Here is a 57671-nt window from a genome sequence, read left to right as displayed (position 1 = left end):
CATCCGAGAGCGACCGTTTCCGCCCCCGATAGGCGCCGCGCTGCCGAGCGATCGCAATGCCTTCGCGTTGCCGTTCGCGGATCAGGGCGCGCTCGAACTCAGCAAACGCACCCATGACCGAGAGCATCAGATTGGCCATCGGGGAGTCCTCCCCCGAGAAGGACAGGCTTTCCTTCTCAAACTCGATCCGGATACCTCGCTTGGTGAGGCCCTGGACCAGCTTGCGCAGGTCATCCAGATTGCGGGCCAACCGATCCATGCTGTGGACGACGACGGTATCGCCTTCGCGGGCGAAAGTGAGCAGAGCCTCAAGCTGGGGGCGGTTGACGTCCTTGCCCGATGCCTTGTCGGTGAAGGTCCGATCGAGCGACTGACCTTCCAATTGGCGATCCACATTCTGATCGAACGTGCTGACCCGGACATAGCCGATCCGTTGCCCCTTCACTGCGCACTCTCTCCATCAAAATGTCAGGTTGAAATCTATGATACGCAACGACATTCGTCAACAAATTCCGTTTATCACCCTAATCTGACAGAAACCGCGGTAGCGCCCTGACGTCCGGTTAGGCTAGACTCCAGATTGACGCTAGCCTGTCGCTCTCGACTCGGGTCGTGCGGCTGAGCGGAACAGGAAAGTGTCGTAAGGGGCATTATTTCCTTTCAAAAGTCCCATTCGGAATTAGGTTGGCGTAGCGGTCTGAGGCCGCCGTTTGCGACGGCGTCAGGCACGGTCGTGCGGCTGAGCGGAACAGGAAAGTGTCGTAAGGGGCATTATTTCCTTTCAAAAGTCCCATTCGGAATTAGGTTGGCGTAGCGGTCTGAGGCCGCCGTTTGCGACGGCGTCAGGCACGGAGAAGTCGTAGCGGCCGAGGAAATTGATGTGACGCCAAGATATCGGCGAGAGCCGAGCGATATCGGCGGGCAGCGGCGGCGTCCCGGCCTCGCTGAGTTGGCGCACGGTTTCCTGCATGTAGACAGCGTTCCAGTGGACGATGGAGTTGAGGGCCAGACCGAGGACCCCAAGCTGCTCCTCTTGGCCCTGACGCAGAGGGCTTCTGATTTCGCCCCGATCGCCGTGATGGACGCGCCGACCGAGCTTGTGGCGCAATTCCTGCCGGTTGAGCTGAAACAATATTCGTCGCCGGAACGGCCGGTCATCGATGTATCGCAGGATATGCAGCGTCTTGATGATGCGGCCGAGTTCAGACAGGGCCTTGGCCAGCGTTGTTGGGCGGTCTTTGACCTGCAGCATTCGCATGACGCCTGCGGCCTTGAGGTGGCCGAGCTTGAGCGATCCGGCCAAGCGGATAAGGTCGGACCAGTTTTCCCGGATCAGATTGATTTTAACCCTGCCCCAGGCGGTCTGATCGAACGGCCCATAGCTCGCCTGGCGGTCGATACGCCAGAGTTTGGCGTCGCCGATGTCCGCCAGACGGGGGCTGAACCGGTAGCCCAAGAGCCAGAACAGACCGAAAATGGCGTCGGAATAGGCGGCGGTGTCGGTCATGATCTCCAGAGGATCGAGCTCGGTTTCCTGCTCCAGCAGGAGAGCCAGGACGACCAGGCTGTCGCGCAACGTGCCGGGGATGACCGCTCCGGTCAGACCGCTGAACTGATTGGAAATCATGTTGTACCAAGTGACGCCGCGCTCCTGGCCGTAATATTTGGGGTTGGGCCCGGCGTGTATGGCGCTCGACGGAGCGACAAAACGCATGCCGTCGGCGCTGGCCACCTCGCCTGCGCCCCAATGTTGGACGATATCCAGACGACTGTGAGCGGAAACGATCGCGGCGTTGGCCGCGGCGATGGTCTCGGGCCGAATGAAATTCTGACCGACCCAAGAAAGACGGTCGCGACGCAGAGCCGCAAATTCCGGGCGCACGATCGGCTCAAGACCGATGTTGCAGGCGCCGCCGACCAGGGTCGCGCACAGGCTTATCTCGAAGTGCTCGACGGTGGCCTGACGCTCGCTCAGATGCGTAAAGGACTTGGCAAATCCGGTTCGCGCCATGACTTCAAGAAAGATGTCGGGCATTCCGGCCTTCGGCATGCGCGTTTGGACGGCGGCGCGAAGTGCTCGAAGGCTCTCGGGTTCATCAAGCTTGTCGAGGGGCGTGACCACAATCCCCATCTTGTCGGCGACCGTCTCAAAACGCAGGTCCGGATTGTCGCCGGCGCGCGCAACGACATGTCGATATGCCTCGTCGAGAAGGCGGGAGAGACCGTCAATCTCAATGTCGGCTTCCAGAGATCGGCCCAGGGCGCGTGCTACCATCAACCTGGAATTGTGCCAGGACTCGCCCTCGAGCATCCCGCGCCGGGGATCCCCGTATCGGATGCCGGGCTTGGCGAACACATCGCGACGCTTGATCGCCAGACGCCACGCATCGATGATCGCGAAGACATAGGCCTTCGGGTCGCGCATCCTGCCATCGTCATCCAGGACATGTTGCCTCCACGCCTTCGAGACCGCAGCGATCGGTGCGCCGCGCATCTTGACGAGAGAGGACCAGTCGTCCACGCCCTTGAGGTAGCTGATCGCGGCCTTGACGTTTTTGCCACCTGGGGCAGCGTCGGTCTCGATGCGGGTAGCGATTTCAAAGAACAATCGCCGGGCGCTCCGCCATTTTGTTCGCAGTTGATCATAGGGCTTGGTCTCCGCGGGCTTGGCGATCGCCTCCACCTTGGACATGGCGGCCTCGATGTCGGGACGGGGCAACCGCTCGAAGAGCACATCTCGCCATTCATTGAGGGGCAGGGCGTCGTCGGTCAAAACCAACAGACCCATTGCGTGGAGCAGCATCGCGGCGCCATCGAGATCGCGCAGACTGCGCAGGCGGGCCTGTTTGTCGGCGGCTTCAGCCCCTTTCACCAAGTCGGCGAGCAGAGCCTCGGCCAGCTCGGCGGCGTCGTCCTGGGCCGCCGCTTCGAGCGTATGGAAGAGCGCGGCTACGGTCGCGGTTCGACGAGGCTCCTGAAGGGCGGCGATGGCCGAGGGCTTGCCGACGCGCGCTACCCGCGCGAGCCGCTCAAGGGTTGTGGCGGGAACGCCCCGCGGTGGCGCCGGCCGCAGATTGAACGCCCGGACCGCATCGAGCCGATCAAGGTGTCGGAAGAGTTCGGTCGGCATGCGCTTGGAGGGAACGGTCCGGAGCGCGTCCAGGGCGGCGAACGTGGATGTGTCGCCATCGTCAAACAGCGCGGCGATGCGCACGCGCTGGTCATCGCTCAAGCTGGCGACCAGATGGCGCCAAAGCCTGGTCCGCGCACGATCGCGGATCCTGCCAACCAGGCGCTCGACGACCGTGACGCCCGGCAGCAGCACCTTGTTGGCGATCAGCCAGGCCGCAGCTCGATCAATCAGGGGGCCGGGCCGATCGTCGCCGCTCCAGCAAAGGGCGTAGAGCCATCGGGTCAGCCGGAAACGTGCCACCGCGTTGTCGCCAAAGTCCGTGAAGCCGCAGTGCGTCCGGATGAGCGCGAGGTGCCGGATGCGTCGGCTTCCCGCAAAATAGGCGTCCACGTCCGTGCCGGGTTCAAGAGCGAGTTGTTCGATCACGGCCGCCAGGACCGACGCTGGGATCTCGGCGGGCGAGACTGGAAATGCGCCCAGAAACCGGGCGCTCGTCAGCATCACGGCAAAGCCGAGCCGATTGTGGTCGCCGCGCAGAGTTCCAATGAGGTCGCGATCAGTTTGGTCCAGATGGAAATATCGCGCGAGTTGATCGGCCGACGGTTCGCCATCAAAGCGGGCAAAGCCCTGACGCTGGGCGTCAGTGAGGTGACGGGTGGGCATACCGTGCGAAACTTTCAACTTTTGCGAAGGGGACGGCCCATGCCGATAAACAAGGCGAATTTCTTCGCAAAACATATGTGCGAAACAAAATTGTTTTGCAGTAACTTTCGCACAATATCTGGAGCAGTCGCATGAAGCTCGGCTACGCGCGCGTTTCCACCGAGGATCAGAACTTGGAAATCCAGCGCGGTCGGCTCTCGGAGGCGGGCTGTGAAATGATGTTCGAAGAGAAAATATCGGGGGCCGCTCGTGGCCGGCCCGAGCTTGAAAAGCTGATGGGTCACCTGCGCAAAGACGATGTTCTCGTCGTCGCCCGCCTCGATCGTTTGGCGCGATCCACCATCGAACTCCTGCACATCGCGGAACGCATCAAGGAAAAGCAGGCAGGATTACAATCGCTTGATGAACCTTGGGCCGATACCACGTCCCCGTCTGGCGTGATGATCATGACCGTATTCGCTGGGATCGCCCAGTTCGAGCGGACTCTCATATTGAGCCGAACCGAGGAGGGGCGAAAGGCGGCGATGGCGCGCGGTGTGAGCTTCGGACGCCCAAAGAAAATGCGCCCAGATCAGGCGGAGCTCGCTCGCCAACTCGTTCTCGAGGGTAAGTCCATTAGCGCCGTCGCAAGGACCTTCAACGTTCACCCGGCCACCATCTATCGCTGTATCGAGCCAAACAGTGCCTTATGACACTTTCCTGTTCCGCTCAGCCGCACGACCCAACTCGTTCTCGAGGGTAAGTCCATTAGCGCCGTCGCAAGGACCTTCAACGTTCACCCGGCCACCATCTATCGCTGTATCGAGCCAAACAGTGCCTTATGACACTTTCCTGTTCCGCTCAGCCGCACGACCCGTGTACCAGAGCCCGGCATAGGCATTGCCGGTCTTCGCGACGATGAAACTCGCGATCAGCGGCAGGAAGCCCCCGAAATAGCCGGTTCCGAGATGATAGGGGATCGACAGCGACGAATAGCGGACGTGCGGCGGGAACATCTCCGACAGCAGCGCCGCGACCGGGCCATAAGTGAAACCCGACAGCGCGCTGAGGCCGAGCAGCGCGAGGAAGATGACGACGCCGCCGCCGGCGTTCGGGATCTGCTTGGCGAAATCATAGCCCATCGCTTCGAGCGCGGGCTGGAGCAATTCGGGGTCCTCGCTCGCGACCTCGCGGTTTCCGATGCGGATCTTGACGCTGTCGAAGCCGCTGCCGGTCTCGGCGATCGTATAGGGCACGCCGAGTTTCGTGAGTTCGCCGAGCGTGCGGCCGCACGCGGTCGCCTGCTGCTGCGCGAACGGGTCGAAGCTGCATTGCGAACCCGTCACGGTCACCGGCGCGCGCTCGGCGGCGGCCGAGAGCGCGGGATTGCCGACGCTGCCCATCCACCAGAAGAGCGGGAAGAGCAGCACCAGCGTCGCGGCATAACCCCAGACGATCGGTTTCTTGCGGCCTATCCGGTCGGAGAGTTTGCCGGCCCAGATGAAAAAGCCCATGCCGAGTGCGGCGGCAAGGCCGACGATGATCTCGGCGGCGGTATCCTCGACCTTCATCGGTCCTTTCAGGAACGACAGGCCCGAGAACATCGCGGTGTACCAGATAACCGTCAGGCCCGCGGCGATGCCGAACAGCGCAATGAAGATGCGGCGCGGATTGCCGGGATAGGTGAAGCTTTCCTTGAGCGGGTTCTTGGCCAGCTCGCCCTCCTTCTTCATCGCCTGAAACACCGGGCTTTCGGACAGCTTGAGCCGCATCCACAGCGAAATGGCGAGCAGGATCAGCGACAGCAGGAAAGGCACGCGCCAGCCCCAGCTTTCCCAAACGGCATCGGGCATCAGCGCCTTGCAGCCGAGCACGACGATCAGGCTGAGCACGAAACCGCCGACGACGCTTGCCTGAATGAAGCTGGTGTAGAAGCCGCGCTTTCCGGGCGGCGAATGTTCGGCGACATAGATCGCCGCGCCGCCATATTCGCCGCCGAGCGCGAGGCCCTGCAGCACGCGGAGCAGGATGACGATGATCGGCGCCGCAATGCCGATCGTCGCCGCCGACGGGATCATACCGACCCCCGCGGTCGCGATACCCATCAGCGTAACGGTGACGAGGAAGGTATATTTGCGCCCGAGCCGGTCGCCGAGAAAGCCGAACAGCACCGCGCCCAGCGGGCGGAAACCGAAACCGACCGCGAACCCCGCCCAGACGAGCAATATTTCGAGCGTCGCATTGTCGCTGGGGAAAAAGGCCTTGCCGATGATCGCCGCGAGCGTGCCGTAGATGAAGAAATCATACCATTCGAACACCGTGCCCGCCGACGAAGCGGCGATGACCATGCGGATGTCTTTCGCGGTCGGCTGATAGTCCGCGCCATGGTCGGCGACGGCGGCTGCGTCGGTCATACACTCTCCCCTGCCCCGGTTTCGTCGGCGGGGCTTTGCGCCATCTCTAACGGGCGCCGGACGGTGCGCAAGCCTTCTTGGCGTAGCGTCATTCCGGTGGCAGACTGGACGCCATGCAGTTCATCGACCTATCGATCCCGATCACCAACGATGTCGTCTCCGACCCGCCGGTGATGCGCCCCAACATCACCTATATGACGCATGAGAATACGTGGGAGCAGATCGCGATGTTCTTTCCGGGGCTGACGAAGGATGACCTGCCCGACGGCGAAGGCTGGGCGGTCGAGATGCTGTCATTGAGCACGCATAACGGCACGCATATGGATGCGCCCTGGCATTATCATTCGACAACCGACAGCGGCGCCTCGCCCGCCCCGTCGATCGACGAAGCGCCGCTCGACCTCTTCTTCCGTCCCGGAGTGAAGCTCGACTTTTCGGATCGCCCGCACGGCCATGTGGTGAGCGGTGCCGAGGTCGAGGCCGAACTCGCACGGATCGGCCACGATCTCCAGCCGCTCGACATCGTGCTTGTCCAGTCGGGCGCGATCTATGGCACCGACAATTTTACCGATCAGGGTTGCGGCATGGGCGCCGAGGCGACGCTCTATCTGACGGAACGCGGCGTGCAGGTGGTCGGCACCGATGCGTGGAGCTGGGACGCGCCGTTCAGTCACACCGCGCGACGCTGGGCCGAAACGCGCGATCCGTCGATTATCTGGGAAGGCCACAAGGCGGGGCGTATTCGGCCCTATTACCAGATCGAGAAGCTCACCAACCTCGCCGCGATCCCGGCGACGGGTTTCACCTTCAGCTGCTTTCCGGTGAAGATCGAGCGCGCGAGCGCCGGGTGGATCAGGGCGGTGGCGTTGGTGGAGGCTGGGCGCAACGACTGATCGCGACCGATAGTTGCCATCAAATCCTCCCTGTGGCGAAGCCATGGAGAGGTGGCAGCGCGAAGCGCTGACGGAGGGGCTCATGACGCAGCGTCGTAGCCCCTCCACCGCGCCCTACGGGCGCGGTCCCCCTCCCCATCGCTTCGCGACAGGGAGGACTAAACGTCCGCTCCCCACCCCGAAGCGGAACACGCAATATCCCGCTAGAACAATCGCGAGCCGTTCGGCACCCCCTGATCGGGCGCAAACAGGATCACCGCACCCTCTTCATCGGCAAAACCAAGCGTCAGAACCTCGGACATGAACTTGCCGATCTGGCGCGGCGGAAAATTGACCACGGCTGCGACCTGCCGCCCCGCAAGCTCCTCCAGCGCATAGCGGTCGAGGATCTGCGCGCTGCTCTTCTTCACCCCGATCGCGGGGCCGAAGTCGATCTTCAGCTTGAACGCCGGCTTGCGCGCCTCGGGAAAAGGCTCGGCGTCGACGATCGTGCCGATGCGGATATCGACGCGGAGGAAATCGTCGAAGGTGATTTCCTCCGCTGCCGGTGCGCCCCGCTCGTGATCGACGTGCACAACGTCACTCCATCTCCAGAATCACCGCGTCGACCGCGAGGCTGTCGCCCTGCGCCGCGTTGACGGTCTTCACCACCCCCGCCTTTTCAGCGCGTAGGATATTCTCCATCTTCATCGCCTCGACCGTCGCGAGCGGCTGGCCGGCCTCAACCTTGTCGCCCTCGCCCACATGCAGCGCGACGAGCAGGCCCGGCATCGGACAGATCAGGAATTTCGACAGGTCGGGCGGGATCTTCTCAATCATATGGCTCGCGAGCGGAGCGACATGCCACGGCAGCACGCGCACATCGTGGATGCGTCCGCGCGTCGTCATGCGCCAGCCGGTGCGCGTTTTCGCGACCTTTACCGCGAGTTCGGTTTCGTCGATCTCGGCGACCACCAGCCGGTCGCCCGGCGTATATTCGAGCGCGATGTCGATCCGGTCGCCTTCGACCTTGATATGCTTTTCACCCACCTTGACCTTGTGCGAGGCGCCGTCGATCGACACCTGCCACTTCGCGGGCGGGTCGAGCCGGTCGCCGAGCTGGCCGTCGGTGCGCCGCGCGCGATCGGCCTCGGCGCTCGCCATGAAGCCCGCGATCGCCGCGAGTGCGCGGGTGACCTCTTCACCCGCATCGGCGCCGTGAAAACCCTCGGGATATTCCTCGGCGATGAACCCCGTCGTGAGTTCGCCCGAGCGGAAGCGTGGATGCTGCATGATCGCCGAGACGAAATCGATATTGTGCCCGAGCCCTTCGAGCTCGAAGCGGTCGAGCGCCGCGATCTGCAGGTCGGCCGCCTCGTCGCGCGTTTCGCCCCAGGTGACGAGTTTGGCGATCATCGGGTCGTAGAAGATCGACACCTCGCCGCCCTCCTCGACCCCCGCATCGACGCGCACGCCGTTGACGCCGCGTTCGTCGCCTTCCCACGCCGGAACGGGGGTGCGATAGCGCACCAGCCGCCCGGTCGAGGGCAGGAAGCCGCGATACGGATCCTCGGCATAAACGCGGTTCTCGATCGCCCAGCCGTCGATCTTCACATCGTCCTGCGTCAACTCGAGCTTCTCGCCCGCCGCGACGCGGATCATCTGCTCGACGAGATCGATGCCTGTGATCGCCTCGGTCACCGGATGCTCGACCTGCAGGCGCGTGTTCATTTCGAGGAAGTAGAAGCTCTCACCCGTCGGATCGGCGCCCGACACGATCAGCTCGACCGTGCCGGCGCTGTAATATCCGACCGCCTTGGCGAGTGCGACGCATTGCTCGCCCATCGCCTTGCGCATTTCGGGCGAGACGAAAGGCGACGGCGCCTCCTCGACGACCTTTTGATGCCGCCGCTGGATGCTGCACTCGCGCTCGTTCAAATAGAGCGTGTTGCCGTGCTGATCGCCGAGAATCTGGATCTCGATATGGCGCGGGTTGAGGATGAATTTCTCGATGAAGACGCGGTCGTCGCCGAAGCTGTTCAGCCCCTCGCGCTTGACGCTCTCGAAGCCCTCGCGGACCTCCTTCTCGTCATAGGCAAGCCGCATGCCCTTGCCGCCCCCGCCGGCGGATGCTTTCATCATTACCGGATAGCCGATCTCGTTCGAGATCTCGACCGCATGTTCGGTGTCGCGGATCTCGCCGACGAAGCCGGGGACGACGTTGACGCCCGCTTCCTTGGCGAGCTTCTTCGACTCGATCTTGTCGCCCATCGCGGCGATGGCATTCACCGGCGGGCCGATGAAGGCGATATTTTCCTTGGCCAGCGCCTCGGCGAAGCTGGTGCGTTCGGACAGGAAGCCATAGCCCGGATGCACCGCCTCGGCGCCCGTTTGCTTGCACGCCGCGATGATCTTGTCGGCGATCAGATAGGATTCGGACGCGGGCGACGGCCCGATATGCACGGCCTCGTCGGCCATTTGCACGAAAGGCGCGCGCGCGTCGGCGTCCGAATAGACGGCAACGGTCGCGATACCCATGCGGCGCGCGGTCTTGATGACGCGGCAGGCAATTTCGCCGCGATTGGCGATCAGGATTTTCTTGAACATCTGTCTCAATATTCCTCGAGCAAATCTTGGAGTTGCTTGGTGCGCGCTTCCGTCAACTGGGTCTGGCACCCGCTGATGACCATCGGCTCGGCCGACCCGCCGCGCATCGTGTAGCCTTCGCTGGCGCAATGCTGATCGCGATAGGTCAGCCACGCGCGCTGCGCGGCGAGGAGCGTATCGAAATAGCCGGGGCGGTTGTCCTGCGAGCGGTCGAAATCGGCGTCGATTTCCTTCATGTGCGCGGCCGTCACCTTCCACTGCGCGTTCATCGCAGCGTCGGCGCGTTCATATTCCTTGTAGGCGCAGGCGTTGAGTTCGAACTGCGCCATCGCATTGTCGCAATCGATCTCGGGATACTGCGCGGCCGCCGCCAGCGCCAAAAGGGTTGCAAGGATCATTCCGCCGCCTCCATCTGCGCACGCATCGGCTCTTCGCTTTCCATCGGGCGGAGGCCTAGCTTCGCGAACAGCGCGGCGTCGGCATTGTCGCCCGCGTTCGCGGTGGTAAGCAGCTTGTCGCCGGTGAAGATGCTGTTCGCGCCCGCCATGAAGCAGAGCGCCTGCGTCGCTTCAGACATGCTCTCACGCCCTGCAGACAGGCGCACCATCGATTTCGGCATGGTGATGCGCGCGACCGCGATGGTGCGGACGAATTCGATATCATCGATCTTCGCCAGCGGGGTGTCGGCGAGCATGTCGCCGAGCACGGTGCCCTTCACCGGCACCAACGCATTGACCGGCACGCTTTCGGGATGGCGTTCGAGGGTCGCGAGCGCGTGGATGAAGCCGACGCGGTCGGCGCGCGTCTCGCCGAGCCCGACGATGCCGCCCGAGCAGACGTTGATCCCGGCATTGCGGACTTCCTCCAGCGTATCAAGCCGGTCCTGAAACGTCCGCGTTGAGATGATATTCTCGTAATTCTCGGGGGAAGTGTCGATATTGTGATTATAATAATCGAGCCCGGCGACCGCGAGCGTCTGCGCCTGTTCCTTCGTCAGCATGCCCAGCGTCATGCAGGTTTCCATGCCCATCGCGCGCACGCCTTCGACCATCTCGACGATCGCGGGCATATCGCGGTCCTTGGGGTTGCGCCATGCGGCGCCCATGCAGAAGCGCTTCGACCCGGCATCCTTCGCCTGCGCGGCCGCCTGCAGCACAGCGCGCACGTCCATCAGCTTCGTGGCCTTGAGCCCGCTGTCGGCGCTCTTCGACTGCGAACAATAGCCGCAATCTTCTACGCACCCGCCGGTCTTGATGCTGAGCAGCGTGCAAAGCTGCACCTCGCCGCGCGCGTGATGGCGGCGGTGAACGCCCTGCGCTTCCCACATCAATTCGTCGAACGGCAGGTCGAACAGCTCGGCGATTTCTTCGCGCGTCCAGTCGGTGCGCGGCTGGTTATCCTGTTCGGCAGTTTTGGAGAGATTCATGATCGTCGACCCTTTGATGTTATTTGCAGAAGCGCTCGATCGCGGCGCCGTAAAATTCGATCGTCGGCGTTTCGCCGAACATGTCCTGATAATTGCCGTCCGCCCAAGGTCGGCGGTCGCCATAGCTGATCGTCACCTGTCGTGCGTCTTCGGAAGCGCCATATTCGCCGACGCTATAGAAGATGAAGTCGATATCGGCCTCGGGATCGTCGCAGTTGATCCGGACCAGCCCCTTGTTCACAAATTTGTCGCTCGTCTCGAAATAGATGTCGCGCCACGCGCCGTCGGCCTTTTCAAGGCGGCCGTACCAATCGGTGAAATAGACATCGTCGATTTGTTGCCGGTAGATCAACTCGACCGCGACATCCTTGCGAAACTCGCTCGGACGGCTTGCAGGTTCGGCATCTACCGAAGCTGCCGACAAAGCAGCGATCAACAGGCCGAGCGAACCGATCACGCGGCATCCTCCAGCGGGGGCATGTTGTGGCCGAGCAGGCGTAGCACGTCGGCGGCGCATTCGACGACGTTGCTGCCGGGGCCGTAAATGCCCTGCACGCCCGCGTCGCGGAGATATTGATAATCCTGCGGCGGAATGACGCCGCCCGCGATGACCTTGATGTCGCTGCGGCCCGCCTCTTTCAGCTTGCCGATCAATTCGGGGATCAGCGTCTTGTGCCCCGCGGCGAGGCTCGACGCGCCGACGACGTCGACGCCGCTATCGAGCGCGAGCACGACGGTCTCTTCGGGAGTCTGAAACAGCGGCCCCGACACGACGTCGAAACCCATGTCGCCGAACGCCGAGGCGATGACATTGGCGCCGCGATCGTGCCCGTCCTGCCCCATCTTGGCGACGAGCAATTTGGGTTTGCGGCCCATTCGGCGTTCGACCGCCTTCACGCCGTCGAGCACCTGCTGCCAGCGGTCGTCGCCCTCGTAAGGCGCGGCGTAGACACCTTTCACCGGGGTCGGCTGTGTGCCGTAGCGCTCGAAGCTTTCTTCCATCGCCGACGAGATTTCGCCAAGCGTCGCGCGGGCGCGCGCGGCGTCGACCGCATGGGCAAGCAAATTGGTCTCGATCGACTGCGGCGCCGCGGCCGCTTTGCGCAGCGCGTCGAGCGCCGCCTGACACGCCGCTTCGTCGCGGCTCGCCTTGACCCGGTTGATCCGTACGACCTGCGCCTCGCGGACCTTGCTATTGTCGACCTCGAGCGTTTCGAGCAGGTCTTCGTCCTTCAGCCGATATTTGTTGACGCCGACGATCACATCGTCGCCGCGGTCGACGCGCGCCTGACGGGCGGCGGCGGCGGTCTCGATCATCGCCTTGGGCCAGCCCGCCGCGACGGCCTTCGCCATGCCGCCTTCCTTCTCGACGCGCTCGATGATCTCCCACGCCTTGTCGACCAGCTCCTGCGTCAGCGCCTCGACATAATAGGAGCCGCCGAGCGGGTCGACGACCTTGGTCATCCCGGTCTCTTCCTGGATGACGATCTGGGTGTTGCGCGCGATGCGGGCGGAGAAGTCGGTCGGCAGTGCGATCGCCTCGTCGAGCGCGTTGGTGTGCAGCGACTGCGTCCCGCCGAGCATCGCCGCCATCGCCTCGATCGTCGTGCGCATCACATTGTTATAGGGGTCCTGCTCGGTGAGCGAGACGCCCGACGTCTGGCAATGGGTGCGCAACATCTTCGACCGCTCGTCCTTGGCGCCGAGGTTGGTCATCACGCGGTGCCACAGCACCCGCGCGGCGCGCAGCTTCGCGATTTCCATGAAGAAGTTCATGCCGATTGCGAAGAAGAAGGACAGGCGCCCCGCGAACTTGTCGATGTCCAGCCCCGATGCGACGCCATAGCGCACATACTCGGCGCCGTCGGCGATGGTGAAAGCGAGTTCCTGCACCTGCGTCGCGCCGGCTTCCTGCATATGATAGCCGGAGATCGAGATGCTGTTGAACTTGGGCATCTCGCGGCTGGTGTAACCGAAAATGTCCGAAATGATCCGCATGCTCGGCTCGGGCGGATAGATATAGGTGTTGCGGACCATGAACTCCTTCAGGATGTCGTTCTGGATCGTCCCGTCGAGCAATTTGCGCTCGACCCCCTGCTCCTCGCCCGCGACGATAAAGAAGGCGAGGATCGGGATCACCGCGCCGTTCATCGTCATCGACACCGACATCTGGTCGAGCGGGATGCCGTCGAACAGGATCTTCATATCCTCGACGCTGTCGATCGCGACCCCTGCCTTGCCGACGTCGCCGACGACGCGCGGATGGTCGCTGTCATAGCCGCGGTGGGTCGCGAGGTCGAAAGCGACGCTGAGGCCCTTCTGCCCCGCGGCGAGGTTGCGGCGGTAAAAGGCGTTCGATTCTTCGGCGGTCGAGAAGCCCGCATATTGCCGGATCGTCCACGGCCGCCCCGCATACATCGACGCGCGCACGCCGCGCGTGAAGGGCGCGAACCCGGGCAGGCCGGGGTCGGCGGTCACGTCCTCGGCCGTGTAGAGCGGCTTGACGTAGATCCCCTCGGGGGTCGCCCAGGTCAGGTCCTTGCCCTTCACTTCCTTGTCGGCGGCGGCGGCCCATTGGTCGAGGGTCGGTTTATCGGTCATATGCAGTCCTAATCCCAAACCCCCTCTCCCCTTGTGGGAGAGGGATGCGAAGACTTGCCAGCTTGCTGGCCAGTCGTAGCTGGGAGAGGGGTCGCGAGCCGCAGGCTCGCCAACCAACCCCTCTCCAAATTCCGGTAGGGGACAAGTCCCCAACCTTCACTTTGCCTCTCCCGCAGGGGGAGAGGAGAACAGTCAGTGATCGCCCTTCGGCGTCTCCATAATCTCGGTCAGCACCCCGCCCATATCCTTGGGGTGGAGGAAGAAGATCAAGGTCCCGTGCGCGCCGATCCGCGGCTCGCCAAGCACGCGCTTGCCTTGTCCCTCGAACTCGGCCTTGGCGGCATGAATGTCGGGCACTTCATAACATAGATGATGCTGTCCGCCCGCCGGGTTCTTTTCGAGGAAGCCCGTGATCGAAGTGTTGCCGGGCAATGGCTCGACCAGCTCGATCTGCGTGCCGTTCGGCGCGCCATCGGCGCCGGGCGTATCGACGAAACACACCTTCACCCCCTGTTCGGGCAGGTCGAACGGTTCGTGAATGTGGGTTGCTCCCATCACATCGCGGTAAAAGATGATGCTTTCGGCGATCGACGGCGTCGCGACGCCGATATGGTTGAGGCGGCCCAGTTTCATTCCATTCTCCTCAGCAACCCGGAACCTGGTCCTTGCCGACCGGTTCATATTTGCCGTTATTCAGAACATATTGCTGTTTGAAGGACCGCGTGCCGGTGTAGGCGACGGTAAAGCTCTTGTCGGGCGCGGCCGCTGCGATCCGGCCTTCATATTCCTGTTCGGTCTGGCCGATTCCGGCGCCCGAACTCATCCCGTCGGTAAAGCCGCCACGGTCGACCGGCCCGTCGGGCGTCAACTCGGTCACAACGGCCGATCCGATCGCGCAGCCCTGCCACACGCCGCCGCCCGCGGTGATCAGATAGGGATTGCGCCCGAGGAGGTTCGTAAAGGCCCAGCTCGTCGCGGCGTTGCCTACCGTGCCGGTGGCGCCGATCCCGATCCATTCGCCCTGCTTGACCCAGCCCGCAGCGCTCGACTTCAGATAATGGACCGCGTTCAGTCCCCCTTCGCTGTGCCCCGCATCGTCGAGCGATCCCGCGCTCAACAGCACGCCGACATTATTCGGCAGCAGGTGGATAGCGACCGGGCGGAAACGATAGGCCCGTTCGTCGATCGTCCGCGCGGCCTCCGCCCCGGCGCCTTTGGGAAGCCCGAAGGCGGTGCGGAACGCCAGATCGATCGTCGGGTCCTCGTCGCTGCCGAGCGTGATCGGAAAGGCTTCCTTCTCCGCATCGACCGGCGTGTCGGGGTCGAACGCCAATGCTGCCGGCGATACGAGCGCCGACAGGACGACAGCAGCGGCAAGAACGGATTTACGCATCTCGATACCTCATCTGATAGCCAAACATCGCGGTCGCGTTTCCGGGCCGCAGTTCCTAACTATCTCATCCACAGCGAAATTTTAGTGCCTGTTGTCACAGCGGGATATTATCGTGCTTCTTCCACGGGTTTTCGAGGTGCTTGTTCCGCAGCTTGCGCAGCCCCAGCGCGATCCGCTTGCGCGTGTTGTGCGGGTGGATGACCTCGTCGATATAGCCGCGCGATGCCGCGACGAACGGGTTCGCGAAACGGTCCTCATATTCCTTGGTGCGCTCGGCGATCTTTTCGGGGTCGCCGATGTCGCTGCGGAAGATGATCTCGACCGCGCCCTTTGCGCCCATCACCGCGATTTCCGCGGTCGGCCAGGCATAGTTCAGATCGCCGCGCAGGTGCTTCGACGCCATCACGTCGTACGCGCCGCCATAAGCCTTGCGTGTGATCACCGTGATCTTGGGCACCGTCGCCTCGGCATAGGCGAAGAGCAGCTTCGCGCCATGCTTGATGATGCCGTTATATTCCTGCGCGGTGCCGGGCAGAAATCCGGGGACGTCGACGAAGGTGATGATCGGAATCTCGAACGCGTCGCAGAAGCGCACGAAGCGCGCCGCCTTCTTCGACGAATTGATGTCGAGGACGCCCGCGAGCACCATCGGCTGGTTCGCGACGATGCCCATCGTGCGCCCCTCGATGCGGCCGAAACCGCAGATGATGTTCGCGGCATGCGCCGGCTGCACCTCGAAGAAGTCGCCCTCGTCAACGGTTTTGCGGATCAGCTCGTGCATATCGTACGGCTGGTTCGCGTTGGGCGGGATCAGCGTGTCGAGGCTGGCTTCGGCACGGTCATAAGGATCGCTCGTCGGGCGCACCGGCACGCCGCTGCGGTTGTTCTCGGGCAGATAGTCGAAGAAATCGCGCGCCGCGAGCAGCGCCTCGATGTCATTCTCGAACGCGAGGTCGGCGACCGAGCTTTTCGTCGTGTGGGTAATGGCGCCGCCAAGCTCCTCCTGCGTCACCACCTCGTTGGTCACCGTTTTCACGACGTCGGGACCGGTGACGAACATGTAGCTCGAATCCTTCACCATGAAGATGAAGTCGGTCATCGCGGGGCTGTAGACCGCGCCGCCGGCACAGGGGCCCATGATCAGCGAAATCTGCGGAACGACGCCCGACGCCAGCACATTGCGCTGGAACACCTCGGCATAGCCGCCCAATGACGCGACACCCTCCTGGATGCGCGCGCCGCCGCTGTCGTTGAGGCCGATGACGGGCGCGCCGACCTTCATCGCATTGTCCATCACCTTCATGATCTTTTCGGCGTGGCGCTCCGATAGCGAGCCGCCGAAGACGGTGAAATCCTGGCTGAAGACATAGACGAGGCGGCCGTTGATCGTACCGCTGCCGGTGACGACGCCGTCGCCGGGCACCTTCTGATCCTGCATTCCGAAATCGGTGCAATTATGCTCGACATAGGTGTCGAGCTCCTCGAACGAGCCTTCGTCGAGCCGCTCGCGCGCGGTCAGCTTGCCCTTGGCGTGCTGCGCGTCGATGCGCTTCTGACCGCCCCCAAGGGCTGCGGCGGCGCGGCGGCGTTCCATTTCGGCGATATTGGCGGACAAAGCGGCTCTCCATCAAAATTCGAAAGCGTCGTCTGCCCGCTTCGCATCGCGGAGGCAAATGTGAATTTGCAAAATTGCGAAGTTCGATTTTGCAAAATTTGTTGCGCGCGTATAGGCTCCTCATCCGTTGGGACAGCGTCGAGACGCAATCGATTACGTCTCAAATCGATTGCGTCTCGGCAACCCGCCGAAAAACTCGATGAAGGAATGCGATGGCTCGGCAACGCATTTTTGCCGGAACCCGGCTGAAGCAGTTACGCGTCGAGCGCGGCACGATGCAGGCTGCTTTTGCGCAGCAGCTTGGTATTTCGACCTCCTATCTCAGCCAGATCGAGCACGACGACCGCCCGCTGACCCCCGCGCTTCTCGAACGATTGCAACGCCTGTTCCCGCTCGAATGGGAGGAGGTCGCGGCCGATGCCGGCGATCGCCGGGCGGGTGCGCTGCGCGAAGCCGCCGCCGATCCTCTGTTCGCTTCGGCGCCGCTGCCGCCCGAGCAACTCGAACGCGCGGCGCTCCAGCAACCGCAACTCGCCGACCAGTTCGTCGCACTCCACGCCGCCTATCGCCGCGCGGGGCAGCGGCTGCAGATCATCGACGAGGCGCTGACCGGCGGCACCGCCGAAGGCAGCCGTCTGCCGTGGGAGGAGGTGCGCGACTGGTTCCACGATGCCGGCAATTATGTCGACAGCATCGACCGCGCAGCTGAGGCACTCGCGGGGCAATTGCGCGGCAAGGCGCCTTCGCCCGCGATCGAGACGATCGAGCGGCGGCTTCGCGACACGCTCGGCATTTCGATCGTCTATCAGCAGAGCCAGGTGCTGCGCGATTTCGACGCAACGATGAGGCACCTCGTCATCGACCCGTCGCAGCCTGCCGAAACCCGCCGCTTCCAACTTGCGCACCAGCTTGCCGCGCTCGCGCTCGCGAAGGAAATCGCCGCGGTGGTCGAAGCTTCGCCGCTGCGCACAGCCGCCGCGCGCCAATTGCTCCATGTCGGCCTCGCCAACTATGCCGCGGGCGCGGTGCTGATGCCCTATGCGCCCTTTCGCGCCAGCGCCCGCGCGGTACGGCACGACATCGACCGGCTGCGGCTGGAATATGGCGTCAGCTTCGAGCAGGCGTGCCACCGCCTCTCGACGCTCCAGCGTCCCGGTGCGCGCGGCATTCCGATGTTCTTCTGCCGCGTCGACATGGCGGGCAACATCACCAAGCGGCACAGCGCGACGCGCCTCCAGTTCGCGCGCTTTGGCGGCGCCTGTCCGCTGTGGATCGTCCACGAGGCCGCGGCGATCCCCGACCGCATATTGTTCCAGCTCGCCGAGACCCCCGACGGGCTGCGCTATGTGTCGATGGCGAAGGGCCTCGTGAAACCCTCGGGCAGCTATGCGCGCAGCCCCCGGCGCTACGCCGTCGCGCTCGGGTGCGAGGCGCAATATGCCGGTGATTTCGTCTATGCCGACGGAGTCGACGTCGCGGCACCGCAGGCCGCGACGCGCATCGGCCCGTCGTGCCGCATCTGTCCGCGCGACGATTGCGACCAGCGCGCCTTCCCGCCGAGCGACCGCCCGATCCTTGTCGATCCCGACCGGCGCGACGTTGTGCCCTACCGGATCGGCTAGCTATAGCCCGCCAAGACGGGGATCGAGGCTATTTCAGCAGCACCAGCTCCTCGGCCATGCTGGGGTGCAGCGCGACGGTGGCGTCGAAATCGGTCTTGGTGAGCCCCGCCTTCACCGCGATCGCCGCCGCTTGCAGGATTTCGGGGGCGTCGGGGCCGATCATGTGGAGGCCGACAACCTGATCGGTCGCGGCGTTGACGATCATCTTGTAGAGCGCGCGCTCGTTGCGCCCCGCGAGGACATTTTTCATCGCGCGAAAATCGCTGGTGTAGACGCGGATCGAGCCGAGCTTGTTGCGCGCCTCGGCCTCGGTCATCCCGACGGCACCGATCGGCGGGTGGCTGAACACCGCGCTCGGAACATTGCTATAGTCGACCACCGTCGGCTTTTCGCCGTAGAAGGTGTCCGAAAAGGCCTGCCCCTCGCGGATCGCCACGGGCGTAAGCTGGATGCGGTCGGTGACGTCGCCGACCGCGAAGATGCTCGGCACCGAAGACTGGTTGCGCTCGTCGACCTTGATCGCACCCTTTTTGTCGAGTTCGACCCCGACCTCTTCGAGCCCCAGCCCCTTGGTGTTCGGGGTGCGCCCGGTCGCCATCAGCACTGCATCAGCGTCGATCGCATCGCAGCCTTCGAGATGGACCGTGAGCGTCCCGTCATCCTTCTTCTCGATCGACTGGAACGGCGCGTTGAACTTGAAATCGATGCCCTTGGTCATCGAAATCTGGAGCAGCCGGTCGCGGATCTGCTCGTCATAGCCACGCAGGATCGTGTCGCCGCGATTGACGATCGTCACCTTGCTGCCGAATTCATTGAAGATGCCGGCAAACTCGTTGGCGATATAGCCGCCGCCCGCGATCACCACGCGTTTCGGCAGCCTTTCTAGATGGAAGACCTCGTTCGAGGTGATCGCATATTCGCTGCCTGGAAATTCGGGAACGTGCGGCCAGCCGCCGGTCGCAATCAGAATGCGCTCGGCGGTGAGTTCGGTTCCGTCGGCAAGGCGTATCTTCTGCGGGCCGGCGACCGTCGCACGCGTCTTGAGCACGGTGACCTTGTGGTTGTCGAGCGTCTGGCCATAGAGGCCCTCCAGCCGGTCGACTTCGGCGAGCACATTGTCGCGCAGCACCGGCCAGTCGAACTTGCAGTCGGGCACATCCCAGCCGAATTTGCGCGCGTCCTTCAGATCCTCGGCGAAATGGGCGCCGAAAACGAGCAACTTCTTGGGCACGCAGCCGCGGATGACGCAGGTGCCGCCGACCCGATACTCCTCCGCCACCGCGACGCGCGCGCCGTGCGAGGCCGCGATGCGCGAAGCGCGGACGCCGCCCGAACCGGCGCCGATAACGAAGAGATCATAGTCGAAATCGCTCATGAATTACCCCTGAATTGGACAGGCAGGCATTCGCGCCCGGCGCCTATGTGGTTACACGGGCGCGGCTTGCCAATCGAAATTTGCACTCAGAGTCAGCGACGAGGCCTTCAGTCGCCGAGCGCCGCCTGCATCAGCGCCTGCGTCGCGGCGTCGAACTCGACCGTGCCTTCGGCGAGGCCTTTCGCCATCTCCTTGCCCAGCTCGACCCCGAACTGGTCGAACGGGTTGATGCCGAGCAGCACGGCGTTGGCGAAGACGCGATGCTCGTAGAAAGCAATCAACGCGCCGAGGCTGCGCGGCGTCACCTGATCGAGCAGGATCGTCGTTGATGGGCGATCGCCCGGATAGTTGCGCGCGCCATCCTCGCTCGCGCGCCCGGTCATCAGTGCGGCGCCCTGCGCGATGCAGTTGGCGACGAGCGTTTCGTGATGCGCATCGTCGAGCAGGTGATCGGGCTCGCGCGCGACGACGAATTCGACCGGGGTCAGATGCGTTCCCTGATGAAGCAGCTGGAACACCGCATGCTGCGCATCGGTGCCGACCCCGCCCCAGGTGATCGGCGCGGTCTGCTGCGCCACCGCCTGTCCTTCGAAAGTCACCGACTTGCCGTTCGATTCCATTTCGAGCTGTTGCAGATAGGAAGGCAGAAGCCGCAGCCGCTCGTCATAGGCGAACACCGCGCGCGTTTGGCAGCCCAGGCGATTGGCGTAAACCTGGTCGGCGAAGGCCGCGAGCAGGCAGATATTGTCGGCGCCGTCGGCGAGGCGGAAATGGCGGTCCATCTCGGCGGCGCCTTCGAGCAGGTCGGCAAAGGCGTCCCAGCCCAGTGCGAGCGCCGCGGGAAAGCCGATCGACGACCAGAGCGAATAGCGGCCGCCGACGGTTTCGCTGAACGGCAGAATGCGCGTTTCGTCGATCCCCCACTCCATCGCGCGCTCGGGCTTGGCGGTCAGCGCGATGAAACGGCCGACCGGATCTTCGACGCCCGCCTCGTCGAGCCATTGCAGCGCCGAATTGGCGTTGAGCAAGGTTTCGGTGGTGGTGAAGGTCTTCGATGCGACCGCGACCAGCGTATGCTCGGGGCTGAATTTGGCGAAGACTTCGTCGAGCGCGGCGCCGTCGACGTTCGACACCACCGCGACGTCATATCGGTCGCTATGACGGCCGAGCGCGTCGACGAGCAGGTCGGGGCCGAGCGCCGATCCGCCGATGCCGATGTGGAGCAGGTGCCGGATCTCGCCGAACGCCCCCGCTTCGATCGCGTCGATCATCATCCGCATCCGCTGATGCAGCGCCTGCGCGACATGCACCGATTCCGGCGCGCCGTCGCCGCGTTCGGCGCTATGTTCCGCCGCCCGGTCCTCGGTTGGATTGGCGATGCCGCCCGAAAAGAGCGTCTTGCGCCGCCCCGCGAAATCCTGTGCTTCGGCAAGACCCGACAGGATCGCGAGAGCCGCTCCGTCGAGATGCGTCTTGGCGAAATCGAAGCGGATGTCGGCGACATTGCGCACCAGCACCTGGAGCCGTGCTTCGGGATCGGCCGCGACCAGATCGGTGAGCTTTTGCGGCTGCCAGTCGGAAAGAGCCTGCCAGGCGTCGGATGCGGTCGTCATCGTCTAATATCCTCGAAGGGGGAGTGAATCACGACCTTTCTCTAGGCCCGCCGCCCGCGCGGCGCCAGTGGCGTCCGCCGATATTCGCTTGACGTGGCAACCTATTCATCGCCAATGCCGCAGCATGACCAATGCCAGCTTTACCGCCGATGTGACGCCCCCGACGGGCCCCACGCCGCCTGCTCCGACTCCCGCTCCGGTATCCGCCAAGGAAGAGGCGGTCGATACCGTCCGCTTCCTCGCGCTGCTCGCGATCGCGGTGCTGATTTTCCGCAGCTTTTTCCTGTCGCCCTTCAACATTCCGTCGGAATCGATGCAGCCGCGGCTGCTCATCGGCGACTATCTGCTCGTCAACAAAATGGCCTATGGCTATTCGAAGTTCAGCCTGCCGTTCAGCGCGCCGCTGATCCCGGGCCGCATTTTCCCGCGCACGCCCGAGCGCGGCGACGTCGTCGTGTTCAAGGCGCCGCCGGTCAACGACAATGACTATATCAAGCGCGTGATCGGCCTGCCGGGCGACAGCGTGCAGGTGAAGGGCGGCATCGTCTGGCTCAACGGCAAGCCGCTGAAGCGCGAAGCCATGCCCGACTTCGTCATCCCGGTGACGCCGAACATGATCGAAGCATCGCGCGCGACGGGCACCCTGCCCTGCTATGCGCCCGAGTTCGAGGAAGTCGCCGCCGACGGGACGCGCCAGTGCCGTTACAAGCAGTTCAGGGAAATGCTGCCCAGCGGCAAGAGCTATGCGATCCTCGACATCACGACGATCGCCGAGGACAATACGCCGCTCGTCGTCGTGCCCGAGGGGCATATGTTCCTGATGGGCGACAACCGCGACCGCAGCGCCGACAGCCGTTTCCCCGCGATGGAAAATCAGGGCATCGGCCTTGTTCCCGAAGAAAATCTCGTCGGCCACGCGCTCGTCGGCATGTTCTCGACCGACGGTTCGGCGAGCTGGATCAACCCGATCAGCTGGTTCACCGCCGCGCGCTGGGGCCGCATCGGGGACGGTTTTTGAGCGATACGCTGGACACCGGGGCGCTCGCCGACATTATCGGCTGCACCCCGGACGATGTCGCGCTCTACGACCTTGCGCTGACGCACGGCAGCACCGGGCGCGCCGATTATCAGCGGCTCGAATTCCTGGGCGACCGCGTGCTCGGGCTCGTCATCGCATCGGAGCTTTACACGCGCTTTCCCACGGCAAGCGAGGGCGAGATGTCGTCGCGGCTGCATGTGCTCGCATCGGGGGCGACCTGCGCCGCGATCGCGCAGCGGCTCGACCTGACTGCGCTGATCCGTTTCGGCGCGCAGGCGCGCAATGACGGCGGCCGCTACAGCGACAATATCGCCGCCGACGCGATCGAGGCGCTGATCGGCGCGCTCTATCTCGACAAGGGAGCCGACACCGCCCGGCAGTTCATCCTGACCCATTGGAACGAGATGATCGACGGGCAGCAGGCGGCGCCCAAGCACCCCAAGGCCGCGCTCCAGGAATGGGCGCTCGCCCGCAAGCGCCGCCCGCCCGAATATGAAATCGTCTCGCGCGAAGGCCCCGACCATGCGCCGCGCTTCCGCGTTGCGGTGAGCGTCGGCAAGCTCGCGCGCGCCGAGGCCGAGGGCGCGAGCAAACAGGCGGCCGAAACGGCCGCGGCGGCAGCCCTGCTCGCCGAACTCGAAGGAATGAAAGAATGATCCAGCATTGCGGTTTCGTCGCCGTCGTCGGCGCGCCCAACGCGGGCAAGTCGACCCTCGTCAACGCGCTCGTCGGCCAGAAGGTCGCGATCGTCAGCCCGAAGGCGCAGACGACGCGCACGCGGCTGATGGGCGTCGCGATGGAGGGCGAAACGCAGATCATCCTGATCGACACGCCCGGCATCTTTGCCCCGACGCGCCGGCTCGACCGCGCGATGGTCGCCGCAGCCTGGGGCAGCCTCGAGGAAGCCGAGGCGATCCTCGTGATGATCGACGCCGCGGCGAAACTGACGGGCCGCGTCGAGCGCGTGCTCGAGGGCATCGCGAACCGGCCCGAGAAGAAATATCTGATCCTGAACAAGGTCGACCTCACCAAGAAGGACAAGCTGCTCACGATCGCGACCGAACTCAATACCAAGGCCCCCTTCGACGAAACCTTCTTCATTTCGGCGAGCAGCGGCGACGGCGTCGCAGAACTCAAGGCGCATCTCGCGAAGCTGATGCCCGAGGGGCCGTGGCATTTCCCCGAGGACGAGGTCAGCGACGCGCCCGAACGCATGCTCGCTGCCGAAATCACGCGAGAGCAGCTCTATCGCCAGCTCCACGAGGAACTGCCCTACCAGTCGACGGTCGAGACCGAGCTGTTCAAGACGCGTCCCGACGGCAGCGCCGAAATCCACCAGCAGATCTTCGTCGCCCGCGACAACCAGCGCGCGATCGTGCTCGGCAAGGGCGGTGCGCGCATCAAGGAAATCGGCGCGCGCGCGCGGGCCGAGCTGGCCGAGTTGATGGGCCGCAAGGTCCACCTGTTCCTGCACGTCAAGGTCAAGGAAAACTGGGACGAGGACCGCAGCATCTATCGCGACATGGGGCTCGACTGGGTCGACTGAACGACAGCAACGAGGGGCTAAAGATGATCAAACCCGTTTCCATCATATTTTTCGACCGTCTGTTTCTGGGGTCGCTGATACTCAGCGTACTGAATTTCCTGTTCGCGTGGAACGACGTATCGGAGAAACTCGCGAGCATGCCCGAGTTTGCGGCGATGGGCTTTGGATCGGGCTTCATTATCGGCACGTTCGCCGTCGGCATGATCATCAACCTGATCATCTGGTATTTCATCTCGGTGCGGGCGAGCAAGATCGCCAAATGGATATTGGTGGTATTTTTCGCGATCGGGCTGTTGTCGATGCTGAGCAATCTCAGCAATCCGCTTGGCCCCCAAGGCCTCTCGCTGGGCATAGCGATCATCATCACCGCCATTCAGGGTGCCGCAGTCTACATGCTGTTCCGTCCCGATGCCGCCGCGTGGTTCAATCGCACGCCGCCGATCGACCCAGAGACCTTCCGCTAAAAGCCGGACTATTGGTTCGCAGATCGGGGAATTCTCGGAAAGCGGGCCGCAAGTCATATTAGCCTATCTGCAGCAGCATTGATTTCACGCGTCGCTATCCGTGTACGACGCCCTTGGGGGAAGCCTTTGTGATGGCATCGTTCTACGACCTCATCGTTCCGACCTTCCTCCAGACCACAAGAGCCGTTGAGGGCTTTCTCGACCGTGCGGCGCGGCACTGCGCTGAAACCGGCCGCGATCCGGACGATTTCGTGGGAGCCCGGCTGTACGAAGACATGGCCCCCTTCCATTTTCAGATCGAGGCGTTGAGGAACCATGCCGTATGGGGGCTTGAGGCCGCCAAGACCGGCGTATTCGCTCCGCCGCCGCTGGTCGGTGCGATGCCTTTCGCCGACCTGCAAGTTATGATCGGTCAGGCCGTAACGGCCTTGGAGGCGTTTTCTCCGGACGAAGTCAACGGCTGGCTTGGCAAGAAACTGGACATTGAAATCTTTCAGCCGCTCGACGTGGACAATGCCACAACTTCGGACTGGGGTCCCCGGACACTGGCCTTCACGCCGGAGACTTTCCTTCTCTCCTACTCGCTGCCAAACTTCTATTTTCATGCGGTGACCGCATACAACATCCTGCGCACCCGCGGCGTGCCGCTCGGAAAATACCATTATCAGGGCCAGTTACGCGCCAAGCCGGCGACGCGGGTTTAAGGGCCTAGATCCGCCGGCAGTCATTTGGCGGAGAATTGCCGTCGAAGCGCGCGGTGATCCAGCCGATCGTCTCTTGCGTGCTGTCCTTGGCGCTCGCGCCATGATCGCCGGTCATGTCGATCCAGCGGGTCGGCGTTCCGCGCTTGCAGACCGCTTTGGCGAACTTGCGGGTGACCGCGGGCGCAACGATCATATCCTTGCTGCTTTGTGCGATCAGCAGCGGCCCCGGCACGCGCGCCGGATCGACGCTGTTGGCGCGCGCGAAAGAGCCGAAGGGTTCGATCTTGCCGATATCCTTGTTCTTCGTAGTACGCGCGACGGTAAGGATGCCAAGGATCGTGCCGAGCTTCGGCTTCTTGTTGAACGCAACACAATTATTCTGCGCCAGCCGGTTGATGATCCCCTGATTGGTGCGATTGGTGACGCCGTCCATCGAATAGCCGTAGAGCGTCGACCAACTGTGCAGCGCGAAAGAGAGGAGCAGCGCGCGCGCATTTTTGTCGCCGCCTTCGCGCAGGTTGGCAGCGAGATCGGTCGGCGGCGCTGCGGCTGCGGTCGCGACGAGCGTCAGGTCGGGCGCGTAGGAACGGGCCAACACGGCCGTCCACAGCGCGGCGTGCCCGCCCTGCGATTCGCCCCACACGGCGAAGCTGCTTCCAGCGGCGGTACCCGGAATCTCCCTCGCCGCCCGCACCGCATCGAGTACCGCATTCGCGGTATCGGGGCCGACCAGAAACGGGTGCATCGCCGGGCTGGCGAGGCCGATATAGTCGGGTGCGACAACGACATAGCCCGACCGAACCGCGTTCATTCCCGCCGAATATTGAAAGAAATTGGGACTGAGCGACGGCGCGCATTTCTCGGCGACGCCCCACGCACCATGAGTCCATGCGATCACGCGGCGCGGACGCGGCGGAATCGCTTCCATCGGCGCGGCGACGATGCCCGTCACGGCGAAGCGCTGACCGCTGCCATTGGTGGTCCAATATTGCACGCGCCAGGCTTGTGTGCCGGGAGGCGTATCGGTCATTGGTTGTGCGGAAATGAGGTAGCGCGTCGGCTGGGCCGACACGGGTAGCGCGAGCAGCGATAAAAGGGCGAGCACGACAGCGAAAACGTGGCGCATGGGCAAGTCTCCCCGATGCGCCTCCCTTATCACGGCAAAACAAGATCGTCATCCCGGCGAAGGCCGGGATCTCGCCGTAACGCTATGAAGCGATGGTGAGATCCCGGCCTTCGCCGGGATGACGGCTATTCCTTGGTTGCGGCCTTCTTCGCCGGAGCCTTCTTCGCCGGAGCCTTCTTTGCCGCTGGCTTCTTCGCCGCCGCCTTTTTCTTGGGCGCCGCCTTCTTCTTGCCCTTTGCCGGCCCCTTTGCCGCGCGCGCGTCGATCAGCGCGACCGCCTCGTCGGCGGTCAGCGTCGCCGGGTCGGCGGTCTTGGGCAGCGTCGCGTTGGTCGTGCCGTCGGTGACATAGGGACCGAAGCGCCCCTCCATCAGCTTCATTTCGCCGCCGCTCGTGGGGTGCGGGCCGAAGGTTTGGAGCGGCTCGGCCTTCGCACGCCCGCGCCCGCCGCCGTTCGCTGCCTCGGCGATGCGGACGACTGCGGCGTTCATGCCGATGTCGAAAATCTCGGCGGTGCCCGTCAGCTTGGCATATTTGCCGTCGTGGAGCAGATAGGGGCCATATCGCCCCAGCCCCGCCATGATGACCTTGCCGCTTTCGGGATGCACGCCGACCTCGCGCGGCAGGCTCAGCAGCCGCAGCGCATAATCGAGGTCAAAATCCTCGCCGGGAATATCCTTCGGGATCGACGACCGCTTCGCTTCCTTGCCGTCTCCGAGCTGGATATAGGGGCCGAACCGCCCGCTGCGCTTCGTCACTTCCAGCCCGCTTTCGGGATCGGTGCCCAGCGTCTCCGGCCCCGTGTCGGCGCCGTCGCTGCCGCCGGGCTGCGCAAACTTGCGCGTAAACTTGCAGTCGGGATAGTTGCTGCACGCGATGAACGGCCCGAACTTGCCGCCGCGCAGCGCGAGCCGCCCGGTGCCGCAATTGGGGCACAGGCGCGGATCGCTGCCGTCGCCCTTGTCGGGGAAGAGATAGGGGCCGAGGAATTCGTCGAGCGCCGCGGTGATCTCCGACGGCTTCTGCTCCATCACCTCGCCCGTGCGCGGCTTGAAATCGCGCCAGAAGCGTTCGAGCACCGCCTGCCATTGCGCGCGGCCGCCCGACACGTCGTCGAGCTCTTCCTCGAGCCCGGCGGTGAAGTCGTAGCCGACATAGCGTTCGAAGAAGCGTTCGAGGAAAGCCGTGAGCAGCCGCCCGCTCTCCTCGGGGATGAAGCGGTTCTTCTCTACGCTCACATAGTCGCGGTCCTTGAGCACCTGCAGGATCGAAGCATAGGTCGACGGGCGCCCGATGCCGAGCTCTTCCATCTTCTTGACGAGGCTTGCTTCCGAATAGCGCGGCGGCGGCTGCGTCTCGTGGCTTTCGACCTCGACGCCGGTCTTCGCGGGCGCGTCACCTTTGGTCATCGCGGGCAGCAGGCGGGCGTCGTCGTCGTCCGCACTGTCATCGCGGCCTTCGTCATAGAGCGCGAGGAAGCCGGGGAACTTGACGACCTGCCCCGTCGCGCGCATCACGGTCTTGCCGGTGCCGTCGGAAAGGTCGACGCTGGTGCGTTCGAGCCGCGCCGACGCCATCTGGCTCGCGAGCGCGCGCTTCCAGATCAGCTCGTAAAGCCGCGCATGATCGCCGCTTCCCGCCTTGTCCTTCGAAAAGTCGGTCGGACGGATCGCCTCGTGCGCTTCCTGCGCATTTTTCGCCTTGGTCTGATATTGGCGTGGCTGGTCGGGGACATAGCCGCCGTCATAGCGCGTCGCGATAGCTTTCCGCGCGGCGCTGATCGCGCTGCCGTCCATCTGGACGCCGTCGGTACGCATATAGGTGATCGCGCCATCCTCGTAGAGCGCCTGCGCGATGCGCATCGTGTGGCTCGCCGAGAAGCCGAGCTTGCGCGCCGCCTCCTGCTGCAGCGTCGAGGTGGTGAAAGGCGGCGGCGGGTTGCGCGTCAGCGGCTTGGTTTCGACCGCATCGACGGTGAAATGGCCCGCCTCCACATCGGCCTCGGCGGCGCGCGCGTCGCTCTCGTTTGTGATCGAGAGGCGCTCGATCTTGTCGCCGCGCCAGCGCGAAAGCCGCGCCTTGAACGGCGTCCCGCCCATTTCGAACAGGCCCGTCACCGACCAATATTGCTGCGCGACAAAGGCCTCGATCTCGCGCTCGCGCTCGACCACGAGGCGCAGCGCGACCGATTGGACGCGCCCCGCCGATTTGGCGCCGGGCAACTTGCGCCACAGCACCGGCGAGAGGGTGAAACCGACGAGATAGTCGAGCGCACGGCGGGCGCGATAGGCGTCGATCAGATCGTCGTCGAGCGCACGCGGATGCGCCATCGCGTCGGTCACCGCCTGCTTGGTGATCGCGTTGAAGGTCACGCGGTCGACCGAGGCGGGGAGCGCCTTCTTCGCGCGCAGCAACTCCTGCACATGCCAGCTGATCGCCTCGCCCTCGCGATCGGGGTCGGTCGCGAGGATCAGGCGGTCGGCGCCTTTGGCGGCATCCTGGATTTCCTTCAGCCGCTTCGCCTTGTCGGGGTAAAGCTGCCACTGCATCGCGAAGCCGTCGTCGGGATCGACCGACCCGTCCTTGGGCGGCAGATCACGAACATGGCCATAGCTGGCCAGCACCTTGAAATCACGGCCGAGATATTTCTCGATCGTTTTCGCCTTTGCGGGCGATTCCACAATTACCAATTGCATGAAAAACCTTAGTCCTGAGATGCCTCTTACGTACGTACGCGTGAGGGTGGCGCCGTATGCGGCAGCGTCAACCGAAAATTTCGGCTGCGCCCGATTGCCGCCTGCCAAGCGCTATATAGAATGTAGCGGCTGCCACCACACCGAACAACCAGCCAGCTTGCGAGAAGGTGTTGGACAAAAGCATCCATCCCCATTGAGCCGCCACGTTCGGCGTTTCGACGAAAAGTCCCCCGGCAATCGGTGCCAGTTGCCAGGCGAAGGCAACGACCACAATCGTCGAGCAACTCAACCACGTGTTTTCGGTACGCTCCCAGCTTTGGGAAAGCGCATCGGATACCGACATATCTTCGGCGAGCAGGATCGGCACGGCGAGAAACCACCGTCCCGCGAGATATACACCCGGAAGAATCAGCAGCACCAGGCCCAAGCCAATCCCCAGCCCGGACAGCAATCCAACGCCGAACATCGATCCGATGCGTAGTTTCCATGGCCGAACGGGCGCGATGCCGGCACCATCGAGAATGGACAGCGTCGCCCACGCCTGAATAATCAGGTTCGCGAACAGAAAACCGATCTGATAGGCGAGCGCGAGGTCGGAATACCAGGTAGCGACCACGTCATAACCGACGCCGGTCGCGATCAATATCCCGAACAGGACGGCAAAATTCAATGTATCGACGTGCATCCGTTCGAAGGCCTCGCGCGCGACCGGCGCGACCATACTGACGTCGAATTGCATTGCCGAACTCCCCGTGCCCTGTGACGCACAGGTGGCGCGCGCCTTCCCTGCCCGTCAAGAGGCTAATCGGCGCGTGTTGCGGCTGCGATCATTCATTGATTCCGCCATTTGAAGTCCGCCGGCAGGATGCACTTGCCGGCGTCATATTTGCCGACGCTGCGGATGACTTCCTTGTCGTCGGGTTCGATCCGGCGGCCGCTGATCTGGCTGTCGATCACGCGGCGGACGAGCGCGTCGAGCCGGGTCACCAGATAACAGTCGATCGCCGGCGGCGCGTGCGGATTGCCGACGCCGCTGTCGTCGGTCAGGAACAGGTAGCGCGACTGCGTCGCCGCCGCCATCGCGCGCATCGCATATTCGGCCTTGTCGGCGACGCCCGACGCGGCGACCGGGGTGATGTGGATACGCTTGGCGCGCGCCGCCTCGGCGGCGATCCAAGTGCGGCCGAACTTGTCGTCGTGCGGCGGCGCGTCGGCCACGAGCAGCAGCGACTTTACGGCGTCGGGACGCCAATCCTGCCCCACCGCCCGGATCAATGCCTGATCCATCGCCTCGGGATAATCGCCGCCGCCGTTCGCCTGTTGCTGCGCGAGCGCCCCCTGCACGCGTCCGATGTCGCGGTCGAAGGCGATCGTGCGCGTGACATACTCGTCGCCGAGATCACGGTAGAAAACGAAGCCGATGCGGATATCGAGATTGCGGTGCTTCGCGGTGATCGCGCCGATGATCGAGCGGAGTTCGGCCTGCAGGTAATTGATCTCGTCGCCCATGCTGCCCGTCGTGTCGATGACCAGCATCAGGTCGAGCTTGGTCGCCTTCGTCGCGGCCTGGCTGGCGGTCAGCCCGACGGTCTGGCCGCCGTGCGCGTCGGCGACGAGCACGGGCCGTGCATCGGCGATCGTACGGCCGCCCTTGCGCGCCGCGACGGTGATCCGTTCGCTCAGCCGGTCGAGGCCCGGGAAGAACACCGCGCTGCCGTCCGCCTGCGTCGCCATGGTGATGCTGTTGCCGTCGGAACAGGTCACGACGACATCGGCGAAGGGGATCGGCTGGCCGCTGCGGTCGTTGACTTTCACCGTCACCACGCGGGTCGTGTCGACGCGCGGCAGCGCCCGCACCTCCTGCCCCAGATCGCCGCTACGGTTCACATAGGCGGCATAAAGTTCGGGATTGAGCAGGTCGTCATGCTCGCCCGCGGTCAATATGCCCGATTGCGGCTGAGGCTGCGGGCGCGGCGGGCGCGGCGGATGGGGCGGCACGATGGTCGGGCTGGTCCGCGCATAGTCGCTCGACGAAGCGGCGGGCGGCGCCGGTGCCGACACGTCGTCCGCGCCGCGCTCGGCGCTCGATCCGGTGACCACAACCGCCTCGGCGCTATCGTCCGAACGCGCCTCGGGCGCATAGACGGGGGACGGCGGCGGGGGCGGAGGAGGAGGTGGTGGCGGCGGCGGCGGTGCCATCGGCATCGCTTCGTCGCGCGAGTCGCGGCCGCCCTCGGTCTTGTAGTCCGCGTTCGATTGCTGCTGCGGCCGCGTCTCGGGATCGAGCCGCGGCAAGGGATCGGCGGTGCGGCAAAAGCCCTGCTGGCTGCCGGGCGCCTGCGCGTGGGCGGTGGCGATCGGCATAGGCGCCGGCACCGATGCCAGGATGGCGAACATCGTAACGCCGGTCAGATATCGGCTACGCATCATCAATCTCCCCGCATGTGATACAATATCATCAGCCTGTCGCTCGGCCGCTGAACCGTGGCTGAACCGGGATGAATTGTTATATTGCTGTGGCTTAGGGCGCTGTGCCGGCCATCACACCAGCGAAACCCGCGCCCCCGCATGCCGCTCGATCCGGCCCGCCAGCTCAAGTTCGAGGAGGACCAGCTGGACGGTCGCCGCCGCCTGCCCCGACTGCCGGACCAGTTCGTCGATCGCCACCGGCGTCGGCCCGAGCAGTTCGGCGACGCCGCGTCGCTCGCCCTCGCCCGCCTCGAACGGCGCAGCGGCCGCCGCATAGCGGCGCACCGGTTCCCGAACCATGCGCGTGTCGATCGGTCCGACCGCTTCCAGCACGTCGTCGACCGTCTGGATCAAGGTCGCGCCCTCGCGGATCAGCAGGTTGCAGCCCTGCGCGCGCGGGTCGAGCGGGGACCCCGGCACGGCCATCACCTCGCGGCCATAATCGCCGGCGCGACGTGCCGTGATCAACGACCCCGATTTCGGTGCCGCCTCGATCACCACGGTGCCGTGGGCAAGGCCGGCGATGATCCGGTTGCGTGAAGGGAAATGCCGCGCGAGCGGCTCGGTCCCCGGCGGCTGCTCGGCGATGAGCAGCTGATCGCTCGCGATCTTTTCCTGCAACGCGGCGTTTTCGGGCGGGAAGGCGATATCGATCCCGCTCGCGATCACGCCGACCGTTGCGCCGCCGAGCGCGCCGATGTGCGCGGCGGTGTCGACCCCGCGCGCCAGCCCGCTGACCACCGTGACCTCGCGCGCGGCGAGATCGGCGGCGAGTTGGCGCGCGAAGCGGCACGCGATCGCCGATGCGTTGCGCGCACCGACGATGGCGACGCACGGGCGGCGCAGCATCGCGGTGTCGCCGCGCACGACGACCACGGGCGGCGCGCCCTCGACCTCGCGCAGCATCGGCGAATAATCATCCTCGTCGCTGAAGATGTGCCGCGCTCCGAGCGCCGCGACCCGCTCGACCTCGCGCTCGGCGACGTCGAGCGGCGCGATCCGCGCCCGCCCCGCCCCGCCCCGCAGCACGAGGTCGGGCAAGGCCTCGAGCGCGGCCTCGCCCGACCCGAACCGCGCCATCAGCTGATGCCAGCTGATCGGCCCGACATGCGGCGTACGGATCAGCCGCAGCCGCGCCAGCCGCTCCGCGTGAGTCACTTAGGCCCTTTGCCGGCGCCGACTCGCGGCTCGGTTCCGGCGCGCAGCCGCGCGATATTTTCGCGATGCCGCCACAGTATAATCACCGCGAGCCCTGCGAGCCCGATCGCATAAATCGGATAGCCCAAAGCCAGCGCGGCGATCGGCGCCGACACCGCGCCGAGCATTCCGCCAAGCGACGAGATGCGCAGAAGCAGAACCGTGCCGAGCCAGACGACTGCGAATATCAGCCCGATCGGCCAGGCGAGCGCCAGCGCCAGCCCGAGCAGAGTCGCAACGCCCTTTCCGCCCCTGAAATTCAGCCACACGGGATAGCAATGGCCGATCATCGCCGCCGCGCCCGCTATCATAGCGGCATGATCGCCGAGTTCGGGAACGAAATGCCGCGCGAGCAACACCGCGACCGCGCCCTTCGCGCCGTCGAGGATCAGGGTCGCCGCCGCCAGCTCCTTGCGCCCCGTGCGCAGCACATTGGTCGCGCCGATATTGCCCGACCCGATCTGGCGCAGGTCGCCCGCGCCGAACAACCGCGTCAGGATGACGCCGAACGGGATCGAACCCAGCAGGTATCCCGCAGCGATCAGCAAAAATATCGTCATAAAATCCCCGCTCCGTTCGGCTCCTTTTGCCGGGGTTGGAAAAAGCAATCAACGGATTCGGACGGACGATCGCCGAAATGGATAAATCCGTCGTCCCCGCGCAGCCGGGGCCACGGGGCATTGACCTCTCACCGCCGCCTGCTAGGCGACGGACATGCACCCGCCGCCCCCTGACGCGCCCCTCCTTTTCTTCGATAGCGGCCTCGGCGGGCTCACCGTCCTCGGCCCCACGCGGGCGCTGCTGCCGACCGCACCGATCGTCTATGCCGCCGATTATGCCGGGTTGCCCTATGGCAGGAAGAGCGACGAGGAACTCGCCGCGCGCGTTCCGGCGCTGCTCGGCCGCCTCGTCGAGCGGTATCAGCCGCGGCTCGCCGTCATTGCGTGCAACACCGCCTCGACGATCGCGCTCGGCCACGTCCGCGCCGCGCTCGACCTGCCGATCGTCGGCACCGTCCCCGCCATCAAACCCGCGGCCGAAATGACGAAGACCGGCGTGATCGGCGTGCTCGGCACCGAAGCGACGGTCCGCCAACCCTATGTCGACGATCTGAGCGCGCGGTTCGCCGACGGAAAGACCGTGCTGCGTCATGGCAGCCCGGGCCTCGTCACCGGCGCCGAGGCCAAGCTGCGCGGCGAGGCGGTCGATCCCGATGCGATCGCGCATGCGATCGCGGGCCTGCGCGATCAGCCGGGTGGCGATGCGATCGACGTCATCATCCTCGCCTGCACGCACTTTCCGCTGCTCCAGCACGAATTGCAGGAGGCCGCGGGCCCCGAAGTCTGCCTGATCGACGGCGCCGCGGGCATTGCAAGACGCATCGCCCATCTCACCCAAGGTCAAGCCTGGCCCGACACGCCCCAGCCCGGCATTGCCGTCTTCACCCGCAGCGACGACCGCCCGCCCCCGCCGCTCGCCGCGCTTGCCCCCTATGGCATCGGATCGGTCGAAACGATCTAATTCACTCGGCGCCGCCGGCGCACGACGCCAGCCATGCGCGGTCCTCGGGCCCGGGACCTTGCTCGCCCAGTTCGTCCGCGCGCGGCATCCCCAAATGCTGGCCTGCGCCGGTGCAGGAGTGGGAATCGCGCCCACCATCGACCAACCGTCCGCCGCACAGGCCCAGCTTCCGGTCGATAACCTGCCAGCCCACCTTCGCCGCGCCCGAAGGCGCGCGTCCGCTGCAATAAGTGTCGGTCTCCGACCCCGGGTCGCCGCAAATCTTCTCGATATGCGCGGCATTGTCTTTTACCGTGCCGACAAAGCGCTGTTCATAATAGGCATTGGTCGCGAAATAGCGCTGGACGCCGCATAGCCGGTCGCCGCGCTGGGCGAGCATTTTATACTCGCAGATCTCCGCGCCCTGATATGTTTCGCAGCTCATCCAGCTCCCGTCGAAAGGTGCCGGCGCCTGCGCGGGTGCCGGGCTCGACGCCCAAAGCCCCGCAGCAATCGGCACGATGACGGTCATGACAAGACGCATAGCGGCATCCTTTCCATTTTCACTGGATTCGCAACTAGCCGTCGCGGATCGAATCTGGCGTGCGGTCGATCACAGCGATGGCGATATCAAGGCGATAGGACAATTTGCCCCAGTGCTGCGAATCGTTCGCACTGGCCTTCGGCGCTTTTCGGCGTTATTGGCCCGCATGTTAATAGCCGCCGGGGGAGCGGCGCCCAGAGCTTGACTGGAACCTGACTGCGGGGCTGAAACGTGAATTACGACGATATCTTCGCACGCGCGATCGATCGGCTGCACGAGGAGGGACGCTACCGCGTCTTCATCGATATCCTGCGCAACAAGGGCGCTTTCCCGAACGCGCGCTGCTTCGCCGGCCATAACGGGCCGAAGCCGATCACCGTCTGGTGCTCGAACGATTATCTCGCAATGGGCCAGCATCCCAAGGTCGTCGAGGCGATGGAAGAGGCGCTGCACGACGTCGGCGCCGGTTCGGGCGGCACGCGCAACATCGGCGGCAACACCCACTACCACATCGACCTCGAGCACGAACTCGCCGACCTGCACGGCAAGGACGGTGCGCTGCTCTTCACGTCGGGTTATATCTCGAACGAAGCGACGCTGGGCACGCTCGGCAAGCTCCTGCCCAACTGCATCATCTACTCGGACGAACTCAACCACGCCTCGATGATCGCGGGCATCCGCAATTCGGGCTGTGAAAAGCGCGTGTGGCGACACAACGACCTCGACCATCTCGAAGAACTGCTCGCCGCCGACGATCCCGAAGCGGCGAAGCTGATCGCGTTCGAAAGCGTCTATTCGATGGACGGCGACGTCGCCCCGATCCACGCGATCTGCGACCTTGCCGAGAAGTATAACGCGCTCACCTATTGCGACGAAGTTCATGCCGTCGGCATGTACGGCCCGCGCGGCGGCGGCATCACCGACCGCGACGAGGCTGCGCACCGCGTGACGATCATCGAAGGCACGCTCGGCAAGGCATTCGGCGTGATGGGCGGCTATATCGCCGCCGAGAAGAATATCATCGACGTGATCCGCAGCTATGCGCCCGGCTTCATCTTCACGACCAGCCTGTCGCCGGTGCTCGTCGCGGGCGTACTCGCGAGCGTGCGGCACCTCAAATCGTCGAGCGTCGAGCGCGAGGCGCAGCAGCAAGCCGCCGCCTATCTCAAGCAAAGCTTCCGCGACGCCGGTCTGCCGGTGATGGATTCGACCACGCACATCGTCCCGCTGATGGTCGGCGACCCGGTGCGCGCGAAGAAGATCAGCGACATATTGCTCGCCGAATATGGCGTCTATGTGCAGCCGATCAATTTCCCGACCGTGCCGCGCGGCACCGAACGCCTGCGCTTTACGCCCGGCCCGGCGCATGACGAAGCGATGATGCGCGAACTCACCGAGGCGCTCGTCGAAATCTGGGACCGGCTCGAACTGCAGCTTCTGAAGGCGGCGTGAGGACCGCGCCCGGTTATGACGACGTCGTCGTCGGACGACGCTCGATCCGCGGCTTCCTCGACAAGTCCGTTCCCAGGGAACTGATCGCCGAGATACTCGAGGTCGCGATGCGCGCGCCTTCGTCGTTCAATAACCAGTGCTGGAATTTCTCGGTCGTCACCGGCGCGCCGCTTGCGGCGATCCGCCAAGGCAACACCGACGGCATTCTCGCGGGCAAACCCGACAGCCGCGAATTCCGCCGCTTCGACGGCATCGCCGACGACCATCGCGCGCGCCAGATCGAGATCGCCAAGCAATTGTTCGGTGCGATGGGCATCGCGCGCGAGGACAAGGACGCGCGGCAGGATTGGGTGCTGCGCGGCTTTCGTCAGTTCGACGCGCCGGTCAGCATCGTCGTCACCTATGACCGCGTGCTGCTCGGCAGCGACATCGCGCCCTTCGATTGCGGCGCGGTGACCAACGCGCTGGTCAACGCGGCATGGTCGCGCGGGCTCGGCTGCGTGATCAACAGCCAGGGGATCATGCAGAGCCCCGTCGTGCGCGAACATGCGCGCATCCCCGACGATCAGGTGATCATGATCTGCGTCGCGATGGGCTGGCCCGATGGCGACTTTCCGGCGAATGCCGTGGTGTCGAAGCGCAAGGGCGTTGACGAGGCGGTGCGGTTCGTCGGTTTCGACGACTGATTCCCGGGCGACAGCATATTGGCGACGCGATAAGCTAGGGCGAGAATCCGACGCCGTCGATCACGAAAGATTGCCATGCCTGCAACGCGTTACAGCTACACCGCCATCGCGCTTCACTGGCTCATCGCGCTGCTTCTGGCCTTCCAGATCGCGCTCGGCTGGGCGCTCGAGGGGAACAACAGCCCCGAACTCTTCGCGCGATATCAGCTCCACAAATCGATCGGCATCACGATCCTGCTACTCAGCGTCGCGCGGCTCGCCATCCGGTTCATCCTGCCGCGCCCGCCCGCATCCGACGGTCCGGCGTGGGCGCGCATGCTTGCCGCCATCGTCCATTGGCTCTTCTACCTCGTGATGATTCTCGGCCCCCTCACCGGCTGGCTGCTCGTATCGACGGCGCGGGTGCAGGTGCCGACGCTGCTCTACGGCATCCTCCCTTGGCCGCACCTGCCCGTCGGCCGCAGTTGGCACGAACCCGCCGAGAGCCTCCACGGTGCAATGGCATGGATCGCGATCGGGCTGTTCCTGCTCCATATCGCGGGGGCATTTCGCCACCAGTGGCTGCTCGGCAAGCCCGAACTGCAGCGCATGATCCCCTTCGCGCGCGGCAAGGCCGTCGGCGCGGCGATCGGCGCGCTGGCGCTCCTCGCGGGCGCGTTCGCCGTGGGGCAGACGATCTATCCCGAGAGGAGCCGGACAGTCGCGGAGAAGGCGGTGCCGGTGCCGACTGCGGCGCCCGTCGTGCCCGCAGTGGCGCCCGCCGCTTCCGCGACCGACGACGCCAAGGCGCCTGTCGAGGATGTCGCCAAGGAGGCTCCCGAGGACAAGGGCGAACCGCTCGCAGACTGGACCGTCGCGCCGGGCGGCCGCCTCGGCTTCACCGCGCGCTGGAACGGCGAGGCCGTAAACGGCAGCTTTGGCCGCTGGCGCGCCGCGATCCGCTTCAGCCCCGACGAACTCGTTAAGTCGAATATCCGCGTGACGATCGACCTTACGTCGGCCGACACGGGCGACGGACAGCGCGACGATTCGCTGAAAGGGAGCGATTTCTTCAACACCGCCGTGCAGCCGAACGCGGTCTTCACCGCGCGCGACGTCCGGCACCTTGGCGGCGACCGCTACGAAGCGCGCGGAACGCTCGACCTGCGCGGCGCCAGCAAGCCCGCGACCGTGCGCTTCACGCTGCGCATCGACGGGGACGAGGCGCGCGTTGCCGGCACCGCGCGCATCGATCGCACCGCTTTTGGTGTTGGGCAGGGCGAATGGACCGCGACCGACGCGATCGCCGCCGCGGTCGACGTCGATTTCTCGTTCAACGCCATCCGCACAGCACCCTGATCAGCGCGGCGACCGCCTGTCGATCCTGAGCGACCAGGCATAGCCGCGATGGAGACGCGCTACCGACATTTTTCCACCGATATCATTCGCCACTTCGCGTCCCGCTTCGATCAGCATCGCGCGCGGCTCGACATGAAAGCGAGCCAGCCAGCCCAGGAGCACAGCACGCCACCAGCCAGGCAGATCCTCCTGCTGACCGAAATCGACGATGTGGAGCGAGCCGTTGGCCGACAAGTGACGCATCGCTTCGCGCATCGCGCGCTGCCAGTCGGGGATCATCGACAGCGTATAGCTTTGGAATATCCGGTCGAACCCGTCGATCCGGAACAGCGCGTTCGGATCGAAATCGGTCGCATCGCCCGCTGCCACGCTGATCCTTTTGGAGAGTCCGGCGCGCGCGATCGAGGCGCGTGCGCTTTTCAGCATCTCCTCTGAAATATCGATGCCATAGAAACGCGCGCCGGGCCAGCATCGCGCCGCGGCAATCAGATTGCGTCCGGTTCCGCATCCGATTTCGAGTACCCGGCCGCCCACCGGCGGCGTCAGCTCGTCGATCAACCGGTCGCGGCCGAGCAGATAATATTTGCGGGTCAGATCATAGATATGACGCTGGCCGCGATAGACGCCATCCATCAGCGCGGCATGCCCCTCCCCCCGGCGCATGCCTCAATCCTTCAGCATATAAAGATGGACCCCGCCATAGATCGCGGATCGATCGCGACGCGTATAGTCGCGCGACGCTTGCTCGCGATAGATCCAGCGGCTGAGCAAATCGCCGGGAAGCCGACCGGGCAGCAGGCTCGGCTCGGCGGCAGTGCGGAACAGCACGCGCGCGCCGGGCCGCGCGGTGCGCGTCACCTCGGTCCACAGCGCGGCGAGCTGCGCGTCGCTCATCCAGTCCTGCGCGTCGAGAAATATATATCGGTCGAAACTGGCCGCGTCGGCAGCGGCAAGCATGTCGGTCATGTTGGCATGCAGCATCGTCACGCGCGCCGCGCGCGCCTTCACCGCCGCATAGTTTTCGGCCTGCAGATAGGGCGGCAGCGGCATCGTCACGCCCTTCCCGTAACCGCGTCCGAACGCCTGCCAGGCGAAATAATTCTCCTCCAGCGGAAAGTCGCAGGCGAGCTTTTCGAGCCGCGCACGGAGCACATCGGCCATCGGCCTGCCGGAAGCGAGCGCGTCATATTGTGCCGGCGGGATGCCGAGCCCGAAGAGCGAGGAGCGCTGATCGGTCACCCAGCGGATGAATTTCCGGTCGAAAAAGGGCGCGAACTTGGCGTCGAAGATCGCCCGCTGTTCCGCGATCGTCTTGGCTTCGAGGAACTGCCGCGGATCGACGCGGTGCATCCTTGCGACAAGATGCGCGAGTCCGATGAAGTTTCCGAGCAGTCCGCGTTTGTAGAGCCCGCGCGCGAAGCCGTTGATGCGGCGGCGCCCGGCGATGTCGCGGCCTTCCCAATAGCGGCGGCTCGTCTCGTCGAGATAGGGACGGACGAACGCGCGATAGTCGGCGATATTCGCGTTGCTGTCGGCATCGGCAAAGAAGCGCCGGAAGCTGAGATAGTCGGGAAGCCGCTGTATTGCGACGCGTTTCAGGTTATTCAGCGCGACATGCGCGGTGTTGAGGTCCACCGCGACGATCTCGGCGGGATTGGCGGTCAGATAGGAAAAGACATTGCAGCCGCCGCTTGCGATCGTTGCGATCCGGTTGCCCGGCCCGATTGCCAGCGCCTCCATATCGACGACCGGATCTTCCCAAATCTGGGCATAGACAAGGCCCTTGAACGCCAGCGCGAAGGCGCGGTCGAGCAAGCGCTGCTTTTGCTCGGCATCTTCGCGCACAACGGCAGCGGCGATCTTGCGGTTCGGCTGTGTGGCCATGCGACATGGTCTCCCTGAGACAGGTTGTCCCCGGGGCCGCCCATGCCAGCGATTCTTGCCATTCCCGCTACGGTTCGGTGACAAAGCCGCGACAGCGTCAAAAAACCATGCCGCGATACTCACCATGCTTTAATCGCGGCAATAACCCTCGCCTTCTTTCACGATCAGGCATTCCTTCTTGCCCGCCAGATATTTGAGCCCGGTATCCTCGCCATTGCCGCGGTGGAGGCTCAGATCCTCACCGCCACGCTTGAACCGGATGCCATGCTCGCTGTCCTCACCGTCATAGGTTCCCTTGGTGTCGAGGTCCGACTGCATCTCAAGTTTGTATTTTCCGGGCTCGGCCGTCGTGATCGTGACGTACATGCCCTCGACGCCGGTCCACTTGCCCGCCCAACTGGCGAAGCGGTGCGGCGCGGTTGCCGGGTCGGTGGCTTCGGCGGTTTCGGGCGGTGCGGTTTCGACCGGAACCTCGGTCGTGGTCGTATCGGTCGGGGCGGGCGCCTCGGCCTTTTCGCAGCCGGCCAGCAGCACGAGCGCCGCGGCGCTCGCCAGAATTACGCTTTTCTGCATCTTGCTTCTCCTTCCCCGTCCAAACGCATGCGGGCGGATAAGTTTCCGCCAGCCTATTCGGTGATGATCTCGGCGAATTTCAGCGGGTCGACATTGCCGCCCGACAGGGTGACGAGCGTCGCATCGGTCACCCATACTTTCCCCGCGAGCACCGCCGCGAGCGCCGCCGCGCCGCCGGGCTCGACGACGAGGTGCAGTCTCTCGAACGCCAGCCGCATCGCATCGCGCACTTCGCTCCGCGTCACAACGACGCCCTTTACGCCGCGCGCCTGCAGTACCGCGAAGTTGATGGGCCAGGTTTCGGGCGTCTGAAGCGCGTCGCATTCGGTCGGATAGGCCATATCCTCGACCGAGAGGATTTTGCCCGCGGCAAGGCTGCGCGTCACATCGTCCCAGCCCTCGGGTTCGACCGCGACGATCTCGGCATCGGGCAAGGCAAGCGCGAGCCCCGCCGACAGACCGCCGCCGCCGCAACAGGCGATCACCTTGTCGGGGCCGTCGATGCCGCGCGCCTTCATCTGCGCCGCCGCCTCGATCCCGGCGCTGCCCTGTCCCTCGATGATCCACGGGTCGCCATAGGCATGGACGAGCGTTCCGCCGCGCTCGGCGAGCAGCTTGGCGGCGACCGCGTCGCGCGATTCGGTGACGCGGTCATAGAGCACCACCTCGGCGCCGAGCTTGCGCGTCGCGGCGAGCTTCATCGCCGGCGCATTGCTCGGCATCACGATCGTCGCCTTGATCCCCAGCCGCTTCGCCGCCCAGGCGACCCCCTGCGCATGGTTGCCGCTCGACACCCCGACGACGCCTTCATTGGCCTGTTCGGGGCTGAGGTCGGTCAGCCGGTGCCACGCGCCGCGGATCTTGAAGGCGCCGACCGGCTGCAGGCACTCGGCCTTGCACCAGATCGTCCTGCCATCGACCTCAAGCGGCAGCAGCGGGGTCGGCGGCAGCAATGCAGCGACTTTCGCCGCCGCGCGTTCGACCCCTGCAAGCGTGGGCGTACGTGTCGGATCGATCAGGGCTTCGGGGCTTTGCTGTGTCATGGCTTCGTCCTATAGGGCGCGGCATACAACACAAGCCGCAGCATAGCGGGCAGGAGATTTTTCATGAGCAAGGTATTGGTGATCGGCGCGGGCGGCGTCGGTTCGGTCGCGGTGCACAAGATGGCGATGAACCCCGACATCTTTCCCGACATCACGCTGGCGAGCCGCCGCAAGTTCAAATGCGACGCGATCGCCGAGTCGGTGAAGGAACGCACGGGCGTCACGATCAAGACCGCCGAGGTCGACGCCGATCATATCGACGCGACCGCGGCGCTGATCCGCTCGATCGGCGCGACGCATGTCGTGAACCTCGCGCTCCCCTATCAGGATCTCACGATCATGGAGGCGTGCCTGTCGACCGGCGCGCATTATCTCGACACCGCGAATTACGAACCGCGCGACGAGGCGAAGTTCGAATATCACTGGCAATGGGCGTATCAGGACCGCTTCAAGGAAGCCGGGCTGATGGCGTTGCTCGGCTCGGGCTTCGACCCCGGCGTCACCAGCGTCTTCACGACCTGGCTCAGGAAACATCATTTCGACCGCATCGACACGCTCGACATTCTCGACTGCAACGGCGGCGACCATGGCCAGCATTTCGCGACCAACTTCAATCCCGAGATCAACATCCGTGAAGTGACCGCGGTCGCGCGCCACTGGGAAAATGGCGACTGGGTCGAAACCCCGCCGATGTCGGTGAAGCAGTCGTTCGACTTCGAGGAAGTCGGCCCGAAGAATATGTATCTCATGTATCATGAGGAAATCGAAAGCCTGAAGACGCACCTGCCCGAGATCAAACGCATCCGCTTCTGGATGACCTTTGGCGACGCCTATATCCAGCATCTGACCGTGCTGCAGAATGTCGGCATGACGCGGATCGACCCGGTAATCTACGAGGGCCGCGAGATCATCCCGCTGCAGTTCCTGAAGGCCGTGCTTCCCGAGCCGTCGAGCCTTGGCGAGACGACGAAGGGCAAGACCAACATCGGCGTCATTGCGACCGGCCTCGGCAAGGACGGCAAGGAAAAGACGCTCTATCTCTACAATATCTGCGATCACGAGGACGCGTTCGCCGAAACGGGCAATCAGGCGGTGAGCTATACCACCGGCGTCCCGGCGATGATCGGCGCCGCGATGATGGTCACCGGCACCTGGTCGGGTAACGGGGTGTTCAACATGGAGCAGATGGATCCCGATCCTTTCATGGACATGCTGAACAAGCACGGCCTGCCGTGGCAGGTGAAGGAACTCGCGGGTCCGCTTGATTTCTAAAGGCCCGCCATCCCAAAAATCCGTCATCCCGGCGAAGGCCGGGATCTCGCCGGCGCGTCGATGCGATAGGGCGAGATCCCGGCCTTCGCCGGGATGACGACATCGCAGGGTTGGCGCGCTAAGGATCGGGCATGAGAATCGCCCTCCTGACTGCCGCGCTGCTTGCGGCTTTCGCCACCCCCGTCGCAGCCCAATCCGACGATCCCTATGCCCCCGCTCGTGCGATCATCGCCGACATCGGCAAGATCGTGACGCCGAACGGGGTACAGGAGACGTTCGAGGTCACGCTCGGCGGCGCGCGGCAGGTCGTGAACGTCCGCGGCTCGGACAAGGCGAATCCGATCCTGATCTTCGTCCATGGCGGTCCGGGCGCGGTCGAGATGCCCTTCGCATGGGCCTTCCAGCGGCCATGGGAGGATGTCTTCACGGTCGTGCAATATGATCAGCGCGGCGCCGGACGCAGCTATCCGCTCAACGACCCCGCGACGCTCGCGCCGACGATGACGCCCGAACGCTATCGCGACGACGCCATCGAACTGATCGAGCTACTCAAGAAACGCTATGCCAAGCGCAAGGTCGTGCTGATGGGGCACAGCTGGGGCTCGATCGTCGGCCTGTCGGTCGCGGTCGAGCGGCCCGACCTTCTCTACGCCTATGTCGGCGTCGGCCAGGGCATCGATTTTCGCGAAGGTGAAAAAACGGGCATGGCGTGGACGCGCGCAAAGGCGCTCGCGGCGGGCAATACGGAAGCCGTCGCGGCGCTCGACGCACTCGCCCCCTATCCGCAAGGCGAATTCACCATCGCCAAGGCCGACGGCTGGCGCAAATATGCGATCCCCTACGGATCGCTCATCTACAACAAGCCCGACCTCAAATATTATTTCCAGACCCCGCGCCTGTCGCCCGAATATGGGCCAGCAGACGTGCAGGCTTGGGGCAAGGGCAGCGAATTTTCGGTGACGACGCTCTGGCCGCGCCTCGCCGATGTCAGCTTCACGAAAGTGAAGAAGATGGACGTGCCGATCGTCTTCCTGCTCGGACGGCATGATTATACTGTCCCTTCGCCTGTTGCGGCCCAGTGGTTCGGACAGGTCAAGGCACCCTCGAAGAAGCTCGTCTGGCTCGAACATTCGGCGCATATGCCGATGGTCGAGGAACCGGGGCATTTCTTCGCCGCGCTGTTTCGCGACGTGCTGCCGCTGACCGCGACGAAAGACCCGAAATGACCGCCTGGCTCGCGCCCATCGGGCTGCTGTTCGTTTCGAACATCTTCATGACCTTCGCCTGGTATGGACAACTCGGGGCGGTGTCGCGGCCGGTGTGGCTCGCGGTGCTGATCGCGTGGGGGATCGCCTTTTTCGAATATTGCCTCGTCATCCCGGCGAACCGGATCGGCTATGGCGTTTACAGCGCCGCCGAACTCAAGACCTTGCAAGAAGTGATCACGCTGATCATATTCGCCGGGTTCGCGGTCTTCTGGCTCGGTGAGAAGCTGACCTTGAACCATCTCGTCGGCTTCGGTCTGATCGCGGCGGGGGCGTTCTTCATCTTCAAGGGACCCATCGCGGTCTGACTTAATTCAGGAATCCCAAGCGACATGGAAACCCGTGCCGGCGACCCCGGAGCCTTTGCCCGCTTCGACCTGAGCCGCGTCCCCTCTCCCGCCTTCGTCGTCGATGCAGCGAAAGTGCGCGCGAACCTCGCGCTGCTCCGTCATATCGGCGACGCATCGGGCGCGCGCGTGCTCGCGGCGCTCAAGGCCTTTTCGATGTGGTCGCTGGGATCGACCGTCGCCGACTATCTCGACGGCGTGTGCGCCTCGGGCCTCTACGAAGCAAAGCTCGGCCGCAGCGAATATGGCGGCGAAGTCGCGACCTATTGCGCGGGCTACAAGGAGATCGACCTGCCCGAGATCGCGGCGCTGTCGGACCATCTCATCTTCAATTCGCCCGGTCAGATTGCGCGCTTCCGCCCGCTGCTCGACGAGTTGCGCGCCCAAGGCGCGACGTTCGACATCGGCCTGCGCATCAACCCGATGCACAGCGAGGGCGAGGTCGCGAAATACGACCCCGCCGCGCCGTGCAGCCGCCTCGGCTTTCCGATCAGCCAATTGCTGCCCGAGCATATGGAGGGCGTCGACGGCGTCCATATGCACAGCCTGTGCGAGCAGGATTTTCCGCCGCTCCAGCGCACCTGGGACGCGGTGCAGCCGATGCTGCGCCCCTTTTTCAACCAGCTCAAATGGATTAATTTCGGCGGCGGGCACCATGTGACGCGCGCCGACTATCAGGTCGACGACCTGATCGCCTTCCTCAAACAGGTGCGCGCGGCGACCGATTGCGACGTGATGATCGAACCCGGCGAAGCGATCGCGCTCGACGCGGGCATTCTGGTAGGCGAAATCCTCGACCTGTTCGACAATGGCATGCCGATCGGTATCACCGACATATCGGCGACTTGCCACATGCCCGACGTGATCGAGGCGCCCTACCGTCCGGCGATGCTCGATGAAGGTAGCGAGGGCATGCCCACGCGTCTCGGCGGCCCGTCGTGCCTCGCGGGCGACGTGATCGGCGACTATCGCCTGCCCGGCGGCGCGCGGATCGGCCAGCGCTTCGCCTTTCTCGACCAGGCGCATTATTCGATGGTCAAGACGAACACCTTCAACGGCGTGCCGCTGCCGTCGATCTGGCTGTGGGACAGCGAGAGTGACGAACTGACGCAGATCCGCGAATTCGGTTACGAGGATTTCAAGACGCGGCTGGGGTAATTGATCCTCCCCGTGGCGAAGCCATGGGGAGGTGGCAGCGCGGAGCGCTGACGGAGGGGCTGTGACGCCGCCCCTCCACCACCACTCGCTACGCGAGCGGTCCCCCTCCCCATCGCTTCGCGGCAGGGAGGATTATTGGGTGCCAAGCTCCGCCAGCGCCTGATGGATGTCGCTGACCACGACCGATCCCTCGCCGACCGACGAGGCGACGCGCTTCACCGATCCCTTGCGAACGTCGCCGACGGCATAGATGCGCGGCCAGCTCGTCTCGAACCGGCTCGGCATGCGGTCGAGCGACCAGCCCGCCTTGACGAGCTCGAGCGGAGCGATGTCTGTGCCGGTCTTCACGAAGCCGCGCTCGTCGCACACCATTTCCTTGGGCAGCCAACTCGTGTTCGGGCTTGCGCCCAGAAAGAGGAACAGGAAGCCGCAATCGCAATGCCCCTCGTCTCCGGTTTCGCGACAACGATAGGTCAGGCCCGCCAGATGTTCTTCGCCGTGCAGCGCGACGACGTCGGTCGACGGGATGATCTCGATATTCGGATGCTCCTCCAGCCGCTTGACGAGATACTCCGACATCGTCTCGCGGAGGCTGCCGCGACGGAAAATCACATAGACCTTCTTCGCGACGCTCGCGAGATAGATCGCCCCCTGCCCCGCCGAATTGCCCGCTCCGACGATCGTCACCTCGGCGTCGCTGCACAGCTGCGCCTCCATCGGCGTCGCGCCATAATAGATGCCGCGGCCCTCATAGGCCTCTATCCCGTCGATCGGCAGGCTCTGATATTTCGCGCCGCTCGCCACGACCACCGCACGGCTGCGCAGCTTGCGTCCGTCGGCGAGGTGCAGGCAATAGGCGTCGCCGTCGCGATTAATCGACGCGGCGCGCACCGGCGACACCAGCCGCGCACCGAATTTCTGCGCCTGAACCGTCGCGCGGCGCGCTAGCTCGTTCCCCGAAATGCCGGTCGGAAAGCCGAGATAATTTTCGATCTTCGACGAAGTGCCCGCCTGTCCGCCCGGCGCGAGCGAATCCAGCGCGATGACCGTCAGCCCTTCTGAGGCGGCATAGACCGCCGCCGCGAGCCCGCCGGGCCCGCTCCCGACGACGAGCACATCGGCGGTCGCGCCATCCGGAAGCAGATCGAGCCCGAGCCCCACCGCAAGCTGCTCGGGGGTCGGTTGCACCAGCACTTCGGCGGCGCCGAGGATCGCGACCGGCAGCTGATCCTCGGTCAGCCCGCGCTCGGCGAGCAGATGTCCTGCGACCGGCCCGTCGGCGGGGTCGAACCAGCGATGCGCGACGCCGTGCTTCATCAACAGGTCGCGTATCGCATAGACGCTGCGATCCATCGCCGCGCCGATGATGATCGTGACGGCAAAGCCGCGGTGCTTGCTGAACTCGCGTCGCGCCGAAAGCACGCGGACGAAGATATCCGAATAATGGCTGTTGCTCGCGATCAGCCGCTGGAAATCGGCGTGAGCGATGCGAATGATCTCGCCGTCCGCGCCCATTTCGACGCGCGACAGGTGGCGCTGACCGGTCAGGACCGACAGGTCGCCCGAAAACTGTCCGCGCTCCATCCAGCCGACGCGTTTGCGCCCCTCGTCGGTCGACGCATAGATATCGGTATGCCCCGACAGGGTGATGATGCAGTCGGGCGCCATCGCGCCTTCCTCGACGATCAGGTCGCCGGCGCGATGCGACTCGATCGTGCCATAGGCTGCCAATTCTTCGAGTTCCGCGTCGGAAAAGTCATGATTCACGTCGGCGCGAGACACCATGGCGGGGAGGTCCTTTTCGGCTTTGACTATGTGCCGTCTCTAGCGCGACGACAAAGCCTTGTCTCGTACTCGTCTCGCATTGCGCGGCTCGACGCGGTTTGACACGGATCGGCCCCGGTTCGACTTCGCCTGTTACCATCGCGTTACAAAATTGCGAGGGAGGGTCTTTACAGGGGAGACCCCCCGCCATATATGCGCAACCCGCTGCCCCAGGGGGACTTCCAATAACCGCAAGGCAGCCTTGGATGTTTAACGTTATTTTTGGGGGTCCCTTGAGTTGCACCAGCATCATAGCGCCCACGGGCTGATTCAGGCACTTTCGCCGGTCGAACCTGTTACGCTTGTCCGCCCGCATGCCGCGCGGCGCGCAGCGCGTTTCTTCATCGAGCGATTTCCCGGCACGACCATGTATGCGGTCAAGGCGAATCCGTCGCCCGACCTGCTGCGCGTGCTGTGGGATTCGGGTGTCACCCATTATGACGTCGCGTCGATCGCCGAGGTCCGCCTCGTTGCGCGCACGCTGCCGCAGGCGACGCTCTGCTTCATGCACCCGGTGAAGGCCGAGGAAGCGATTTCCGAAGCTTATTGGAAGCATGGCGTGCGCACTTTCTCGCTCGACACGCTCGACGAGCTCGAAAAGATCGTCCGCGCGACCGAAGGCGCGCAGGATCTGAACCTGCTCGTGCGCCTGCGCGTCTCGTCGGACCATTCGAAGCTCAGCCTCGCCGCCAAGTTCGGCGCCGAGCCCGACGAGGTCGCCGAACTGCTGATGGCGACGCGGCAGGCCGCCGACGCGCTCGGTATCTGCTTCCACGTCGGCAGCCAGGCGATGACGCCGCACGCCTATGCGCAGGCGATGGAGCGCGTCCGCGCCGCGATCGTCGCGGCGTCGGTCACCGTCGACATCATCGATGTCGGGGGCGGCTTTCCCTCATCCTATCCGGGCATGGAGCCGCCGCCGCTCGACGCCTACTTCGAGACGATCCACCGCAGCTTCGAAAGCCTGCCGATCAGCTATTCGGCCGAACTCTGGTGCGAACCGGGCCGCGCGCTGTCGGCCGAGTATAGCTCGCTGATCGTCCGCGTCGAAAAGCGCCGCGGCGAGGAACTCTACATTAACGACGGCGCCTATGGCGCGCTGTTCGACGCCGCGCATGTCGGCTGGCGCTTTCCGGTCACGCTGCAGCGCGACGCGGGCAGCGACGCCGAGATGGTGCCGTTCAGCTTCTACGGCCCGACCTGCGACGATCTCGACCATATGGCGGGGCCTTTCTTCCTGCCTGCCGACATCAAGGCCGGCGATTTCATCGAGATCGGGATGCTCGGCGCCTATGGCTGCGCGATGCGGACCAAGTTCAACGGCTTCGGCGCCGACGAGACCCATGTCGTCAGCGACGAACCCATGGTCAGCCTCTATACGGGCGAAGTCGAACAGGAACGCCGCAGCGCGACGGTGACCAAGCTGTTCTGACGGACGGCAATTCGGAAAAAAAGAGGGCCGGCGCGCGATGCGACCGGCCCTTTTCCTTTTGGGCGGGAGCGCTAGATTGCGCCTCCCATGCAGCCCTTCCATCATCTCCTCGCCAACAACCTGATCGCCAATATCACCAATTTCACGGTGTGGTTCGCGCTGACCTTCTGGACCTTTCTCGAAACCCGGTCGGTGTTCGCGACGGGGATGATCGCCGGCATCTATCTGGTGCTCACCGCCGCGCTCGGCATCTGGTTCGGCAGCCTCGTCGACCATCATGGCAAGCGCAACATGATGCTCGTGTCGAGCATGGCGTCGCTGGCGCTCTACGCCGCCGCGCTGGCGGGTTATGCGCTCGACCCCGACATTCGCGGCGCGGATACCGGCAGCCTCACGCTCTGGCTTTTCATCCTCGTCACGATGTTCGCCGTGATCGTCGGCAATATCCGCATGATCGCGCTTCCCACGCTCGTCACCCTCCTTGTTCCAGAAGACCGGCGCGATAAGGCAAATGGCCTCGTCGGCATGGTCAGCGGCATCGGTTTCCTGACGACATCGGCGATCAGCGGCTTCCTCGTCGCATGGGGCGGCATGGTCGGGACGCTGGCTTTCGCGATCGGCTTTACGCTGGTCGCGATTTTCCACATGCTGTTCGTTCGGGTCGACGAGCCGCGCAATACCGAAATGCACGACGCGCCGCGGCGCATCGATCTTGCCGGGACGCTCGGCGTCGTGCTCGGCATTCCGGGCCTCATCGCGCTCATCCTCTTCACGACCTTCAACAATCTTCTCGGCGGCGTCTTCATGGCGCTGATGGATGCCTATGGCCTGTCGCTGATGAAGGTCGAGGAATGGGGGCTGCTCTGGGCCGTCATTTCCTGCGCCTTCATCCTCAGCGGGATGGTGATCGCGCGAACCGGGCTCGGCGCGAACCCCGTCCGCACCCTGCTTCTCGTCAATCTGGCGGCATGGATCGTCGCGGTCTTCTTCACGATCCAGTCGTCGATCCTGCTGCTTGCGGCAGGCTGTTTTCTCTGGATGTTCCTCGGTCCCTATGCCGAAGCGGCCGAACAGACGACGCTGCAAAAGGTCGTTCCCTACGAACGGCAGGGCCGCGTTTTCGGCTTCGCCCAGTCGGTCGAGCAGTCGGCCTCGCCGCTCACCGCCTTCCTGATCGCGCCGCTGACGCAGTTCGTCTTCGTGCCGCTGATGACCGACGGTGCCGGCGCCGACGCGATCGGCGACTGGTACGGTCGCGGCCCCGAACGCGGCATCGCGATCGTCTTTTCGATTGCCGGCGCGCTCGGCGTCATCGCGACGATCGCGGCTTTCCGGTCGAAATCCTATCGCCGCATATCGGCCGCCTACGCCGTCGGAACCGGCAACGAAGCGGGTCGCCCGACAGAACAGCCGGCCTGACGACGAAGCCTCTTCCGTTTTACTTTGCAATCATTCTATCCTGCGCGCGAAGCAGAGAGAGGATGTGCGCATATGTTGTCAGGGATCCGGGTCGTCGACCTTACCACGGTCATCTTCGGACCCTATGCGACCCAGATGCTCGCCGATCTCGGCGCCGAGGTGATCAAGATCGAAACCCCCGGCATGGGCGACATATCGCGCTATCTCGGCAACGGCGTTCCCGACCCGACGATGGGGTCGATCCACCTCACCGTGAATCGCGGGAAACGTTCGATAGCGCTCGATCTCAAAAAGCCCGAAGACGCGGCGGTGCTTCGCGAGCTGATCGCGGACGCCGACGTCTTCTTCCACAATGTGCGGGGCAAGGCGATCGCGCGGCTCGGCTTCGATTACGAAGGCTGCAAGGCGCTCAAGTCCGATATCATTTACGTCCATGGCACGGGCTTCGGACAGGACGGCCCCTACGCCGACCTTCAGGCCTATGACGACGTCATCCAGGCGGCGACCGGCACCACCAGCCTGCTTCCCCGCGTCGACGGCAACCCTGCCCCGCGCTATTTCCCGTCGCTGATCGCCGACAAGATCGCGGGCCAGTTCGGCGCGCAGGCTATCCTCGCTGCGCTCGTCCACAAACTCCGCACGGGTGAAGGGCAAGAGGTCGAAGTGCCGATGTTCGAATGCTTCGCTTCATTCATGCTCACCGAACATCTGCGCGACGATACGCTCGACCCGCCGATCGGGCCCGCCGGCTATCCGCGCCAGCTCGACCCGACGCGTCAGCCTTTCCCGACAAGCGACGGCTATCTCGCGATCGTTCCCTACACCCCCGACTCGACGGCGCGGCTGCTGGGCCTGCTGGGAAGTGCCGACCTCCTCGCGACCCCCGAATATGAGGCGGCAAAGGCCAAAGGGCAGCACATGCCGATCATCTATAGCGAAATCGCGCGCAAGACGCCGGCAAAGACCAGCGCCGACTGGCTGGAACTGTTCGCCGCCAACGACATTCCCGCGATGGCGGCGCGCGACCTTCAGGACGTCAGGCAAGACCCGCATCTGGTCGCGACCGGATTTTTCCGCCACCGCACCCATCCCGATGCCGGCGCCTTCCACGAAATGCAGCCGCCGGTGAAATATGGCGCGATGCCGCCCCGCGATCTCGGCTTCGCGCCGCGCGTCGACGGCGACGGCGCGGCGATCCGCGGCGAACTCGCGACCCGGCACCGCTGAATTTTCACAATTGCATATCGGCGCATCATCCCTAGCATCGCAGCCACACGACAAAAGGGGGAGCCATATGACGCCGAACATCCTCGCACCGGGCGCGGTGCTGATCCTGTGGACGCTCGTCATGCTGGTCTGGGTCGCCGTGACGCGTTTTCGCGCGCTCGCCCAATCGGGTATCGATCTCAAGGCAGCACCACCGGGCGGTCGCGGCGGCGACCTCGAAGGCATATTGCCGCCCGTCACCAACTGGAAATCGCACAATTACACGCATCTGCTCGAACAGCCGACGCTCTTCTATGCCGTCATCCTGATCCTGCACGGCGTCGGCGGCTACCCCGCCTATGTCGTATGGATCGCCTGGGCCTATGTCGCGCTGCGTGTCGTGCACAGCGTCTGGCAGGCGACGGTGAACCGCATTCCGGTGCGCTTTGCCATCTTTGCGGCGTCGACCCTGTGTCTTCTGGCCCTCGCGCTGCTTGCGGTAATCGCCACTTTGGGTTGAGGGGGAAAGAAGGATGGACACGAACGCCATATTGGGACCGGTCGCGACGCTCGCGCTCTGGTCGATGATCATGTGGGTGTGGATGTATGCGACGCGCATCCCGGCGATGCAGCGCGCAAAGATCGACGCGGCAAAGATGGTCGGCGGCACCGGCAAGGGGCTCGACGACGTCCTTCCCCCCGAAGTGCAGTGGAAGGCGCACAATTATAACCATCTGATGGAACAGCCGACGGTCTTCTATGCCGTCGCGATCGCGTTGGCGGTCGGCGGAATGGGCGGCGGCCTCAACACCCAGATCGCCTGGGCCTATGTCGTCCTTCGCATCGTCCACAGCCTGATTCAGGTGACGGTCAATCGCGTCATGTGGCGCTTCCTTGTCTTCGCGCTGGCCAGCCTCGCTTTATTCGCGCTCTGCCTGCACGCCTTCATGGGATTTGTGCTGCATTGAGAGAACCCGTCGCCCCCGCGAAGGCGGGGGCGACGGTCGTTTTACGCAGCGGTGCTGGAAAAAGCCTACAGCGGCCCCCGCCTTCGCGGGGACGACGATTTATTTCGAAAAGCGCGCCGCCAGTTCCACATGGGTCGACCAGCGGAACTGGCCGACGGGCTGTACCCAGTCGAGCGTATAGCCGCTTTCGGTCAGGATTTTCGCATCGCGTGCAAAGCTCGCGGGATTGCAGCTGACATAGGCGATCGCGGGCACGCTTGAGGCCGCGATCTGCTTCACCTGCTCCTCGGCCCCGGCGCGCGGCGGGTCGAGGATGATCGCGCCGAAACGATTGAGCTCGGCGGGCACCAGCGGACGGCGGAACAGGTCGCGATGCTCGGTCGCCACGAGCGCTCGGGCACGGTTCGCGGCGCCGGTCAGCGCGGCAATCGCATCGCGCGCGCCCTCGGCCGCATAGACTTTGCGTCCCGCCTGCACCGACAGGGCGAAGGTGCCGACGCCGGCGAACAGGTCGGCGACCGCGCCGGCATCGCCGATTGCCTCGGCCACCGCATCGACCAACGCCGCCTGCCCCGCCGCCGTCGCCTGCAGAAAGGCGAAAGGCGGGACCTCGACCAAAATGTCGCCGAAGCGCATCGTCGGCGGTTCGGGCTGCCAGAGGATTTCGAGCCCCTCGCCCTGATCGATCGCAAAGCGCGCGAGGTTTTGCGCGCCGGCGAAATCCTGTAGCGCCATCGCGGCGTCGAGCCCCTCGGCCCGGACGCCCTCCAATATCAACTCGACGCCCTGATCGAGCATCTGCAGCTTGACCTTTACCGGGCGCCGCGGCTGCGCGATCATCGTGAGCAATGCGCGCACCGGCGCGATCAGCGCGAGGAGTTCGGGAAGCAGCAACGGGCACATCCGCATGTCGACGATCTGGTTGCTCTGCGCCGCGTTGAAACCGATCGCGACCTGCTTGCCCGTCCTGAGCGCGGTCAGCGCGGCGCGGCGGCGGCTCTGCGGCGGCGAAAGCTTCGCGGGACGCACATCGCCATAGGGAACGTCCTGTCCCTCAAGCCCGCCGACCACCCGGTCGCGCACGAAATCGGCGAGCGCCGGTTCGGCGACATGCTGCAACTGGCATCCGCCGCATTTGCCGAAATGGCGGCACACGGGTTCGGTGCGGTTCGGCCCCGGGATGATGATGCCGTCGTCGCGCACGCGGTCGCCGGGCACGCCGCCCGCCACATGGCGGCCGTCGCCCGTCACGCCATCGCCGCGCGCGGCGATGCGCTCGATCAGCGCAGCTTCGCTCATGTCAGTCCCTTATCAGATCGTCGGCTATCAAGCCGGGGCCTATACGCGCGGCCCGCGCGATATGCCAGCCCACCGCCGCCACGGCCGCATCGAACGCATCGCCGCCGCGCGCCAGCATCGCGCCGCACGCGCCCGCGAGCACATCGCCCGTCCCCGCTGTCGCGAGCCAGGGTTCCCCTGGCCACGCGGCGACCACCCGGCCATCGGGGGCGGCGATGATCGTGTCGGCGCCCTTGTAGATGACGACCGCTTGCGTGCGCGCCGCGGCTGCCTTGGCGCGGTCGATCTTGCTGCCGTAAAGTTGCGGAAAGGCGCGCGAGAACTCGCCTTCATGCGGCGTCAGGATGGCTTTTCGGGTCGTTTCGGAGAGACGCGGCAGCGCTGCGTCGATGGCCGCGGCGTCGAGCACGAGCGGCTTCCCCGAATCGAGCGCCGCCTCGACGTCGAACAACAATTCATCACCCGCCGGAAATCCCGGCCCGATGACGACGGCGCCGACGCGCGGATCGTCGAGCCGTTCGCCGAACTTCTCGTCACTCTCGGTAATGATCGCCGAAAAGGGTGCGCGCTCGCTGCCGTCGAGCACGACATAGCCCGCGCCCGCCCGCAGCGCCGCTGCGGCCGTCAGGCCGGCCGCGCCACGCATCGGTCCCGCAAAGACCAGCACCATGCCGCGCGTGAACTTGTGGGCCGCCGCCTCCGGTTTCGTCTCGCGCGACCTCGGCAGCGTCCGCATCGCCTTGTTTGCCGCTATGCCGATCGGTGCGAGCAGGACGCGGCCGCAGGCGGGCGCGGTCGGCAGCAGGACGTGCGCGGGCTTCAGCGCACCCAGCGCCAGCGTCACATGGGCGCGAAGCGGCGGCATCCAGTCGGTGCCCCCGTCGCTGTCGACGCCGCTCGGCACATCGACCGCCAGGATGCGCCGGTCCGAAAAAAGTCCCAGAACAACTGCGATATCGTCGGCGATGGGCCGCGAAAGGCCGACGCCGAATAGCGCATCGACGATCAGAGGCGCCGCGGCTAGCCGGCCATTGAGGGCTTCGACGGGGCCGTTCCACCCCGCCCGCGCCGCCTTCGCCAGCGCGGTCGCGGGTTCGGCCAGCGCGGCGACCCGCACCGCCGCGCCACGTTCGGCGAGCCGTCGTGCCGCGACATAGCCATCGCCGCCATTATTGCCCGGGCCGCAGAGGATCAGGATCGGCGCGCCCGCCGCCATCCGCCAGGCGGTATCGGCAACGGCCGCGCCCGCAAGCTCCATCAGTTCCGAAAGCGAGGTTCCCTGCACCGCGCACGCCGCCTCGGCCTCGCGCATCGCATCGCTGGTCAGGATCGGGGCGTCGGCGGGAACGGACATGCCTCCGCCTTATCACGATCGCGCGAACGCGCCTACTTCGCGCCGCCCGTATTCGCTGGCAGGCGATAGCGGTCGTGCCCGATCGCCACCTCGATCATATTGTTGCCGACGATGCTGACCTTCGCCGGCTCGGCGCCATCCGCCGACACGACCCCGCGCCCGTCGGTGGTGATCTGTAACCTGCGGTAACCGACATTGGCGCGCCCGACGACGAGGATCGTTCCGTCCGCGCCGCTCATTTCGTCGACCGTGCAAGTGCGGTCGAACAGTTTGGCGCCCTCCAGCGCGCATTCGATACGGCCATTTTCGGCCGCCTCGCGCGACCCGCGCGCTTCAGCCTCAGCCAGATCGCCATTGTCCGGCGCACGATCGCAGCCCGCGAGCGCGATCAGCGCCAGCAATGCCCCCCCAAATCGCTTCATCCCTTGCCCTTCAGCTGCGACAGGTCGCGCACCGCTCCTCTGGCGGCGCTCGTCGTCATCGCGGCATAGGCCTGAAGTGCTACCGAAACCTTGCGCGGGCGCGCTTTCTCGGGCTGCCAGGCGGCGTCGCCCTTCGCATCCATCGCGGCGCGGCGCTCGGCAAGGACGCGATCCGCCACCGCGAGGGTGATCGTCCGCGACGGGATGTCGATGTTGATGAGATCGCCATTCTCGACCAGCCCGATCGCCCCGCCCTCGGCCGCCTCGGGCGAGACATGGCCGATCGACAGCCCCGATGTGCCGCCCGAAAAGCGCCCGTCGGTGATCAGCGCGCAGGCAGCGCCCAGCCCCTTCGATTTCAAATAGCTCGTCGGATAGAGCATTTCCTGCATCCCCGGGCCGCCCTTTGGCCCTTCGTAGCGGATGACGACGACGTCGCCAGCCTCGACCTGTCCGGTAAGGATGCCCGCGACCGCCGCGTCCTGGCTTTCATAGACCTTCGCCGGGCCCGAGAATTTGAGGATGCTTTCGTCGACCCCCGCGGTCTTCACGATGCAGCCGTCGAGCGCGATATTGCCCGACAGCACCGCGAGCCCGCCGTCCTTGCTGAACGCATGGTCGGCCGATCGGATCACCCCCGCCTCGCGGTCGAGGTCGAGATTGTCCCAGCGCCGGTCCTGGCTGAACGCGGTCTGCGTCGGCACTCCGCCGGGCGCGGCGAGGAAGAATTTCTGCACCTCGGGATCGTTCGTGCGGGCGATATCCCATTTGTTGAGCGCATCGCCCAGCGTCGCGCTGTGCACCGTCGGCAGGTGCGCGTGGAGCAGCCCCGCGCGCTCGAGCTCGCCGAGGATCGCCATGATCCCGCCCGCGCGGTGGACGTCCTCCATATGGACATCGCTCTTTGCCGGCGCGACTTTCGACAGGCACGGCACGCGGCGCGACAGCCGGTCGATGTCCTCCATCGTGAAATCGACGCCCGCCTCGAACGCCGCGGCGAGCAGGTGGAGCACGGTGTTCGTCGACCCGCCCATGGCGATGTCGAGGCTCATCGCATTTTCGAACGCCTCGAACGTGGCGATATTGCGCGGCAGCACGCTGTCGTCGCCCTCTTCATAATGGCGCTTGCACATCTCGACGACGATCCGTCCGGCGCGCAGGAACAGCTCCTTGCGGTCGGCGTGCGTCGCGAGGGTCGAGCCATTGCCCGGCAGCGACAGCCCCAGCGCTTCGGTCAGGCAGTTCATCGAGTTTGCGGTGAACATGCCCGAGCACGACCCGCACGTCGGGCACGCCGAACGCTCGATCGCGGTGACTTCCTCGTCGGTATATTTCTCGTCGGCCGCGGCGACCATCGCATCGACGAGGTCGAGCGCGACTTCCTTGCCCTTCAGCACCACCTTGCCGGCCTCCATCGGCCCGCCCGACACGAACACCACCGGGATATTGATGCGCAGCGCCGCCATCAACATGCCCGGCGTGATCTTGTCGCAGTTCGAGATGCACACCATCGCGTCGGCGCAATGCGCATTGACCATATATTCGACGCTGTCGGCAATCAGGTCGCGGCTCGGTAGCGAATAGAGCATCCCGTCATGCCCCATCGCGATCCCGTCATCGACCGCGATCGTATTGAATTCCTTGGCCACCCCGCCCGCAGCCTCGATCTCGCGCGCGACCATCTGGCCGAGGTCTTTCAGGTGAACATGCCCCGGCACGAACTGGGTGAAGCTATTGACCACCGCGATGATCGGCTTGCCGAAATCATCGTCCTTCATCCCCGTCGCGCGCCAAAGGCCGCGGGCACCCGCCATATTGCGGCCATGGGTGGTCGTGCGCGAACGATAAGAAGGCATTTGGAGAGTTCCTGATAATATTATTTCATAAAATGACGATGAAATGCGCCTCTACACGCCTATGCACCGATGTTCAACGCCACTTTCTCGCACATCCGCGCCAGCCGCTCGGCGAACAGCGCCTGGCCCGTGGCCTCGCCGACCAGATCCTGCCGCATCTCGATCCCGACATAGGGGATGCCGTTCGCCTCCGCATGGCGGTTCATGGTCGCGTTGAGCAGCTTGCCCGAATAGGGTTGCTGGTCGCCGACGATCAGTCCTTCGGCCTCCAAAGC

General features: G+C 64.7%; 52 protein-coding genes (2 of these 52 cut by a window edge). 21 read left to right on the top strand and 31 right to left on the bottom strand.

All coding sequences use genetic code 11. The features are described 5' to 3' along the window. Together FG95_RS10685 and FG95_RS10680 are read right to left on the bottom strand one after the other, a co-directional pair. A protein-coding gene (locus FG95_RS10685; protein WP_004213255.1) for a recombinase family protein crosses the window boundary here: on the bottom strand, nucleotides 1–445 show its 5' portion. 116 nt of this gene lie to the left of the window's left edge; 445 of the gene's 561 nt are visible here — the first part of the coding sequence; its start codon is at nucleotides 443–445; its stop codon lies beyond the left edge, outside the window. A gap of 336 nt (nucleotides 446–781) precedes the next feature. Next, nucleotides 782–3796 carry a Tn3 family transposase gene (locus FG95_RS10680; protein WP_037555775.1) on the bottom strand — a complete coding sequence of 1005 codons (3015 nt, stop codon included), beginning with the start codon at nucleotides 3794–3796 and terminating at the stop codon, nucleotides 782–784. Nucleotides 3797–3927: 131 nt separating this feature from the next. Here FG95_RS10680 and FG95_RS10675 point away from each other — a divergent pair, with 131 nt between their 5' ends. Further along, nucleotides 3928–4488 carry a recombinase family protein gene (locus FG95_RS10675; RefSeq protein ID WP_011950653.1) on the top strand — a complete coding sequence of 187 codons (561 nt, stop codon included), beginning with the start codon at nucleotides 3928–3930 and terminating at the stop codon, nucleotides 4486–4488. Nucleotides 4489–4614: 126 nt separating this feature from the next. Here the strand turns inward: FG95_RS10675 and FG95_RS10670 are convergent, their stop codons facing one another. Continuing rightward, nucleotides 4615–6189, bottom strand: coding sequence for an MFS transporter (locus FG95_RS10670; RefSeq protein ID WP_052182282.1), 1575 nt, complete (start codon nucleotides 6187–6189; stop codon nucleotides 4615–4617). A 113-nt stretch (nucleotides 6190–6302) separates the two neighbouring features. On the opposite strand from FG95_RS10670, the gene FG95_RS10665 reads away from it, so the two are divergent. Continuing rightward, nucleotides 6303–7082: a cyclase family protein gene (locus FG95_RS10665; RefSeq protein ID WP_037555772.1), complete on the top strand. Its 780-nt coding sequence runs from the start codon at nucleotides 6303–6305 to the stop codon at nucleotides 7080–7082. Nucleotides 7083–7285: 203 nt separating this feature from the next. Here FG95_RS10665 and FG95_RS10660 read toward each other — a convergent pair whose 3' ends face one another. The 9 genes from FG95_RS10660 to FG95_RS10620 all read right to left on the bottom strand — a co-directional run bounded on the left by FG95_RS10660 (nucleotide 7286) and on the right by FG95_RS10620 (nucleotide 16703). Then, complete coding sequence (locus FG95_RS10660) at nucleotides 7286–7657, bottom strand: tRNA-binding protein (protein WP_037555771.1); 372 nt, start codon at nucleotides 7655–7657, stop codon at nucleotides 7286–7288. 4 nt (nucleotides 7658–7661) lie between these two features. Next, on the bottom strand, nucleotides 7662–9668 hold the full coding sequence (locus tag FG95_RS10655; RefSeq protein ID WP_037555770.1) for an acetyl-CoA carboxylase biotin carboxylase subunit: 2007 nt from the start codon (nucleotides 9666–9668) through the stop codon (nucleotides 7662–7664). A gap of 5 nt (nucleotides 9669–9673) precedes the next feature. Then, entirely contained in the window at nucleotides 9674–10066 is a 393-nt protein-coding gene (locus FG95_RS10650) for a lysozyme inhibitor LprI family protein (protein ID WP_037555769.1), read from the bottom strand. Beyond that, a complete protein-coding gene (gene bioB / locus FG95_RS10645; RefSeq protein WP_037555768.1) occupies nucleotides 10063–11094 on the bottom strand; it encodes a biotin synthase BioB in 1032 nt (343 codons plus the stop codon). The genes FG95_RS10650 and bioB overlap by 4 nt, the downstream gene beginning before the upstream one ends. Nucleotides 11095–11113: 19 nt before the next feature. After that, nucleotides 11114–11551, bottom strand: a complete 438-nt coding sequence (locus FG95_RS10640; RefSeq protein WP_037555766.1) for a hypothetical protein — start codon at nucleotides 11549–11551, stop codon at nucleotides 11114–11116. After that, the gene (scpA, locus tag FG95_RS10635; protein ID WP_037555765.1) at nucleotides 11548–13695 is read right to left on the bottom strand and encodes a methylmalonyl-CoA mutase; all 2148 of its coding nucleotides are present in this window, start codon (nucleotides 13693–13695) and stop codon (nucleotides 11548–11550) included. Before scpA ends, FG95_RS10640 begins: the two co-directional genes overlap by 4 nt. A gap of 192 nt (nucleotides 13696–13887) precedes the next feature. Next, the gene (mce, locus tag FG95_RS10630; protein ID WP_037555763.1) at nucleotides 13888–14328 is read right to left on the bottom strand and encodes a methylmalonyl-CoA epimerase; all 441 of its coding nucleotides are present in this window, start codon (nucleotides 14326–14328) and stop codon (nucleotides 13888–13890) included. Nucleotides 14329–14338: 10 nt separating this feature from the next. Beyond that, nucleotides 14339–15088, bottom strand: coding sequence for a hypothetical protein (locus FG95_RS10625; RefSeq protein WP_037555762.1), 750 nt, complete (start codon nucleotides 15086–15088; stop codon nucleotides 14339–14341). 94 nt (nucleotides 15089–15182) lie between these two features. Then, entirely contained in the window at nucleotides 15183–16703 is a 1521-nt protein-coding gene (locus tag FG95_RS10620; protein WP_037555761.1) for an acyl-CoA carboxylase subunit beta, read from the bottom strand. Between the two features lie 212 nt (nucleotides 16704–16915). Here FG95_RS10620 and FG95_RS10615 point away from each other — a divergent pair, with 212 nt between their 5' ends. Then, a complete protein-coding gene (locus tag FG95_RS10615; protein ID WP_037555760.1) occupies nucleotides 16916–18325 on the top strand; it encodes a helix-turn-helix domain-containing protein in 1410 nt (469 codons plus the stop codon). Between the two features lie 28 nt (nucleotides 18326–18353). On the opposite strand, the gene gor is transcribed toward FG95_RS10615, so the two are convergent. Next, the gene (gene gor, locus FG95_RS10610; protein ID WP_037555759.1) at nucleotides 18354–19700 is read right to left on the bottom strand and encodes a glutathione-disulfide reductase; all 1347 of its coding nucleotides are present in this window, start codon (nucleotides 19698–19700) and stop codon (nucleotides 18354–18356) included. Nucleotides 19701–19807: 107 nt separating this feature from the next. Then, nucleotides 19808–21313 carry a glucose-6-phosphate isomerase gene (gene pgi / locus FG95_RS10605; RefSeq protein WP_037555758.1) on the bottom strand — a complete coding sequence of 502 codons (1506 nt, stop codon included), beginning with the start codon at nucleotides 21311–21313 and terminating at the stop codon, nucleotides 19808–19810. Between the two features lie 124 nt (nucleotides 21314–21437). Here pgi and lepB point away from each other — a divergent pair, with 124 nt between their 5' ends. The 5 genes from lepB (at nucleotide 21438) to FG95_RS10580 (ending at nucleotide 25066) form a co-directional block, all read left to right on the top strand. After that, complete coding sequence (gene lepB / locus FG95_RS10600; RefSeq protein WP_037555757.1) at nucleotides 21438–22331, top strand: signal peptidase I; 894 nt, start codon at nucleotides 21438–21440, stop codon at nucleotides 22329–22331. Then, complete coding sequence (gene rnc, locus FG95_RS10595; RefSeq protein ID WP_037555755.1) at nucleotides 22328–23008, top strand: ribonuclease III; 681 nt, start codon at nucleotides 22328–22330, stop codon at nucleotides 23006–23008. The genes lepB and rnc overlap by 4 nt, the downstream gene beginning before the upstream one ends. After that, on the top strand, nucleotides 23005–23898 hold the full coding sequence (gene era, locus FG95_RS10590) for a GTPase Era (protein WP_037555754.1): 894 nt from the start codon (nucleotides 23005–23007) through the stop codon (nucleotides 23896–23898). The genes rnc and era overlap by 4 nt, the downstream gene beginning before the upstream one ends. Before the next feature lie 23 nt (nucleotides 23899–23921). Beyond that, nucleotides 23922–24362, top strand: a complete 441-nt coding sequence (locus FG95_RS10585) for a hypothetical protein (protein WP_037555753.1) — start codon at nucleotides 23922–23924, stop codon at nucleotides 24360–24362. 131 nt (nucleotides 24363–24493) lie between these two features. Then, nucleotides 24494–25066: a DUF1993 domain-containing protein gene (locus FG95_RS10580; RefSeq protein WP_037555751.1), complete on the top strand. Its 573-nt coding sequence runs from the start codon at nucleotides 24494–24496 to the stop codon at nucleotides 25064–25066. A 4-nt stretch (nucleotides 25067–25070) separates the two neighbouring features. Here the strand turns inward: FG95_RS10580 and FG95_RS19880 are convergent, their stop codons facing one another. From FG95_RS19880 to plsY, 6 genes are all read right to left on the bottom strand, one after another. Then, a complete protein-coding gene (locus FG95_RS19880) occupies nucleotides 25071–26192 on the bottom strand; it encodes a lipase family protein (RefSeq protein ID WP_052182281.1) in 1122 nt (373 codons plus the stop codon). Nucleotides 26193–26317: 125 nt separating this feature from the next. Then, nucleotides 26318–28888 (bottom strand): type I DNA topoisomerase, encoded by a 2571-nt coding sequence (gene topA, locus FG95_RS10570; protein ID WP_037555750.1) that lies wholly within the window; start codon nucleotides 28886–28888, stop codon nucleotides 26318–26320. 67 nt (nucleotides 28889–28955) lie between these two features. After that, nucleotides 28956–29627 (bottom strand): hypothetical protein, encoded by a 672-nt coding sequence (locus tag FG95_RS10565; RefSeq protein ID WP_037555749.1) that lies wholly within the window; start codon nucleotides 29625–29627, stop codon nucleotides 28956–28958. Nucleotides 29628–29719: 92 nt separating this feature from the next. Beyond that, entirely contained in the window at nucleotides 29720–31318 is a 1599-nt protein-coding gene (locus tag FG95_RS10560) for a vWA domain-containing protein (RefSeq protein WP_235211530.1), read from the bottom strand. Between the two features lie 111 nt (nucleotides 31319–31429). Beyond that, entirely contained in the window at nucleotides 31430–32515 is a 1086-nt protein-coding gene (gene dprA, locus FG95_RS10555) for a DNA-processing protein DprA (RefSeq protein WP_037555747.1), read from the bottom strand. Continuing rightward, nucleotides 32512–33114 carry a glycerol-3-phosphate 1-O-acyltransferase PlsY gene (plsY, locus tag FG95_RS10550; RefSeq protein WP_037555746.1) on the bottom strand — a complete coding sequence of 201 codons (603 nt, stop codon included), beginning with the start codon at nucleotides 33112–33114 and terminating at the stop codon, nucleotides 32512–32514. Before plsY ends, dprA begins: the two co-directional genes overlap by 4 nt. A gap of 154 nt (nucleotides 33115–33268) precedes the next feature. On the opposite strand from plsY, the gene murI reads away from it, so the two are divergent. After that, nucleotides 33269–34075, top strand: a complete 807-nt coding sequence (murI, locus tag FG95_RS10545) for a glutamate racemase (protein WP_037555745.1) — start codon at nucleotides 33269–33271, stop codon at nucleotides 34073–34075. Between the two features lies 1 nt (nucleotide 34076). On the opposite strand, the gene FG95_RS10540 is transcribed toward murI, so the two are convergent. Continuing rightward, the gene (locus FG95_RS10540; protein WP_152567621.1) at nucleotides 34077–34586 is read right to left on the bottom strand and encodes a hypothetical protein; all 510 of its coding nucleotides are present in this window, start codon (nucleotides 34584–34586) and stop codon (nucleotides 34077–34079) included. 243 nt (nucleotides 34587–34829) lie between these two features. On the opposite strand from FG95_RS10540, the gene hemA reads away from it, so the two are divergent. From hemA to FG95_RS10525, 3 genes are all read left to right on the top strand, one after another. Further along, complete coding sequence (gene hemA / locus FG95_RS10535) at nucleotides 34830–36050, top strand: 5-aminolevulinate synthase (protein ID WP_037555742.1); 1221 nt, start codon at nucleotides 34830–34832, stop codon at nucleotides 36048–36050. Continuing rightward, nucleotides 36047–36736, top strand: a complete 690-nt coding sequence (locus tag FG95_RS10530; RefSeq protein ID WP_037555741.1) for a nitroreductase family protein — start codon at nucleotides 36047–36049, stop codon at nucleotides 36734–36736. The genes hemA and FG95_RS10530 overlap by 4 nt, the downstream gene beginning before the upstream one ends. Before the next feature lie 75 nt (nucleotides 36737–36811). Next, on the top strand, nucleotides 36812–38074 hold the full coding sequence (locus FG95_RS10525; RefSeq protein WP_052182280.1) for a YceI family protein: 1263 nt from the start codon (nucleotides 36812–36814) through the stop codon (nucleotides 38072–38074). Here FG95_RS10525 and FG95_RS10520 read toward each other — a convergent pair whose 3' ends face one another. From FG95_RS10520 to FG95_RS10505, 4 genes are all read right to left on the bottom strand, one after another. Further along, on the bottom strand, nucleotides 38075–38737 hold the full coding sequence (locus FG95_RS10520) for a class I SAM-dependent methyltransferase (RefSeq protein WP_037555739.1): 663 nt from the start codon (nucleotides 38735–38737) through the stop codon (nucleotides 38075–38077). Between the two features lie 3 nt (nucleotides 38738–38740). Next, nucleotides 38741–39958 carry a DUF3419 family protein gene (locus FG95_RS10515; RefSeq protein WP_037555738.1) on the bottom strand — a complete coding sequence of 406 codons (1218 nt, stop codon included), beginning with the start codon at nucleotides 39956–39958 and terminating at the stop codon, nucleotides 38741–38743. Between the two features lie 129 nt (nucleotides 39959–40087). Then, nucleotides 40088–40531 carry a hypothetical protein gene (locus FG95_RS10510; protein ID WP_037555737.1) on the bottom strand — a complete coding sequence of 148 codons (444 nt, stop codon included), beginning with the start codon at nucleotides 40529–40531 and terminating at the stop codon, nucleotides 40088–40090. A 53-nt stretch (nucleotides 40532–40584) separates the two neighbouring features. After that, on the bottom strand, nucleotides 40585–41574 hold the full coding sequence (locus FG95_RS10505; protein ID WP_037555736.1) for a threonine ammonia-lyase: 990 nt from the start codon (nucleotides 41572–41574) through the stop codon (nucleotides 40585–40587). Between the two features lie 63 nt (nucleotides 41575–41637). Here FG95_RS10505 and FG95_RS10500 point away from each other — a divergent pair, with 63 nt between their 5' ends. The 4 genes from FG95_RS10500 (at nucleotide 41638) to FG95_RS10485 (ending at nucleotide 45616) form a co-directional block, all read left to right on the top strand. Then, nucleotides 41638–42846 (top strand): saccharopine dehydrogenase family protein, encoded by a 1209-nt coding sequence (locus FG95_RS10500; RefSeq protein ID WP_037555735.1) that lies wholly within the window; start codon nucleotides 41638–41640, stop codon nucleotides 42844–42846. A 131-nt stretch (nucleotides 42847–42977) separates the two neighbouring features. Then, on the top strand, nucleotides 42978–44072 hold the full coding sequence (locus FG95_RS10495; RefSeq protein WP_037555734.1) for an alpha/beta fold hydrolase: 1095 nt from the start codon (nucleotides 42978–42980) through the stop codon (nucleotides 44070–44072). Then, nucleotides 44069–44419, top strand: a complete 351-nt coding sequence (locus tag FG95_RS10490; protein ID WP_037555733.1) for a DMT family protein — start codon at nucleotides 44069–44071, stop codon at nucleotides 44417–44419. Before FG95_RS10495 ends, FG95_RS10490 begins: the two co-directional genes overlap by 4 nt. Before the next feature lie 24 nt (nucleotides 44420–44443). Beyond that, entirely contained in the window at nucleotides 44444–45616 is a 1173-nt protein-coding gene (locus tag FG95_RS10485; protein WP_037555732.1) for a carboxynorspermidine decarboxylase, read from the top strand. 132 nt (nucleotides 45617–45748) lie between these two features. Here the strand turns inward: FG95_RS10485 and FG95_RS10480 are convergent, their stop codons facing one another. Next, complete coding sequence (locus tag FG95_RS10480; protein ID WP_037555731.1) at nucleotides 45749–47401, bottom strand: FAD-dependent oxidoreductase; 1653 nt, start codon at nucleotides 47399–47401, stop codon at nucleotides 45749–45751. Nucleotides 47402–47678: 277 nt separating this feature from the next. Here FG95_RS10480 and FG95_RS10475 point away from each other — a divergent pair, with 277 nt between their 5' ends. From FG95_RS10475 to FG95_RS10455, 5 genes are all read left to right on the top strand, one after another. After that, nucleotides 47679–48872: a type III PLP-dependent enzyme gene (locus tag FG95_RS10475; protein WP_037555730.1), complete on the top strand. Its 1194-nt coding sequence runs from the start codon at nucleotides 47679–47681 to the stop codon at nucleotides 48870–48872. Between the two features lie 87 nt (nucleotides 48873–48959). After that, the gene (locus FG95_RS10470) at nucleotides 48960–50291 is read left to right on the top strand and encodes an MFS transporter (RefSeq protein ID WP_037555728.1); all 1332 of its coding nucleotides are present in this window, start codon (nucleotides 48960–48962) and stop codon (nucleotides 50289–50291) included. A 72-nt stretch (nucleotides 50292–50363) separates the two neighbouring features. After that, on the top strand, nucleotides 50364–51518 hold the full coding sequence (locus FG95_RS10465; protein WP_037555726.1) for a CaiB/BaiF CoA transferase family protein: 1155 nt from the start codon (nucleotides 50364–50366) through the stop codon (nucleotides 51516–51518). A 67-nt stretch (nucleotides 51519–51585) separates the two neighbouring features. Further along, the gene (locus FG95_RS10460) at nucleotides 51586–52017 is read left to right on the top strand and encodes an MAPEG family protein (RefSeq protein ID WP_037555725.1); all 432 of its coding nucleotides are present in this window, start codon (nucleotides 51586–51588) and stop codon (nucleotides 52015–52017) included. A gap of 13 nt (nucleotides 52018–52030) precedes the next feature. Next, the gene (locus tag FG95_RS10455) at nucleotides 52031–52465 is read left to right on the top strand and encodes an MAPEG family protein (protein WP_037555724.1); all 435 of its coding nucleotides are present in this window, start codon (nucleotides 52031–52033) and stop codon (nucleotides 52463–52465) included. 99 nt (nucleotides 52466–52564) lie between these two features. On the opposite strand, the gene FG95_RS10450 is transcribed toward FG95_RS10455, so the two are convergent. The 5 genes in view from FG95_RS10450 to FG95_RS10430 are tightly spaced (at most 59 nt apart) and all read right to left on the bottom strand, a layout consistent with a single transcriptional unit that may run on beyond the window. Further along, nucleotides 52565–53764 (bottom strand): class I SAM-dependent RNA methyltransferase, encoded by a 1200-nt coding sequence (locus FG95_RS10450; RefSeq protein ID WP_037555723.1) that lies wholly within the window; start codon nucleotides 53762–53764, stop codon nucleotides 52565–52567. A 1-nt stretch (nucleotide 53765) separates the two neighbouring features. After that, nucleotides 53766–55118: a bifunctional ADP-dependent NAD(P)H-hydrate dehydratase/NAD(P)H-hydrate epimerase gene (locus tag FG95_RS10445; protein WP_037555722.1), complete on the bottom strand. Its 1353-nt coding sequence runs from the start codon at nucleotides 55116–55118 to the stop codon at nucleotides 53766–53768. A 32-nt stretch (nucleotides 55119–55150) separates the two neighbouring features. Then, the gene (locus FG95_RS10440; protein WP_037555721.1) at nucleotides 55151–55540 is read right to left on the bottom strand and encodes a hypothetical protein; all 390 of its coding nucleotides are present in this window, start codon (nucleotides 55538–55540) and stop codon (nucleotides 55151–55153) included. Next, a complete protein-coding gene (ilvD, locus tag FG95_RS10435; protein ID WP_037555718.1) occupies nucleotides 55537–57396 on the bottom strand; it encodes a dihydroxy-acid dehydratase in 1860 nt (619 codons plus the stop codon). Before ilvD ends, FG95_RS10440 begins: the two co-directional genes overlap by 4 nt. Before the next feature lie 59 nt (nucleotides 57397–57455). Beyond that, nucleotides 57456–57671: the 3' end of an N-formylglutamate amidohydrolase gene (locus FG95_RS10430; RefSeq protein WP_037555716.1), read on the bottom strand. The gene runs 516 nt beyond the window's last position; 216 of the gene's 732 nt are visible here — the last part of the coding sequence; the start codon falls outside the window, past its right edge — the gene reads right to left on this strand; it ends in the stop codon at nucleotides 57456–57458.

Source organism: Sphingopyxis sp. LC363 (genome assembly GCF_000756385.1).
Classification (GTDB): domain Bacteria; phylum Pseudomonadota; class Alphaproteobacteria; order Sphingomonadales; family Sphingomonadaceae; genus Sphingopyxis.
Note: the sequence above shows the minus strand (reverse complement) of the source record. Positions and strands in the feature narration are given on the sequence as shown.

Coding starts and splice junctions, on each gene's coding strand:
- FG95_RS10680 (WP_037555775.1), bottom strand. CDS start 3,796: ATGCCCACCCGTCACCTCACTGACGCCCAGCGTCAGGGCTTTGCCCGC.
- FG95_RS10675 (WP_011950653.1), top strand. CDS start 3,928: ATGAAGCTCGGCTACGCGCGCGTTTCCACCGAGGATCAGAACTTGGAA.
- FG95_RS10670 (WP_052182282.1), bottom strand. CDS start 6,189: ATGACCGACGCAGCCGCCGTCGCCGACCATGGCGCGGACTATCAGCCG.
- FG95_RS10665 (WP_037555772.1), top strand. CDS start 6,303: ATGCAGTTCATCGACCTATCGATCCCGATCACCAACGATGTCGTCTCC.
- FG95_RS10655 (WP_037555770.1), bottom strand. CDS start 9,668: ATGTTCAAGAAAATCCTGATCGCCAATCGCGGCGAAATTGCCTGCCGC.
- FG95_RS10650 (WP_037555769.1), bottom strand. CDS start 10,066: ATGATCCTTGCAACCCTTTTGGCGCTGGCGGCGGCCGCGCAGTATCCC.
- bioB (WP_037555768.1), bottom strand. CDS start 11,094: ATGAATCTCTCCAAAACTGCCGAACAGGATAACCAGCCGCGCACCGAC.
- scpA (WP_037555765.1), bottom strand. CDS start 13,695: ATGACCGATAAACCGACCCTCGACCAATGGGCCGCCGCCGCCGACAAG.
- mce (WP_037555763.1), bottom strand. CDS start 14,328: ATGAAACTGGGCCGCCTCAACCATATCGGCGTCGCGACGCCGTCGATC.
- FG95_RS10625 (WP_037555762.1), bottom strand. CDS start 15,088: ATGCGTAAATCCGTTCTTGCCGCTGCTGTCGTCCTGTCGGCGCTCGTA.
- FG95_RS10615 (WP_037555760.1), top strand. CDS start 16,916: ATGGCTCGGCAACGCATTTTTGCCGGAACCCGGCTGAAGCAGTTACGC.
- gor (WP_037555759.1), bottom strand. CDS start 19,700: ATGAGCGATTTCGACTATGATCTCTTCGTTATCGGCGCCGGTTCGGGC.
- pgi (WP_037555758.1), bottom strand. CDS start 21,313: ATGACGACCGCATCCGACGCCTGGCAGGCTCTTTCCGACTGGCAGCCG.
- lepB (WP_037555757.1), top strand. CDS start 21,438: ATGACCAATGCCAGCTTTACCGCCGATGTGACGCCCCCGACGGGCCCC.
- era (WP_037555754.1), top strand. CDS start 23,005: ATGATCCAGCATTGCGGTTTCGTCGCCGTCGTCGGCGCGCCCAACGCG.
- FG95_RS10585 (WP_037555753.1), top strand. CDS start 23,922: ATGATCAAACCCGTTTCCATCATATTTTTCGACCGTCTGTTTCTGGGG.
- FG95_RS10580 (WP_037555751.1), top strand. CDS start 24,494: ATGGCATCGTTCTACGACCTCATCGTTCCGACCTTCCTCCAGACCACA.
- FG95_RS19880 (WP_052182281.1), bottom strand. CDS start 26,192: ATGCGCCACGTTTTCGCTGTCGTGCTCGCCCTTTTATCGCTGCTCGCG.
- topA (WP_037555750.1), bottom strand. CDS start 28,888: ATGCAATTGGTAATTGTGGAATCGCCCGCAAAGGCGAAAACGATCGAG.
- FG95_RS10565 (WP_037555749.1), bottom strand. CDS start 29,627: ATGCAATTCGACGTCAGTATGGTCGCGCCGGTCGCGCGCGAGGCCTTC.
- FG95_RS10560 (WP_235211530.1), bottom strand. CDS start 31,318: ATGATGCGTAGCCGATATCTGACCGGCGTTACGATGTTCGCCATCCTG.
- plsY (WP_037555746.1), bottom strand. CDS start 33,114: ATGACGATATTTTTGCTGATCGCTGCGGGATACCTGCTGGGTTCGATC.
- murI (WP_037555745.1), top strand. CDS start 33,269: ATGCACCCGCCGCCCCCTGACGCGCCCCTCCTTTTCTTCGATAGCGGC.
- FG95_RS10540 (WP_152567621.1), bottom strand. CDS start 34,586: ATGACCGTCATCGTGCCGATTGCTGCGGGGCTTTGGGCGTCGAGCCCG.
- FG95_RS10525 (WP_052182280.1), top strand. CDS start 36,812: ATGCCTGCAACGCGTTACAGCTACACCGCCATCGCGCTTCACTGGCTC.
- FG95_RS10520 (WP_037555739.1), bottom strand. CDS start 38,737: ATGCGCCGGGGGGAGGGGCATGCCGCGCTGATGGATGGCGTCTATCGC.
- FG95_RS10515 (WP_037555738.1), bottom strand. CDS start 39,958: ATGGCCACACAGCCGAACCGCAAGATCGCCGCTGCCGTTGTGCGCGAA.
- FG95_RS10510 (WP_037555737.1), bottom strand. CDS start 40,531: ATGCAGAAAAGCGTAATTCTGGCGAGCGCCGCGGCGCTCGTGCTGCTG.
- FG95_RS10505 (WP_037555736.1), bottom strand. CDS start 41,574: ATGACACAGCAAAGCCCCGAAGCCCTGATCGATCCGACACGTACGCCC.
- FG95_RS10500 (WP_037555735.1), top strand. CDS start 41,638: ATGAGCAAGGTATTGGTGATCGGCGCGGGCGGCGTCGGTTCGGTCGCG.
- FG95_RS10495 (WP_037555734.1), top strand. CDS start 42,978: ATGAGAATCGCCCTCCTGACTGCCGCGCTGCTTGCGGCTTTCGCCACC.
- FG95_RS10490 (WP_037555733.1), top strand. CDS start 44,069: ATGACCGCCTGGCTCGCGCCCATCGGGCTGCTGTTCGTTTCGAACATC.
- FG95_RS10485 (WP_037555732.1), top strand. CDS start 44,444: ATGGAAACCCGTGCCGGCGACCCCGGAGCCTTTGCCCGCTTCGACCTG.
- FG95_RS10480 (WP_037555731.1), bottom strand. CDS start 47,401: ATGGTGTCTCGCGCCGACGTGAATCATGACTTTTCCGACGCGGAACTC.
- FG95_RS10470 (WP_037555728.1), top strand. CDS start 48,960: ATGCAGCCCTTCCATCATCTCCTCGCCAACAACCTGATCGCCAATATC.
- FG95_RS10465 (WP_037555726.1), top strand. CDS start 50,364: ATGTTGTCAGGGATCCGGGTCGTCGACCTTACCACGGTCATCTTCGGA.
- FG95_RS10460 (WP_037555725.1), top strand. CDS start 51,586: ATGACGCCGAACATCCTCGCACCGGGCGCGGTGCTGATCCTGTGGACG.
- FG95_RS10455 (WP_037555724.1), top strand. CDS start 52,031: ATGGACACGAACGCCATATTGGGACCGGTCGCGACGCTCGCGCTCTGG.
- FG95_RS10450 (WP_037555723.1), bottom strand. CDS start 53,764: ATGAGCGAAGCTGCGCTGATCGAGCGCATCGCCGCGCGCGGCGATGGC.
- FG95_RS10445 (WP_037555722.1), bottom strand. CDS start 55,118: ATGTCCGTTCCCGCCGACGCCCCGATCCTGACCAGCGATGCGATGCGC.
- FG95_RS10440 (WP_037555721.1), bottom strand. CDS start 55,540: ATGAAGCGATTTGGGGGGGCATTGCTGGCGCTGATCGCGCTCGCGGGC.
- ilvD (WP_037555718.1), bottom strand. CDS start 57,396: ATGCCTTCTTATCGTTCGCGCACGACCACCCATGGCCGCAATATGGCG.